Source organism: Mucilaginibacter terrae (assembly GCF_042679325.1).
GTDB classification, from domain to species: Bacteria; Bacteroidota; Bacteroidia; order Sphingobacteriales; family Sphingobacteriaceae; genus Mucilaginibacter; species Mucilaginibacter terrae.
Window position 1 is genome coordinate 403,281 of record NZ_JBHTMJ010000003.1, and the last position, 57,671, is coordinate 460,951.

Here is a 57,671-nt window from a genome sequence, read left to right on the forward strand (position 1 = left end):
ATTTTTCCTTCGAGATCTTTGTTGTGATTTTGCTGATTGTCCATGTTGTTGTAAATCATAATGTTAACTATTTGTTTAAGAAATTATTCTTTATTTAAATTCAATAATATACTGCTAAATAATTCTGAAGTGATTGTTTCAGATAAAGAGCAAATAAAAACTACTTTGAAAGTTGCTTGATAAAATATTGGGCCATTCTTTTAATCTTGACTGGGTCTTTATGTAGCAGATATGATTCATACCAGCCTGTCCATGTACTGATAAAATAATCTGCAAGTAGCTCTGGGTCTTCTTCGTTTGATATCTCACCTTGTTTCATTGCTTCTGCAATAAGCATATAGATAAATTGATAAGCGTTTTCGCTGTCCGCCTTCAAGGTGTCTTTCACTCGCTGATCATCAGTAGCAGACTCAAACACCGCCTTGATGGCCATGCAACCATTATCGCCGCTGATAATGACTTCTACGGCGTCGTTAATGTACTTTACTAAAATTGCGAGCGGCGATTCAGTACTCGCTGCGCGGTGCTGAAGATCCTTTTTTCTGATTTCGGTGTAATGCTTAACACTTCTTACAAATAGCTCCAGTTTATCTCCAATGGTATTATAAAGACTGCTGCTATTAATTTTCATGGCATCGGTAAGGTCGCGAAGTGAGGCGCCGTTATAGCCTTTTTTCCAAAAAACCTCCATGGCTTTTTGAATAGCTTTCTCTTCATTAAATTCAACGTTTCTTGCCATACCTGAAATAATTAGATACAAAAGTAAGTTTATTTTAAAACAAACGTTTCAGATTAAAGTAATTTTGTTGAGTTTTCTTACAAATGCCTCTTTTTTTTGTTATTGGTCTATTAAGTATGTGAAGAGCAAACTGAAAAAAACCGCTTAGTGTAGTTAAAGGAACAATTTGCGGGCAAAGTTGTAGCAAATAAACATAAAGGCTGAAAGTGAACGGTTAATCAATTTCCAGTAGTGTATCAGTTTGAAAACGGGATACCTGATTAGTAATGCAATTTTTTGTAACACTTCATTATGCATATATTCACTGTTACTTCAGTTTTATTTAATCAAAAAGTTAAACATGATAACCTTAAATCCCTACCTGATTTTTAAAGACAACTGTGAAGAAGCATTCAATTTTTATAAAACAGTTTTCGGGGGTAGTATTTTATTCATGGGACGCTACAAGGATGTACCGCAAGAGAACAAACAATTGTTTCCACTTTCTCATAATGAAAAAATCATGCATACTACCTTACAAATTAACGCACAGACCGTCTTAATGGGATGTGATAGTGCAGAAACCTATGAGAGAGCAAGAGGTGCCTTTATCAATAACTTTTATCTTTATATCAGTACCGGAGATAAGGCAGATGCTTATCGCATATTTAATGAATTATCGATAGGAGGAAATATAACCATGCCAATATCCCAAACTTTCTGGAGTACACATTATGGAATGGTAATTGACAAATTTGGAATCTATTGGAAGATCACATTTAACCCTGATAAGAAATAACAGCGAAGCAAACGCATTGTACTGCTTATTAAATCAAACTGAGACACTACCCAATGTTCTTAAAATTCATAAAAAATTATGCAAACGATATTAGGGGCTAACGGAATCATCGGCGAAGAACTGGCCAAGGCATTACGCTTAACATATACCGACGAAATTAAATTGGTTGGCAGGAATCCGCAAAAATTAGATGCGAGGGATGTGTTATATCCATGTGATCTGCTCGACCCTATAAGTGTGAAAGGTGCCTTAGCACATACAGATATTGCCTATCTGACCGTCGGATTGCCCTATCAGTCCGAATTGTGGTTAGAACAATGGCCCCGGATAATGGAAAATGTGATTTCAGGCTGTGTGGCACAGCGATGTAAACTCGTCTACTTTGACAATACTTATGCTTATGACCAGGGAAGTGAAGTCCAAACTGAAAATACGCCCCTAAAGGCCGAAGGAAAAAAGGGAAAGGCAAAAAAAATCGCTGCCGAATTACTGTTAAATGCCATGGCAAAAAAGGAGATTGATGCCGTAATATGCAGGGCACCCGAATTTTACGGTCCGGGCAAAACTAAAGGAATTACTAACGCACTGGTATTCGGAAACCTGAAAAAAGGAAAAGAGCCTAAAGTATTGTTGAGAGACGATGTTAAGAGAACATTGATCTTCACTCCGGATGCAAGTAAAGCGATGGCTTTAATAGGCAATACTGCTGACGCCTACGGTCAGACATGGCATTTGCCTTGTGATGACAGACGACTTACTTACAAAGATTTTATAAATGAAATATCCAAGCAACTGGGAAGAGAGGTGCATTATGGACGGTTAAGTCTGTTTATTATAAATATAGCAGCACTCTTCAGTGCTTTTTTAAGGGAAACAAAAGAATTACTTCCCCGGTACGCTATCGATAACGTTTTTGATTCATCTAAATTTAAGAAGAGGTTTCCCGATTTCAATGTTACGACTTACCAGGAAGGCATCAGAATAATTTTAAATAACTATAAAATCAAATAATTGATTTTATAGTTATTATTCAGAGCCTATTGAGACGCTTACTGTAATGACGATAAATTTGAAACCTTGAGTTATCTGGTTAATCCATGCCCGGTTTCATCCGCGTTAGGTACTTAATTACTTCGCTGTGTAACCGCCGTCATTTAAAATGATTGAACCGGTCATAAACGAGGATTCGTCTGATCCTAAGAAAACGTATATACCGGCTTGTTCTTCCGGTTTCGCGGTTCTTCCTATCGGATGTGTTTCCGCAATCTGCTTGATCAATTCACCCGGTAACCATTCGGTAAGCATTTCACTTTCGGTGCCGCCCGGTGCTACGGCGTTTACACGAATACCTTGCTTTGCATAATCTAACGCACCTATTTTAGTCAGGCCGACCACGCCGTGTTTGGATGCAATATATGGGGCGATACCCGGGTTTGCAATCACGCCTCCGACAGAGGCCGTATTAATAATTGAGCCGCCACCTGTTTTAAGCATCGCTATAATTTCATATTTCATAGAAAGAAATACTCCCTTTAGATTAATGCCAAGCACTTTGTCATAATCTTCGGTGGTGTGTTCAATAAATGGCTTGCTTTCAGAAGCGACTCCCGCGTTATTAATGGCTATATCCAACCTGCCGAATCTCTTGATCACCGCCTCAATCAGGTTTTTAACGTCTTCTTCTACCGAAACATCTGCCTGGACGTACAACACATCTTCGCCTAATTCATCTATCAATGCATTCACACGGTCAGAATCCCTTGCCGATCTGCCTGAGATTGCAACTTTTGCACCCTCATTTATATAAGCCCTAGCTACAGCTTTGCCAATACCTGCATTACCTCCGGTGATGAGGGCAATTTTATTTTTCAAACGTTCCATATATGATTAATTAAAATTGACACAAGATCTGTCATTTGGTGACCATGATAACCCCACAAGCAGGGGTACCGTACAATATTGTTCTGTAATTATGATAACAATATAAATGGTTAAAGTTGATAACTATTGAATTCTGTAATCAGTTTACCGCTTGGTTTTATTCAGGTTATGAATTTCCTTTTTAAGTTTTTTGATCTGCTATCAAAAAAGCCTTTAATTCAGCTATTTTACCGTCGCAAAACTTCCACACATCACAATAAGAATAGTTGGTTAATTCGCCTTCTTTATTCTTTTGTTTGATTTTTCGGACAATGCTGCTGTATTTTCCAACAATTCGTTGAGTAGATCTGACAAAACAAGAGATGCACAAGCGATCACGCTGTCGGCGGCACCGTAGTAAATATAAATAATTCCTTCTTTTAATAAAATGCCTGTAGGAAAGCAAACGTTGCCTACTTCACCGATTATTTCATAATCTTTGTCTGGCTTAAACAAAGGGTATGGTAACCGGGCGATCTCTTTAGCAGGGTCGTCAAGATCCAGTAATGCTGCACATGCCGAGTACTCGAACCCATTGATAGTGTCTCTTACTGCATGATAAATAATAAGCCAGCCATCTTCAGTTTCCAATGGAGGGCAACCACCACCTATATAACTTATTTCGTGCTCGTATTTTGGAGTCAACGCCAAATGTTCGTTTAGATGAAGGAAATATTCTTCCCAAAAATCCGTCGTCAGGTCCTCTATACGCTCAACGCCAACGATCTGGATATCCGGCTTGATACGGTGCAAAAAATATAATTTCTTATTTATACGCCGGGGAAAAAATATGACATCTTTATCAGCTAAAAGATCGCCGCCCCTGCTGTAGCGTTTATATTTTTCATTCAACGGCATGTTAACTTCAGCAAGCCTAATAAATTGATCATATTTTATTTGGGGGCATATGATGCCGATTTTTTGAAAATGCTTAAGATCTGAAGAGGTCGCCAGTGCCCCCAAGGCGTTCGGTCCATCAAAGGCTGTATAAGTCAAATAGAAGATGTTATCGATCTTTACGATACGCGGATCCTCCATTCCTTTGATTTCATAATCAAATTGAGGGTAGAGTAAGGGAACGGTCAATCTAAAACCCACGGTCAGAGGGGTGTCCAATACACAATATCCGACACTGGAATAATTTCCTTTGCGAACAGCACGGTAAAAAAAGTGGATCGTGCCGTTATCAACAATGACAGCGGGATTCAATACGCTTTCATTTTCAAACCCAAGATCTGTTTTACGTAAGATCACTCCTTCTTTCTTAACTTTAACCATCATTTATTGTATTTAACTAATTTCCGTTGCTGACAAATCCAGAAATATTATTAATTGAATGATGCCCTGAACTCCAGTGGCGACTGATTTGTTTTTGTTTTGAACAGTTTACTGAATGATTGTAAATGTTCAAAACCTAATCCATAAGCTATTTCACTAATGGAAAGATTTGTGGTGGACAACTTTTCCTTGGCCTTATCAATTAACTTATCGTGGATGTGCTGCTGAGTATTCTGGCCGGTGAGTACTTTGAGCAGGCTGCTTAAATATTTAGCGGAAATATTCAACGACCCCGCAAGGTTCCCGACTGTAGGCAGACCTTTTGAAACCAGGTTATCATCATTAAAGTAATGCGTTAAAAGAATATCTAAACGTTCTAATATCTCATGATTAGCTTTCTCACGTGTTATAAACTGCCGATGATAAAACCGGTCTGCATAGTTGAGTAATGCTTCAATGTGTGAAATGATAATGTTTTTACTGAACTTGTCAATATTCGAATGATACTCCATGTCAATATTGTCGATAATAGACCCTATTATTGTTTCTTCCTTGTCAGAAAGAAATAAGCTTTCATGCAACGAATAATCCCAAAAGTCATATGCCTTAATCGTTTTTGCTAAAGAAGTATTCCATACAAAATCAGGATGGATATAGATAACCCATCCTGACTTTTCTACCTTTTCGCCTTTATTATCGACATCAATACTAAATACTTGTTTAGGCGACATAAACGACATAATGCCATCATTGAAATCAAAGGAATGCTGCCCGTATTTTACTTTGTAATTGCGCATTCTTTTCACAGAAATGGAATAAAAATCCATCGACATATTAATCGGCTCACCCTTATGCCAATGCGGAACGGTTCCTACATCAACTACACTGATCAGCGGATGCAGCGGGGCAGGCAAACTCACAAACTGATGAAATTCGCTGATGGAATTAAAATATTTTATACTATTCGTCTTCATTCCTAATTTCTAATACAAGTTTACCACGTACGTGCCAGGTTTCGCTTTCACGATGCGCTTCAGCTACCTGTTCCAACGGAAATACTTTGTTGACGAAAACCTTCACTTTGCCATCATCAATTAATTGTGCTATTTCTGCTAACCATTCCTGCCTTGGTTGGTTTGCAGACAATTCTGCTTTTGCATTTTTACTGTTAATGGCTTCGATTATTTCATCGTTAAATGGATGATCTGTATTAACGCTTACAAATATTCCGCCGTCTTTTAAGATACTTACAGCCTTCATACGTTCGATGTTATCACGATTTGGTGAGGCCTCTAATACGACATCAATATCTTCGATCAGGTCCTCAAATTGTTGGGTTTTATAATCAATAACTTCATCGGCGCCCAATTGCCTGATATAATCAAGATTATCCGTCGACGCAATACCGATCACATAGGCACCTTTCGCTTTTGCAAACTGAACCGCAAAACCTCCAACGCCGCCTGATGCGCCTTGAATTAAAATGCGCTGTCCTGGTTGTAGTTTGCCGTATTCAAACATACCCGTCCATGCAGTAAGCGCTGCCAAGGGTACACCGGCCGCCTGGTTAAAACCGATACTTTCAGGTTTTAGGGCGAACTGAGCCGCTTTGGCAACACAATACTCTGCATAACTTCCATTGCCGGGGAAATTAGGAACACCATAGACAGCATCGCCTTTGCTAAAGGTGGTTACCTCGCTGCCTGTTTCTTCTACAACTCCTGCCGCATCCCAGCCTAACGTCATGGGCAATGTCAGGAATGGTCTTAAATGCTCATTTGCGCCGTTGCGAATTACCCAGTCAACAGGGTTAACACCACTGGCATAAACTTTTACCAAAATTTCATCAGAAGCAGGAACAGGTCGTTCTACTTCCTCCAATTTCATGACCTCCGGTCCGCCGAACTCATTAATTCTTATCGCTCTCATAATCATTTTCCTTATAAAGCAAAGTTCCGGATGAATCTTAGAAACGATTTAGCCAAACTCCGCATTTTCTTAGCCAAATACACGTATATGAATTTGAACTGATCAATTCAAGAGTGTCTTCAAATAAAGAAACGCTTCATTTATTATGGGTTTAACGGCTTAACTTACATATTGTAGCTAAACAAGCAAACTGCCGCCATCAACCACGATGATCTGCCCCGTTGTGAAACTACCCCGCATCAAAAACAAATAAGCTTCGGCAAGTTCAGCAGCCTCACCAACCCTTCCTGTCAGCAGTTTGCTTCCTGTCTGGCTGAACATAGTCTCCCTCTCTGCTTCCGACATCTTCGCCAAAAGGTTGGTCCTGACTGTACCTGCACATACCGCATTAACCCTTATTGGTGCCAACTCAACTGCGAGTGCACGTGTGAGCCCGTCAATAGCACTGGCCATTCCTGCAATAACAACCGTTCCTTTCCTTGGCCTGCTTCCGAGTGCACCCGTCGTTAGGGTAATCGATCCTCCCTTTCGAACCAATGGGGCGCCGTACTTAGCCGCCATGATAGCACCCCAGAACCGCAGATTAATCGACTGTTTTGCCTCCTCAATATTCAACTCAGACAATTCGTTAAAACTTAACGCATCGCCGGCTGTAAAAACCAGGTGATCAAATTCACCTATCTTTTTAAAAAGCTGCTCTATTTGCTTCTCGTCTCCCAGATCTGCCGAATAACCTTTACTACTTTCCGGAAGGATAGATAAGGTTTCGTCAACCTTCCGCTGGCTGCTTGAGACCACCACCACTGACGCACCTTCACCTGCCGCTGCCAAGGCTGTTGCTAAACCGAACCCTGAAGTGCCACCTAATAAGATAACTCTTTTTCCTGCAAGACCGTTCTCTCTGTAATTTTCCATATGATAACATTAAATTCTTGAAACAAAACTATCGGATATTAACTATAATTTAGCTATCCGTTACTTTCAGGATAGTGACTATAGTTATGGGTAAATTAGAATGCGAATCAGAACTTAAGATTGACAGAAAACTGGCACTAAGCGATGCTGTAGAATTACTTAGCGGCAAATGGAAATTTCTAATATTGTTGGATTTATATTACTCAGGAACGATGAGATTCAAAGACTTAATGCAGACCTTGAAGGGCATAACACCAAAAGTACTTTCGAAAGAATTACAACAATTAGAAGAAAACATGCTGATCACCCGGACAGTCAACAATACAAAACCAGTTACTGTATCCTATGCACTTACTGAACATGCCTCTGAAACCCAGCCTGTAATTAATGCATTGATTGAATTCGGGAAAAAGCACCGATACAAGATTATATCCAAATAATGATAATTGTTATTTGTAAAGTCAATCCGGCAGAACTCAGTCCGGTGACCTCCACGCTGCTTACCAAGCAACTTCGCTATTTAGAATCGAATTTGATGATCAGTGCAAAGCCGGAATACCAAGGCACAAAATTCTGCATTGTACGCTATGATAGCACATGTAAAAACCATTCAACCGGTCATTTTTGTCATGCAAAACTGGTCATTGCAACACCGAACTCTGATGCTGAAAAAATTGAGCAAGTAATAAGCACCTATAAAAAAGCAACAAAGTGCTTTTTTATAGGTGAGCAAAATATTATAGTGCCTGGCGGCTGACTAATTCCTGCAGATAGTCTTTCATGCTTCTTGGTTCTTTACCTAAAACAGCGTTCAGAACCAAACTATTTCCACCATGAAAGCCGTATCGGTCGTAATTGTTGTACATAGCTTTTAAGCCGTCGTACAATGGACCGACAGGTATTTTTACCAGTTGGGCCCATTCATCAAAAGCCGGCTCAATAGCTTCAACCGGGCGGCTTAATGCCTCACTCATCATACCGGCCAATTCTTCCCTGGTCAGCATACCCGTAGCACTCAGCTCAAAGGTGCCGTAATCGAGTTTGTCTGTGGTAAAAGCCATAAATATTGATTCAGCCACATCACGGTAATCGATATAGCTCATTTTAGATTGTTTGGAATAAGGTAAGGCAAATTTACCGGTCTCTGCAATTTTACCCCATCCGGCATCCAGATTCTGCATGAACATGGACGGCTGTAGGATAACGAAGTTCAGACCCGAGTCATACAGTGCCTCCTCTACCGGACGCTTGCGCGCATGGTTAACCAAAGATAATGAGGGATGATAAACACTCGAAAAAACGAATTTGGTAACGCCTGCTGCAACGGCCGCCTCAACCATAGCCACACCCTGCCTATCCTCATTAGGTGAAAAACCAGGGTTAAGATAAAATACCCCATCAACATCTTTAGCAGCGGCTTTCAAGCTTTCCGCATCGTTTAGGTCGCCAATTACAACTTCCTGTGCACCGCGCTCTTCAGCTGTAGCCGCTTTTTCATCACTACGCACCAATGCGCGTATGATAATTTGTTTATTAATAAGCTCAGGCAAAACTAAACTCGCGAACTCCCCTGTGGCTCCAGTCATTAAAATTTTCATGTTAATTCTGATTAATCGTATGATAACTTATATTTTAATACTTGAATAATAGGCAGCTCAATTAATTGTCCATGTTTGACCGCTTAGTTTTTGAATTGTTAACAAATAAGTACAAACTATACAACAAAAAGTTTTTTTAAATATTAAATCATTTCGTAATTAATTTTCTTTTCTTATTTCCAGTACAATCTTACCGCGTACGTGTTTGGTTTCGCTTTCGCGGTGTGCATCGGCAACTTGGGCCAAAGAATAAACTTTGCTCACTACTGCCTTTACTTTGCCGTCGTTGATGAGTTGAGTAAAACCATCCAAAGATGACGTATAGGTTGTAATACTTCCTCCGCCCACCATAGTTGCCGTAGCATTCTTTTTCGCAAGTGCATTTAAAAAATCATCTGTAAATGGCTGGTCCAGATGCGTGCATACAAATATTCCACCTTCCTTAATTACATCCACTGACTTCAGCCTTACGCCTTCATCGCGAACGGGCGAAGCATTAAACACCAAATCTATATTACGCAGCAGTTCTTCAAAACTCTGTTTGCTGTAGTCGATCACCTCGTCCGCACCTAATTCTTTTAAAAAATCGAAATTATGAGCAGAAGCTGTTCCTATTACGTAGCCGCCCATAGCTTTCGCAATCTGCACTGCAAGATTTCCCACGCCTCCTGCTGCGCCATGAATAAGCACACGCTGCCCTGATTGTATTTTACCCATATCGACAATGCCGTTCCAGGCAATAAGCGCGCATGAAGGAAGGGCACCGGCCTCGTTAAACGAAATATGCTGTGGCATCAAATAAAACTGGCTTGCCTTTGCTACGATATATTCGGCATAACTGCCATCGCCGGGGAAGTTAGGAACTCCATATACCTTATCACCTTTCTTAAACCCGGTTACATCACTGCCGGTCTCTTCCACAGTACCAGCTGCATCTAAACCTAAACCCAAAGGTAATTTTAGGTACGACCGAAGAACCTCGTTTCCGCCCTGGCGAATGGTGTAATCGGCAGGGTTAACACTGCTGGCATACATTTTTATTAAAATCTCATCAGAAGCAGGAACCGGGCGTTCCACTTCTTCTAATTTCATGACCTCTGGTCCACCGTATTCTTTAATTCTTATCGCTTTCATATTACTGTCATTAATTACTCAAAGATCTGCACAAATTACAAAGCCGATTTAGCCGAATTTCGCTATGTCTTAGTCGAAATGCCCATGACTTCTTAAGTTGTGTGTGGCAACTTGGGATCTTTATTTTATTATGCACGTCGTGCCGGAACCGTACTGCGAAACACAGCAGCTCTGCATTGGCACTTCCATCCGGTTATGTTATCAAATGATTATGTTGTTTCCAACCGCATTTTCGTTAAAACGGGAATTAAAATGCCACAACGTGGCATCATGTTGTCATATTTTGATTTCGGTATAGCTATGGTTATAGCAAGTTATCAAACTAGCAATAATGATAGGAAACTATCACGCTAGCAAACTGACTGCCAGCAATTGCTAACAAACTATCATGATAGCAAATGGAAAATTACAAAAACAAGCTCGGCAATCTGGCCGACAAACTCAAACAAGAAAGGCCTGCTACCCCTATCCAGGAGGTAATACCGGTCAAAGCTGCATCCGTTCCAAACGAGCCCAAAGTACAGTTCAATAACCGGATACCAAAAGGCCTTTTAAAGCGGCTTAAAACGTTCGGACTGGAGTATGAGGAATCCCTTAAAGACATCAACATACAGGCACTTGAACTTTATCTCAGCCATAAGGCGAAGCCGGAAGAAACAACAAAAAAGGCCGGTTAAAAACATTGATAGCGGGATCAGACCGCCCGCTTCGCGGCAGTCAGCAAGATGTACAATTGTGTCACAATTGAATCTTGCCCTCCGTGCCAAAGCGGCTGCGGGTCCAGGCAAAAAGCCTCCGAAGTCGGCTTTTTAAAGAAAATAACAATGGCTACACAAGAAGATAAACGAATACAATGGAAGAACCTTCGCTTTAAACCGGAGGAATATCAATTGCTCGAAAAGCGATTTGAAAAGACCAGTTTCCGCAAGCTCAGCGAATACATGCGCAGCGTGCTTTTAGAGAAACCTGTCACAGTCAACTACCGGGACAAAGCGATGGATGATGTGCTGGAAGAAATGATCCTGCTAAGGTAGGAACTGAATGCTATCGGCAATAACTTGAACCAGGCTATGCGCAACATTAACAGCGCTCATGGCAATGCCGATACCCGGTTATGGATGAATTTGCTCAGCGTGATCAACACCAAACTGAAGCCGTCCATCGGCGAGATCAAAGAACGGATGAACCAATACGCGGATATATGGTCGCAAAAATTAAGAGCGGTAAAGCCTGATCGGTGCGCTAAACTATAACGAAAATAAAGTGAAGCAGGGAAAAGCAACATTGATCGCAGCAGTCAAATACTTCAAAGACCCGAATGACCTGTCTTTTAATGACAAAATTTTCAGGCTGACTGATCTTGCGTCGATGAACCAGCGCTCCAAAACCAACACGGTTCATATCTCCCTAAATTTTGCGAACGGGGAAAATCTTGCAGACGAAAAGTTAAACGAGATTGTGAAAGATTACCTAATCGGGGTTGGCTTTGAAACGTAACCTTATTTAGTATATCGCCATGAGGATGCAGGGCACCCACATATTCACATCGTCACCACGAATATCAAACGGGACGGGGAACGGATCAGCTTGCACTACCTGGGGCAAAATGAATCGGAAAAAACACGTAAAGCCATCGAGATCAAATACGGCCTGGTTAAAGCTGATGAGCAAACTAAACAAAAACCAAATCTTAAAGCCGACGTTTCAGCTGCCGAATATGGTAAGGCCGAAACTAAACGAACCATTACCAATATTCTGGGTTATGTGTCGCGAATCTACAAATTCACCAGCATACCTGAACTCAACACGGTTTTACAACAATACAATATTCAAGCTGACCGGGGTTCTAAAGATTCCCGCATGTATGCCCGCGAGGGGTTGGTTTATTGGATGCTGGATAAGCGAGGCAACAAGATCGGTGTACCGATCAAGGCAAGTACCATTTATGGTAAACCGACACTCAAAACGCTGGCGGAAAAGGTTAAGTTGAACGCACAATTGCGTAAGCCGTTTAAAGATGGTCTTGTCAAAATTTTGGATAACATATTAATCAAGCCGCTAACCAAACGGGATTTTCAAAAAGCCTTACGCGAAAAAGGTGTCCAGTGCATCCTGCGCCAAAACGAAAAAGGTCGAATTTATGGTGTGACTTATCTCGATCAAAAGAATAATGCGGTATTCAACGGTAGTGACCTGGGAAAAGCTTTTAGCGCAAATCAGCTAAGCGCACAATTATTACCCGACCAGGTTCGACCCAAATTCCAGTTTCAAAACGAAACCCAGCCTGGTCATGAAATTAACAAGGCATGGGCAGGCGACGAACTCATAGACGTATTGTTTGCCGCTGAACGTGAAGATCTGGTTGCACTTAACAAATTCAAAAAGAAAAAACGTAAAGGATTAAATCTATAATCATGCAAACCGGAGAAAACGAACAGGCCTTGCGTAAGATCATTGATTTTACCAGGCTTCTAAGTATTGCGATACTACTTATTCATTTTTATTTATGCTGCTATCCAGCTTTCCAGGAGCTTAAATTGACGCACAAGATCGTGGATCATATCTTGTTGCCACTTTCTAAAATGATGGCCTTTAAAACGGTGCCTATCGCAAAATTGAGTGCGCTGCTTTTATTGGTGGTGTCCCTGGTAGGCAGCAAAGGTAAACGTGACGAAAAGATCAGACCGAAAACGATCATCACCTATTGCCTTACCGGCCTATTACTCTATTTCATCAGCGGATTATTTTTAGCACTGCCATTAACCGTCAAAACGGTAGCTGCACTTTATATTTTAATTACAGCCTTTGGCTATCTTTTATTTATGACCGGCGGTGGGCTATTGTTTAGAATGTTCAAATTGGAATTGGGTGCTGACATCTTTAATAAAGAAAATGAGACTTTTCCGCAGGAAGAACGGCTGTTAGAAAATGAGTATTCCATAAATTTGCCTGCTAAGTATCAACTGAAAGGTAAGGAAAGGGATAGTTGGATCAATGTTATCAACCCGTTTAGAGGCACCTTGGTTGGCGGAAGTCCAGGTGCCGGTAAATCTTATTTCGTCATACGGCACATCATTACCCAGCATATACGAAAGGGCTTCAGCATGCTCATCTATGATTTTAAATACGATGACCTTTCTAGGATCGCTTATAACGCGCTCATGAAGCATGGTGGACGCTCATTCTATGTAATCAATTTTGAGAAGATCATGCACCGCAGTAATCCACTTGAACCTGAAACGATGTTTGACATTACGGACGCTATAGAGTCCGCGCGTACAGTGATGCTCGGCTTAAACCGTGAATGGATCAAAAAACAAGGTGATTTTTTTGTTGAATCACCTATTAATTTTGTTACCGCACTGATATGGTTTCTCAAAAAGTATGAGGGCGGCAAATACTGCACATTGCCGCATGTAATTGAACTCTCTGGTAGAATACAAATATCTGTTTGAAGTTTTATTAACTGAACCGGAGATCGAAGTTTTGATCAACCCTTTTATATCGGCCTGGAAAAATGAGGCATTTGAGCAGTTAGAAGGACAAATAGCCAGTGCTAAAATCAGTCTTGCCCGGTTGTCGTCGCCTCAACTCTATTATGTTTTAAGCGGCAATGACTTTTCGTTAGATATTAATAACCCTAATGAACCGAAGGTTGTTTGCCTCGCTAATAACCCGCAGAAAGCACAGGTATATGGCGCTGTCCTTTCACTTTATGTCAATCGAATCAATAAATTAGTCAACCGCAAAAATCAGCAGAAATGTAGTTTAATCTTTGATGAGTTCCCGACCATATACTTCAATGGCATCGATAACCTGATTGCAACCGCGCGTTCCAATAAAGTTGCAGTAACATTGGCAGTGCAGGATTATAGCCAACTCAAGAAAGATTATGGCCGTGAACAGGCGGAAGTTATTATGAATATTGTTGGCAATGTCGTTTGCGGACAAGTGACCGGAGACACGGCCAAGCAATTGTCGGAACGTTTCGGTAAGATCAACCAGCAAAAGGAAAGCGTATCGATCAATAGCAGCGATACCTCCATCAGCCGCTCTTCTCAATTGGATTACGCCATACCGGCATCCAAGATAGCCGGACTTTCTTCAGGCGAATTTGTGGGTATGGTCGCTGATGATCCCACCAATAAGATCGATTTGAAAACTTTTCACTGCCAGATACAGAATGATCACGATGCCATAAAGTTGGAAGAACAGGTTTACCAGGAAATACCGTCTACCCGTGACCTGAGTCCGAAAGAAATCTCTTTAAATTACCAGCGTATTAAAGAGGATATTAAAATGTTGATCGAAGGAATTACATCCGCGACCCGGATTAGCCATGATAGTTAAATCAAAGAGCACTGCTACCGTGAGTCATTGTTCGATGTGCAAAGCTTTTGGATATATCACGGCGATATGTTTACCATCGCAGAAAAGGAGCAGTTGGCTGAGTTTATTGTCAATTACAGTAGAGTAGTATAAAACCGTCTGTTATCAGCTGACCAATGCAAAAAAGCAAATTTCTAAACTCAAAAAGCTGACTGAAAATGTTACCTGATTAGTATGATCGGAGCAATTTTTTAGCTAACTGTCCTTCAAAAAAGGGACTACTTGCTCCAGTAGTAGTTGCGGCTGTTCTTCTGGAATATAGTGCCCGGAATTTTTGATGATTCCGCCATTAATGTTTTCTGCTGCCGCTTTCCAGGACTCGAAAGGTTTTAAACCGAAACTGTACTTGCCACCGAGTACAAGCACCGGTATTTTAAGTTTCACTTCTACCTGCCTGGCGTTAAATTCAATATCGGTGAACAAAGCACGATAGTAATCAAATCCAGCTTTTATACCACCGGTTGCAGCATAACACCGGACATATTCTTGCAGGTCTGCATCTGCTATCGCTTCTTTGTTAAAAGTAAGATTTTGATAAAACCAGTTTAAATAAATAGCTTCTTTACCAGCTACCAGTTCTTCCGGCAGCACACTCATCATTTGAAATGGAAACCACCATAATGATTTGCCTTCTTTTGGAAGTAGAGGACTGTTTGCAATATTATTATCCAACATGCCTGCGTCAAGCAAAACCAGTTTGCTAACGGCGTTCCGATGACAGGCCGCGTAAGCATATGCCACATTAACACCAAAATCATGGCCTAAAAGTGAAATACGTTCATAGCCTAAAGCAGAAACCAATTGATAAATGTCTTCAGCAACCGTAGCGGTGTCATAACCGGAACCAGGTTTATCCGAATCACCAAGACCTCGCAAATCTGGTACAATGACTGTAAAGTGCTTTGATAATTCCGGCATAATGCGCCGAAATGCATACCATGTTTGTGGATATCCGTGCAGCAATACCAACGGTGCTCCTGAACCACCTGTTACGTAATGAATTTGTGTGTTATTAACAGTTATTCTCTTATGCTCAAAAGTAGCGGTAAAGGCTGTCCCTAAATGGTCGTAACTCATAGTCTTTAATAATTTATAAGATTAAACAATAATGCAATATCTACTGATCATGTTTTCCAGGAGGTGAATTTTGTTATGTCCGCCGAATAATTAGTGCACTAATTATTGGCTGCGGCAAAAGCCCACGTAATGATCTGTTCGATTGTTTTGTCAATTTCCTTCATACCGTCGTCAGAATTTACATCAATGTCACATAACATGTTTCCATTATAACGGGTATGTCGGCGTAGTAAATACCACCTACTAACAAAGCTGCAATTGCCCTGAAGTTAACCTTATTCGGATTAACACTGTCATCTATTAATTCAAAAAACTTCTGACCTGTACTTTCCCGAACATTATGTATGCTTCTCATCAACGGGCTTTTTGTCGATATCTCCCAAGCGATCAACCGTTGTATTTCCTCTCTTGATACAAAATATTTAAATTGATTCTGTAAAAGTTCAATTATTAATTTTTTAAGATCTGACTCGTCATTCTCTAAAAATGTCCCGATATGTTCTGAGACGTTCATCCAGTAGTCGTTTTCAATAATATATGTTTCGATCAGTGAATCCAGCGTCTTGAAATATTGGTAAATCAATTGTTTATCAACGCCGGCTTTTCGTGCTACATTTCTGTATCCCAGCTTTTCCGGACCTTCCGTTTTCAAGATTTCACCAACAGCATTGATAAGCCTACGTTTAGTTTGCTCTTTATCTTTCAGAAAATTAGTCATTCTCATGGGTTCAATATTAGTTGTAAATAATCTTATCCCTTTGCAATGAAAAATAGTTACGCACTATAGTCTGCTGGAAGAGCGGTATGATGTGTATTTTATAACGGTGGCCCTGAAGATGGTCAACAAAAAAGAGACTGTTTCAATGGAATGATACAGTCTCTTTTTTAACAGCATTTTTTACTAATATTTTTCGATCAGCGTAGAGTAGCTATTGGTGGTGAAAGCACCTCCTGCAATGATCTCCCAGCCCGCTTGAATACCCAAAACGTAGTATGTTTGGTTTAGATAACCATTGTTGTGCCCATAGTAAAGAAGACTTTTGATATCAAGATTACTTACACTATTCGTATTAGTTGTTCGCCTGAAAGTGAGCACGTTATTACTTCCATTATTACCATTGTAGATGTTCCAAACATGACCGGAAATACTGACATTAGAAGCTACTAATGAACCTATTGGTTTAAAATCCGTTCCATTATAACCAGGACCCTTGTAGTTAATCCAGATCATTACTTCATACTGCGCCCTGTAATTAGGATTCTTTGAAGGATCTAACCATATATCGTAAGCGGTATTGTATTTTTCTCCATTAGCGGGGACAGTAACATTCCAGGAACTTCTTAATGTTTTGATATCGTTGAGTTGGGTAGGTAAAAGCGGGTCTCCGTTGTTAACAAAAATACTCCCGCTTGAATTGTACCACAGCCATCCTCTCGCGATAGAAGGATATCCCTTGATATTTTGACCGGTACCTGATGTATGACCGGCATTTACGCCCCATTTTCCTGTAGCTGCCTGATACCACATACACTGTGAGCCTGCACCGCTGGTGCCAGCAGCCCATATATTATTATTTAATTTATTATTGGCATCAAGATAATAACCTTGCCCATTACCGCAGATTTGAGTGTCCTCCAAGGCAGAAACGGATTTAGGAGATTCTTTCGTGGTCGCCAAGTTCGTTTGGGATATAGTTTCCTCCTGTTTGTCCGATTTTTTACAGCTTACTAATGCTATTACGGCAAGCAAGACAAAAATTTTACTGATGATTTTTTTCATGATTTTAATATTAAGTTAGTTATTGGTTAGTTTCGATATAACTTAGAGGAACGTACACAATTGTTATTTCGATTCCTGGAGTTCAAATCGGTCTTTCAGTAGGATATGATCAGACGATGAGCCGATCATGATCTGAAAAAAGCCAGGTTCGGTATCCCAAACCAACCGGCTGTTATAAAAAGCTAACTTCTCTTTAGAAAGCACAAATTCGATCTTCCTGCTTTCTCCCGGTTGCAACATCACTTTTTTAAAATCTTTTAATTCCTTCACCGGTCTGACAAGCGATGCTACTTCGTCCCTCAGGTATAGCTGGGCAACTTCTTCGCCAGCCAATTTGCCGGTATTGGTCAGTGTGAAACTCACCTTTACAAAATCGTTATTCCTGATTATTTTTTTATCCAGGTGCAGGTCACTGTATGAAAAATTGGTGTAACTTAACCCATATCCGAAAGCAAATTTCGGTGTGTTTTCTTCATCGATGTAACTCGAGAGGTAGAGCTTATCGGGCTCGTTGTTGTATGGCCGGCCAGTATTGGTTTGACTATAAAAGATGGGAATTTGCCCCACTGATCTTGGAAAGCTTACCGGCAATTTAGCAGCAGGATTGTATTTACCATAAATGACATCTGCAAAAGCATGTCCTCCTTCGCAACCTGGCCACCAGGAATACAGGATCGCAGTGGCCTTATCGGCGATAGTGTTAAAGATCAGCGGCCGTCCGGCAAAGATGGTAACGATTACAGGTTTCCCCGTACGGTACAGGGCGTCAAAAAGTTTTTCCTGATCACCTGGCAAATTAAGATTGGTGCGTGATTTGGATTCCCCGCTCAATTCATAACTTTCACCTAATGCCATAATAATCACATCGGCTTTTTTACCAATTTCAACAGCCTGCGCTATCTCTTCATCTGTTGACTTAAAAATTGTTCCGCCTGAGGCGTAAGTTATTTTTTGACCCTCGTTTAATCCTTCCGAAAGCCCTTCGTAAAGATTAATTATATTAGTAGTGTCCTGATTGACACGCCAGGCACCATTAAGGTCATTTTTTGATTTGATAAGCGGACCGATAAGCGCGATAGTTTTCACTCGTTTTGTTAAAGGAAGAGTTTCCCGCTCATTTTTAAGCAGCACCATGCTTTTTCTGGCGACATCTCTTGCTGCGGCCAGGTTGGCGGGATCATTCAATACTTCTTTTTCCCTTTCTTCGTCGCAAAACTTATAGGGGTTATCAAATAGCCCAAGCTCATATTTTTTATACAGAATTCTTTTAACCGCATCGTCAATCAACAGTATGGAAACCTTGCCTTCCTTGATTAAGCCTACCAGATTTTTCCGGTATATACTTCCTTCCATATCCATATCATTACCGGCTTTAATAGCTTTAATTGCCGCATCTTTAGGATCAGCAGCATAACCCCATATGGTCATTTCACCTATAGAGTTCCAATCGCTTACTACAAATCCATTATACTTCCACTTACCTTTTAAAATGGTTCTGAGGAGGTAGTCATTGCCGGTTGAAGGAATGCCATTTAAGGTATTAAAAGAATTCATAAACGTAGCAGCTCCTGCATCCAAAGCGGCTTTAAAAGGAGGCAGGTAGGTTTGCCAAAGCTCATGTTCACTCATTTCTACAGCATTATAATCACGTCCGGCTATGGCAGCACCATAAGCTATAAAATGTTTAGCACAGGCCATGATGGCATCTGTACTTCCCAGGCGTTCACCTTGTAGTCCTTTAACACGTGCACTTGCAATCACGCTTCCCAGATAAGGGTCTTCACCTGCCCCTTCCATTATACGCCCCCAACGTGGGTCACGGGAAATATCTACCATTGGTGCAAAAGTCCAGTGAACACCTGAAGCAGCTGATTCCTTGGCTGCTATATGTGCCGATAGTTTTACCGCATCCATATCCCATGAGGCAGCTTCAGCGAGTGGTATAGGAAAAGTGGTTTGATAACCATGTATGACATCAAGACCAAACAATAGCGGAATTTTTAAACGCGATTTCAACGCCATCCCTTGTACCTCCCGGGTGTTTTTGGCTCCCTTTACATTAAGCATCGCTCCAACCCAGCCATTTTTAATTTCGGATTCTAAACTATTTTTTTTGGGGCTTGCAGGCCCGGTTAGTGCTTTACCGGTATATTGGTTAAGTTGGCCCACCTTTTCTTCAACAGTCATTTTCTTTAGCAGGATGTTTACTTTTCTAATAATCGCAGCATCGTCTGTCTGAGCAAATACCGCAGTTATTGACCCCCAGAATTAAGCGCCAGTCGTTAGCAAAACTGTTTTTTTGTTTTTGAACATGTGTGTAGGGGTTACTTCTTCTTGGAGTCAAAAAAATCGATTAATGAATAAGCGGCGTCATTCAGTTCTTTCATTTTCGAAGTAATCGCATTGTAGAACTGATATTCGTTATTGAGAATACCCTTGTTTGAATCTGAATTTGACGGGTCTACATTTTTATTGGTGGGATCGTTATCCTGATATTTGAACCACTGCCACCCCACGCAATTACCTGATTCGAGCAAACTAAGCGTATAATTTTGGTAGAATAGTCCGCGGTCCTCCTGGGTTTTGACGACCCACCCGGCACCTGAAATGTTACCCATGCCGGAATCTTCTCCCTTGACATACCATTCAGAGATTAAGAAAGGTTTTCCGGACCAGGTTGCCCAGTTTTCCATTTGCTGCTGCTGGGGGGTCCACACGTCATAATAATTTACAGAGACAACATCCACATATTTACCTGCGGCTTGAAAAACCTCCGGCACACCCTTTTCATAAGAATGGAACCTGCAACCGATATACATATGGTTTGGGTCATTCTTTTTGATCGCTGCCGAAACGATTGAAAAATATTTATCAGCTACCACTCCAAGAAATTCCTTTCTTAACTGATCCGTTATTTCAGTGCGCACAACGTTTTTTCTTTTGAGCCAACTGGCTGCTGCCTGGTACCCGACATCTGTAGTATCTCTTTTTGAAAGATAGCTATCCAACGTTTTTTTATAGAAAGGGAGTTCGTTGTCGGAGAAGTAACCGAAAATATTCTTGTCGTCAATGTTTACAGCAATCTGTTTTGCGTATTCTCCAGCAAACTTTTCGAATTCAGGGTCAAATACGAATATGGTATTATCAGGATAACCTAAATGGCCGGCACTTTGATAAGCGCCTTTTTTACGTCCGTAGCTACCCATAAAATCAAGCATCACCATACAAGCAAGCGGTGTTTCCGGCTTAACGTTTTTCAACTGCTGATAATTTGACCAGGCCCCGGCGCCATTGAACCCTAACTTACTGAGTTCTGAAGTTGTTTTTATTGCCCAATCGTGATTGTCTGTAAATTTGTCCTGAAACGCTGTTTTATTTCGCTCGGATGCACCCGGCTGAACTTCATTTAATCCTTTTTTAATGAATAGGTTTCCCAGTGGATCCACAGCCCACCATCTGCCATTAATTTTCTGAACGTGATAAAAGCCGGTTGCAGTCGCTTTCATGTCAGCCCTACCACCGTAACGATCTAGTTTTACTTTCTTTGGAACAAAGCCTCCGATAGTTTTTACGCTACGGGTTGGGTAAGTTTTCCATTCGCTAAAACCAGGCTTCTGACCAATACCCTGATTGGAAACCTTGGCATCTACTGTTAATTTATAATCGCTGACATCCTGAGCTCTTAGTTGGAGCGCATGAATAACGATAAAAAGCATTAAAGAAATTTTAAAAATTTGTGTTTTCATAAAGCCTGTTATGGATTTTGGGTAAGTTTCGGATTGATCTGTATCTCTCTGAGTGGTATAGGAAACAATGTATTTCGATTAGTTATCTGGACAACTGCCGCACCGTTTCTAATTTGATACTTGATAAAATGAGCATTCATTACGGTAACCGCCCTGCCTGTCCGAACCAGATCAAACCAGCGATGCCCCTCCATATTAAGTTCAAGCCTGCGCTCATTTTCTATAGCCAGCCGCATATTATCGCTGCTACTGGTCTGTGCAGGGGTAAGATTGTTAGCGGTTCCAAAGGCGCGCCTCCGCACATCATTAACGTAACTTTGGGCGTTTGCCGGGCCATTAAGCTCGTTTTCCGCTTCGGCATACATGAGCATTACATCGGCGTAGCGGATTACAATCCAATCATTGTCTGCATCAAAACCGTTTAGAGGAGCATCCGTATATTTTTTGGTGTATGAAGAAATGGTGGTAGTTCCAAATCTTCCGATTGAGATGTCCCGTCTTGGGTCAAGTACAGGTGTTACAGGAAAGGCATCGTATAGGTCCTGTCTTACGGTATTAAAGCCTTGCGCACCACCAACCTTGGCTATATTTGTACCTGTCGCATCGGGCAAGAACCAGTTAAAGAAAGGGCTGCCGGTGCCTAAGCCGCTTTTAGAATAGCGAACAGCGAAAATAATCTCCTTGTTTAGTTCGTTGGTAGTGGTGAAAATGTCGGCGTAGTTTGGAAGCAGATCATATCCGGACGGGTTTGTCGCTCTCGGCAGTAACTCACCTAGTTTAGCTTTGCATTCTGTATATTTTTTTTCAGTAAGATATACCTTGCCCAAAATGGCTTTGGCGGCTCCCTGGGTAGCCCTTCCTAAATCCGCGTTTACATAAGTCAAAGGAAGGACGGTTTCTGCGTCTTTTAAATCTTGCTCGATTTGTTTGTAAATATTACTTTCGGATTCACGCCCGAATCCCAACGATTCGTTTACCGATGAAATTTCAGTTGTTACGAGTGGTACCCCGCCCCAGATTCTAACCATGTTAAAATAAGTGAGGGCTCTGATAAATTTAGCCTCAGCTATGTATCTGTTTTTTAATGCGGCATCCATTGTAATTGCTGGCGCTCTAGCAATAATGGTGTTACACCTGGCAACACTCCGGTACAAATTAGTCCACATGGTTTGCAGGTTCGGATTTTCAGGAGCGGTAATGAACAACTCTATATCGCCCAGCCCGGCTCCGGAAACCAATGCCGAACTATTGTCTGACGGAACCTCTGAAAACAGGTATATACCGACGCCGGCAGCTCCTTTTCCATACATTTCCTGTAAAGAAGCATATGATGCATTCACGGCAAGATTTAAACCGTTAGCGTCATTAAATAAAACCTCTGTCGATATCCTAGTAGGATCAGAGAGTTCAAGGAAATCCTTTTTACACGCCGTATTGAGTAAAAGAATTATAGCGATTAGTGTGAAATATTTCTTCATAACAGTCTTTTTAAAAATTTAGATTTAAGCCAATAGAAAAAGTCTTCGCGACAGGGTAGGTGCCTTGATCAACACCATAACGAGGCTGATTTGACCCAAACCATACGTTGATTTCCGGGTTGTAGCCGAAGTAGTTGGTAAACGTGTAAAGATTTTCAGCCGTCAGGAAAAAGCGGGCACTGCTTATTTTTAACTTTTTAGCAACTGTAGCAGGAAGAGTGTATCCTAACGTGACATTTCTGATACGCATAAATGACCCGTCAAATATGTTTCTGGTGGAAGCAACCGTAGTAGAGGAGGGGTTAGGAATCACGGCCCTTGGTGTCATTCCATCACCGGGATCTTCTGCTGAACGCCACCTGTTTAATGCGTTGGTCCTTACGTTGAAAGATCCGTTAAAGTAATTGGTGTATCGATCTGCCGCGTTAAGAATTTTATTGCCATACGAGCCTTGCAAAAGAAAACTTAATTCAAATTTATCGTAGCTGAATCTGTTTGTCAGACCATAGGTGAATTTCGGCAAGGGGTTACCAATGTTAGTGATATCGTTTCCGTTTATCGTACCATCACCGTTAACATCTTCGTATTTCACGTCACCAGGTGCAGATCCTCCTGAAGACCATTTGGCACTGGCTGCAACATCTGCAGCATCTCTATAAACTCCTATTTGACGATAGCCATAAAAGCTACTTAAAGCCTGTCCGGGAACTACTCTGATAGAATTAGTGAAACCAAAGGCGGCATCATATCCAACAAACGCACCGTCGTCTGATAGGGAAATCACCTTGTTTTTTGTAAATGCGATATTCGCATCTGTGGTCCATTTAAATTTACCGGTCAGGTTAACAGTTTTTACTGCAAATTCAAGCCCGTCATTTCTCACTTCACCGATATTGCTCAGTAAACTGGTAGCATAGCCTAAAATCGCGGGAACGCCTCTGCTCAATAGAAGATCGCTGGTTGTGCGGCGGTAAGCATCAACAGTCAGGTAAATTCTGTCTTTCAATACCCCGAGTTCCAGGCCCAGGTTGATTTGTTTGTTTGTTTCCCAGGTAAGATCCGGATTTGGCAGCGATCCGGGTGAAAATCCAAAAGTCTGTGTACCTGCATTAGGACCAAAAATATAATTGATCTGACTGGCGTAAGCCTGGGCAGCATAATCGCCTATATTGTTATTGCCTGTAACACCGTAACTCGCCCTTAATTTAAGTTCGCTGATTAGAGAAACATTCTGCAGAAAATTCTCTTCGCCTATCCGCCACGCAGCCGAAAAAGCCGGAAAAACCGCATATCGTTTATTGAAACCGAACCTTGATGAGCCGTCTGAGCGTACGGAGGCGGAAAAAAGATACTTGTCACGGTAAGAATAGTTTGCCCGGCCAAATATGGAGATCAATGCATTATCACTATAGCCCAGCGTTCCTAATATCACACCGGCATTGGTAGGATACTCCACAATTGAATTGGTTGTCGTGCCGCTTTGACCAAACTGGCTATTCTCCCGGTAAATATTTTTCTGGAATGAGTAACCTGCAAGCAGGGAAACATTATGATTCTTCCTGAAAACGGTATTGTATGATAGCGTATTTTCAGATACGTAGTTATAACTGGTAGCCTGCGTAGTTCTTGCTCTGACATTAGCGATCAAGGGCGTGCTTAGATTCGCCGAAGGGGCATTATCGGTCATTAAGGTGGATGGTACAAACCAGTTACGATTGGTGATGATACCTTCAAAACCGAAACTGGTCCTAAATTTTAACCCTTTAAGTATTTCGTAGGTCAATGCGGTATTTGACAGTAACCTACCTACGGTTGTACGATCTTTATAAAGATCAAGTACAGCCACAGGGTTATACGGATTTCCGTTAAATATTTGCCCGTTTCCTGATAAAGTGACCGTTGCACTGGAATAGTCTCCATTGGCATTTCTTACGGGTAAAATCGGTGGTTGCAAAAGTGCACTTAGAACAGATCCTCCGACTCCGGCAGGATTAACACCTATGCCGTTAATCGTAGCGCTGTTAAGACCACCTCCAGTCGCAGTTTGATCGTTGAGCGTATAAGACGGCGCAATGTTGAAAGACAACGACAATTTCTTAGTCAGGCTGGATTCGATACCGGCTCTTAGCGTATATCTGTCATAATCTGTCGCTTTAACAATCCCTTTCTGTTTGTAATAAGCGCCCGATACATTAAACCTAACCTTATCAGTTCCGCCAGATGCGGATAAGGTATAATTTGACTGAACCGCAGTCCGGAAAATCTCATTTTGCCAGTCTGTATTAGCCAAAGTTGAGGGGTCGTTATATATTACAGGAATGGCTCGTCCGCCGTTTTTAAATGCATCCTTTACATAGTCGATATATTGTTCCGCATTTAATACATCTACTTTTTTTGCAACACTTTGAATACCGCTATTGACCGTAAAGTTAAAACGTGTAACTCCGGGCGTACCTTTTTTGGTAGTTACGATGATAACACCGTTTCCTCCTCGTGAGCCATAAATTGCCGCGGCCGCAGCATCTTTCAATACCTGTACCGATTCAATATCTGCAGGATTAATTTGATTGAAATTATCTGGATTATTAAGTGGGTAGCCATCAACTACGAACAACGGACTGTTTCCAGCCCCAATAGAACCGATACCCCTGACCTGGATCACCGGAGGTGCTCCGGGTTCACCCGAAGCCTGGGCGACATTCACACCAGCAACCAGGCCCGCAAGTGCCTGACCGGGAGTAGAAACCAGCCTATCTTCAATTTGCCTGGCGTTTACCGTACTAACTGCCGTAGACAATAACTTTTTCTTCTGTTCACCATATCCGACGATGACGACATCACTCAGGGAAACTTTATCATCTTTAAGCACAATATTAATTACAGTATTGTCACCAGTTAATCGTTCTTCACTAATGAAGCCAATTGAACTGAATACGAGAATACTTTTCTTATCGCTTACCACAATAGCGTAAGCACCGGATGTTTTGGTAACTGTACCTAATGCAGTTCCTTTAATTTTTACTGAAGCCCCTATTACAGGCAATCCTTTAGTATCGGTAACGGTTCCCTTTATCTCAATTTTTTGCGCATATAGCGATGTGATTTGAAATAAGGTGATAAAAAAAGCCAGCATGGCTATTTTTGTAAATAACCGCTTGTGTTTTTTATTAAAATCTTCTAAATAGTAGCGTATTTTCATAATTGATTTAAATGGTTAATAATTGATAATGGACTTCAATTTTAATGTTGCTAAAATTGAGATAATAGCATAGGGCGGCGGACGGCAGAGTATTGCCACCCGGAATTCAGGTAATAAATAATTCATACTAAATAGGTTTTAAATCATGTTGACTGAGTACACATGGTTGCATGTATTCGGTCGTATTGGTAATTCAAAACTCTGAATAAGTAGGAGAATCGAGGTAGAAAAACAAGTTTATAAGGGGGCAAAAACAGGTTTATTTTATTAAATAAATCTGGTCTTAAAAAAGATGAATTAATTTAACTAATTGATTTTGAATAGATTGTGCTTGGCTCTATTATATTAGACACTTTTACCGTTACAATTTAGCGAATGGAAGCTATTTAATTTCGGCTGATGGGGAGTAGCCATGCAATTTCTTAAACTCCCGGCTGAAATATTTTCGATCATTAAACCCCACTAATGAGGCGACTTCGCTTATGGTAAGATCTTTTTGTTGTTGAAGCAACAATGCCGCTTTTTTTAATCTGACAGATTTAATCAGATCGGCAGGAGCCATGTCGGTTAAGGATCTGGTTTTTTTATATAAGACAGATCTGCTCATACCAATCTCATAACTTAATTCATCAACGCCGAATTCCGGATCTTCTATTTTTCGCTCAATAATGACGATCAATTTACTGATGAAATCTTCCTGGATATTATGAACAGGCATATCAAAAGGCTGTAGTAATATTTGCCTGCTGAATTTTTTTCGCATTTTGTCGCGAGATAAAAGAAGATTTCTGATGTTTAATTCCAGTATCTTAATGCTGAATGGCTTGGTCACATAGGCTTCTGCACCTGTATGAAACCCATTGATTTGATGCAGTTGGGCAGCCAAAGCAGTTAATAGAATAACGGGTATATGGCTCGTCCGTTCATCCTGCTTAAGATTCCTGCAGAGATCAAGCCCGTTCATTTCAGGCATCATTACATCACTGATAATTAGGTCCGGGATATCGCTGCTGGCAATTTCAAAAGCGGAAACACCGTTACTACATGATGTGATGTGATATTGAGATAACGAGGTAATTATAAAATTCCTTAGTTCATCATTATCTTCCGCTAAAAGTATCGTGTAATCATTAACTGAAGTTGTCGCAATAGTTTCAGGCAAAACGTCTATTTCAGATTGTAATTTAAAAGCGGCGATATGTTCCGGATCGAGTTTCTCGTCTACAATGAATACGTTCTCTGAACTGAAATCATGGTAAGGTAGTTTTACGGTGAATTTCGTTAAGCCTTTAACATCAGCCTGATTTGGCACACTATCTACTTTGATCGAACCATGATGCAGATCAATGATCTTTTTTGAAAGCGCTAACCCCACACCGGTCCCGGAATTAGTACGGTCCGGCTGAACTTGAAAATAATTAGTAAATAGCTTATTAAGATATTTTTGAGGTATTCCCTTACCGTTATCTGAAACAATAATTGTCAGAAAATCCGATGAAGCGGAACTAATCACCAGTTCGATTTTGCCTGACTCCGGCGTAAATTTAAAGGCATTCGAAAGAAGATTAAAAAAGACTTTCTCCAGTTGATCCCTATCGAAAAACACAAGTGCCTCTTGTTGATCGGTAACCAAATTATACTCAATTTTTTTGGATTCAGCCAGTTGCATGAAAGAGAGAAATATCTCAGTGATGAAAGGAACTATGTTACTTCGCTGTATGTAAAGTACCATATTATTTGTTTCTGCCTTTCGGAAATCCATCAACTCTCCAATAAGCCGTAACAACCGTTCAGCGTTATTTTTAATCTGGAGGACTTGCTTGCTAATAACTATGTTATCCATTGTGGATTGATAAAGCTGTTCAACCGGCCCAAGGATTAACGTCAGTGGTGTTCTTATTTCATGAGAGATATTAGTGAAAAAATCAATTTTCATTTTGTAAAATTCTTCCTGTCTTTCCAATTGCAGGTGTTCATTGATAAGATCGCGTTCAAGCCTGGCCCGGACTTGGAAAAATGTGACAATCTTATAAAATATAAACGCTATGGATAATACGTAGATGAGGTAAGCCCACCATGTACGCCACAGTGGTGGGTTGATTGTGATTAAAAGGCTTCGGGCTTTAGTATTCCAGATGCCATCATTATTGGCAGCCCAAATGCGTAATATATATTTCCCTGGTGAAAGATTGGTAAATGATACTTCTTTGGAATTTCCGATTTGGTTTTTGTTATTGTTGTTGTCGGGCCCATACATAGCATACGCGTACATATTTTGGCTTGGGTTAACAAAATTGAGCGCTGAAAATTCAAGCTTAACGTTATTTTTGTCATACGGTAGCTCAATCTCTTTAGTCTCATTTATCGGCTCGGTAAGTTCCAGATTCTTGGCAAAGTGGATTTTCTTGGTATTGATGTAGAGATTAGTTAACAGAATTTCCGGTTGGTGAGTATTTTTTAATAACTGATTAGGAAATAAGCCGGTTATTCCGTTCATTCCTCCGAAAACAAGTTCTCCGTTCTTTGTTTTGAGGCTTGAGTTAGGGAGAAATTGATTACTGGGTAAGCCATTTGCGGAGTTATAGTTGACAATTTTTATATTCCTTTTCGAAGGAGAGGCTAAATTGTTAATTGTTAAACACGATAGTCCATTGTTACTGCTTATCCATATATTTCCCGAATTATCCTCAATGACAGACGCGATAACATTATCCGGCAAACCTTCATTCTGCCCTAAGGCAGTAAAGCGGCCGCTCTTATCATCCAGATAATTTAAGCCGCCACCATCTGTTCCCACCCATAGATGCTTCTTCGAATCCCTAAAGATCGACAATACATTATTGTTTGTTAATCTGTTGTTCCGCTTGTTGAACACAACTACTTTGAACGTAGACTTATTAAAAAGATTAAGACCATTCTGTGTGCCGATCCATAACAAGTTGCCCTCATCAAGCAGGCAGTTGACGTAGTTGTCAGAAAGTTCAGTTTCGTTTTTATTGGTGTGAAGGAGTTTATAAGCTTCTTTACCGTCAAATGTAACCCGGCGTAGCCCAGAGCCGTTCATGCCTACCCAAAGTCCATCTTGGTCCGCAACTATCGTGTTGACTAATTTCACCCCTCGGCCGCCTACCGTTCCTTTAACATTTTCTAACGGTATATATTCGTTACTTTTCGTAGCCGGGTTAAATTTATGCAGGCCGTCTAGGGATCCCACCCAAATATTACCTGCTGGATCTTCAGCCAGGGCTTTTATTTCATAAGCTGATCGCTGCCCACTTTTATCGTTCACAGAATATGAGGACACCTTGCGATTCTTTTGATCAATTAAAGTGAGTTGCCCCCCAAATGTTCCTACCCAGATATTCTGGTGCCTGTCTTCGATCATAGCTTCCGCCAACTGACTGCTCAGACCAGACTGATCGGCATTCTCTTCGCCCAGGCTTCTAAAGTTGTCGTTCTCAGGATGAAAAATATTTATCCCACCGGAATAGGTCCCGATCCATACGTTACCGGTTTTGTCGTTGTATAAACTCCAGATAAAATTATCGTTCAGGGATTGGCTATCGCCTTTTTTATGTGCGTAGGTTTCAAAGCGTTGCTTTAAGGGGTCATATATGGCCAAGCCATTCCGTGTAGCTATCCACACCTTACCATTCTTGATCAGCAAATCGTTGATCCAGTTGGATGGCAGGTTTTCGGTTGTATTTTTTTTTGCCGTATAATGAATAAGCCGGGCATTTTTTTTATCATAACTAAAAACGCCGTCTTCTTCGGTACCGAACCAGAGGGTACCCTGAGCATCCTGCCTGATCACGATTATTTTTGCCTCAGCCAGATCCTTATCAGCAGCCAATACCGATGGAAGTGCTATCACCTTTTTATTAACAGGATCAATTAATTTGACACCTTGTCTAACACCGACCCATAGTTTATTATCTGAGTCATTGAAAAGTGAAAAAATGAACCCCCTGCGGGTTTCAATTTCGTTGTTTGATTTCGTCTCCGAAATTTCTTCTAGCTTATTGTCAGCAACGTTAACCCTCCGCACGCCCTGATAGGTCCCAACCCATATATTTTGTTGCTTGTCCTGAACGATGTCTGATATAAAGTTACTTGCTCCCTTCTCAGTTGAAAGTCCGACATGCTGAAAGCGTTCTGTTAATTTATTATATAAATTAAGTCCGCCACTTGTACCAATCCAAAGCCGGGCGCTACGGTCTTCATAAACCTTGTTGATACGGTTGTGGCTGATTGCATAGGGTACTGAGTCATTTTTTCTAAAGTTTATGAAAGAGTTACCATCATATCTGGATAAACCAACCCAGCTACCGATCCAGATGTATCCACTCTTATCCTGAATAATACTGGTGATCGGACTTTGAATCAAACCATTCTTGTAACTGATGAGTTGGAATTTTTTATCTGGTGACTGGGCAAAAACCGATTGAACTTTCAGGAAAGAAATGATAACTGTAAAAACAAAAAAGTATTTGGTTCTTGTAAAGCTCATTATCTTTAGAGTTGCGTTAAATAACGGATGTTTAATAGTTGGCCAGACCTAATTTAATTATTAGAATATGTGACAGATTTAAATCATTTAGCGCGTGAATTAAAACGGAATTGAAATGCTGTAATTCTGCTTTTGTATGATAAAGGTATATCTAAGATGCTTACAATGCAAAGTCCTGCAAATTAATTTGTTTACAATCGATAAATTGTGGAGGATATTTAAATATTACGCTTATCAATCTTTAACATTGCTGGTCTTTGTATCAGACTCAGGTACCCAGTATTTAGCTGCAAACAAAAGTTGCCCTACAATAAATGTTTTTTTCATATCAAAAAGAATCGATTTCCCTACTATGGCAAAGACCTTTTAAAAAAATATAATTGGTGCTGGCAAATTTATGCCTTTACCTTTAAAATAACCTTTCGTAGCAAAGGTCCTTCTTTAGACAATTTATGTGCCTGCCTAACATCTTCGAGCGGAAACACTTGTGCGATTTGGTAGGTCAATTTTCCCTCATCAATCAGCCTGGAAATTTGATTTAATTATTATCGAGGTGGAGCGTCCAGTGCTGACTGATGCCAAGATCTTTACGATCAGCCGTAAACAGTATAAAACCATCGGCCGCCATATTCCTAAGTGGAACGAACTTTAAAAACTATTTATCGGCAAATGTTTTGTAACGCTTAAAAACCGTATTTTTAATCAGATCTCACTATCGGCTGAGGAGCGTTACTATTTGCTGTTCAATCATAATAAAGAACTTTTAAACCAGGTTCCATTGCAGTACTTGGCATCTATGATCGAGATAATCCGGTTAGAAGATCGACCTGAAAACCTTTCATAACGCTATTCAGAACGATCACGAGGCTATTAAAAAGGACGAATCAGCTTTTTTGCCTATACCTAGCATTCGTGAAATAGACCAAACCGTCATTTTAAATAATTACCATCAAATAAAGAATGATATTAAAACCATTCTTATTGACATTTTAAATACCGAAAAACGGTATTAATGATGTAAAAAATTAAGATGAAATAATTTTCTGATACCACGCTGAATACAGCCTTACAATTGGGTAAGTACTTTCTAAGATATTTATTAGTTAGCAAATTTGTAATGCGCTTAATGCGGTTGTGTTTAACAAATTAACGAAATTATATCATGAGAAAATTAGATGGAAAATTAGCTGTAATTACCGGCGGGACCAGTGGAATAGGTAAAGCTACCGCGGTAGAATTTCTAAAGGAAGGAGCTACCGTTATCATTACCGGAAGGAACCAGGAAACGATTGATGAAACTATAAAAGAATTAGGAGGAAACATTCACGGTATTGTTTCTGACGCAGGAAAAATGACTGATATCAGGGCTTTATCACGACAAATTCAGGCGATTAGTGATCGGGTTGACGTGTTATTTATTAACGCAGGATATGCCAGGTACAGCATAATGGAAACGGTAAACGAGGCACATTTTGATGAACAATTTAATGTTTTGGTTAAGGGTGGGTATTTTACCGTTCAGGAAATAGTGCCACTCATGAAAAGCGGCGGTACTGTTGTATTAAATACATCTGTAGTAACCGAATTAGGTTTGCCTACATGGTCGATCTATTCAGCAGCGAAGTCTGCCGTGCAGTCGTTTAATAAAACACTGGCAAACGAATTAATAGGTCGTAATATTAGGGTAAATGCAGTAAGTCCCGGTGCCATAACAACTGATTTTTTAAATAAAACCGGATTGGACGCAACTCAAATTAAGGATTTTTTTGAAGGTATTCTAACCAGCGTTCCTATGAAAAGAGCCGGTACTGCCGAAGAAATTGCCAAAGCCGTTTTGTTTTTAGCAAGTGACGATTCTTCTTATATGATGGGTAGTGAAATTTATGTTGATGGTGGTTTGGTTCAGGTTTAACGAAAAATAAAAAAAAGCATGAAAAAGGTAATAGCAATTATTGGGGTAGGACCAGGTATCAGTTTAAGTGTTGCAATGAAATTCGGCAGCGAAGGATATGCTGTTGCCCTTATTTCAAGAGATATGGGGCGATTGGAAGAATATAAAACCACGCTCGAAGCACATGGTATTGAGTCGGCAGTTTTTCAATATGATCCGCATGATCCGCTCAGCATTGATAACGCATTAAAGCACACTAAAAACACTTTAGGTGTTGTTACAGTACTTCATTATAATGCAGGTGCATTGCATGATGGGACACTTTTAGCCGAAACGGCCGATTCCCTTACTGATGATTTTCGTATCAATGTTAGCAACGCTTTGCAAGCAATCCAGTCTGTACGGACTGATATGAAAGCAGGAGAAAGTTCAGTATTGCTTACAGGTGGTGGATTTGCTCACTTTCCGGCATTGGAATACGGTTCTTTATCTATTGGAAAAGGAGCTTTGCTGATGTTTGCCCGGTTGCTTAATGAAGAATTAAAAGCAGAAGGCATATTTGTAGGAACGGTCACTATAAGTGGCTATGTAAACCCATCGGATTCAAAATATAGTCCCGAAAAAATTGCAATAAAGTTTTGGGAATTACATAATGACAGGAATCTAATTGAATTGATATATTAACAATCTTCCGTCCTGGATAATTCAGCAAGCCACATTTCCGCTTGCTGAATTATTTAATATCTTCCAAAATTTTATTAGCGAACTTCTTTGGAAACTCGTGATCCTGGCCCCATCGGTATAAGTCAGATAAAATCGGCATGAGAGATTGTCCCAAAGTTGTTAAAGTATATTCCACCCGCAACGGCACTTCGGCAAAAACCTCCCTATTGATAAAGCCGTCAGCTTCAAGTTCCCGAAGCTGTGTAGTCAACATTTTCTCAGAGATTCCTGTAATAGTGGCTTTCATTAAACCAAACCGGTTTATGCCATTATTCAGGTTCCAAAGTATATTGATCTTCCAACGGCCACCTATGAAATAAAGGCTGCTTAAAATAGGGCAATGGTTAGTGATCGCCTGTTCGTTTACCGTGTAGCTTGATGTTAATTTCCTTGCTGATGCCATAGTTTATTTAGATAGCTACCTTACAATTGGGTAAGTACTTTACAAGTATAGGGTAAGATCGCAACTTTGTAGAAAAAAAATAAGAAATGACAGAACAACAAATTTCAAATGCAATTAGCGAACTAATTGCACTGGTAGAGGAAGGGAAACCGATGGAAGCTTTTGACAAGTTTTATCACGAGGATCTGGAAAAGACAGATTGGGATGGTGTTCCGCACAAAGGCAAAGCCTTAAACGCGCAGATTGGACAAGAACTATTGGCTAAAGTGACCGCGGTGCGCGATTTTACCGCTGTAGGAAGTATCGTTAAAGAGAACAGAAGCTTTTTGGTCTGGTCGCTTGACTTTGACCATGCCGAGGCCGGACCTGTAAAAGTGGTACAAGTGGCCATTCAAGACTGGCAGGACGGGAAAATTATCCGTGAACGATTCATCATTTAACTTGAACAGTTTCCTTAAAATAATAATTAACACTAAAAATTAAGATGAATAATTTAAAAGACACAGTAGTGATCGTTATTGGCGGAAGTTCAGGCATAGGATATTCCGTTGCTGAACAGGCTTTTGCACAGGGGGCGAAAGTAACCGTGACGAGCCGTGACCACGACCGGGGAAGACGCGCAGCCGGCAATATTTCAGACCAGGTAGACTATGCCGCATTAGACGTAAACCAGGAAGAAACAATAAATAACTTTTTCGGCTCTATCCCGTCAGTAGACCACATTTACATCGCTGCCGGGAGTACAAAACTCGGAAGTGTAACCGACAAGAAACTGGAAGATCATATGCAATCTTTTAACGAGCGGATATTAGGTTACCTAAGAATAGTACGGGCTGTTGCAGGTAAGATCAATCCATCCGGTTCAATCACCTTTACAGGCGGGATCTCTACAGATCGCCCAATTGCAGGTGCTTGGGTTTCCGGATTAGCGACAGCATCAGCGGAGCAATTGGCCAGGGTATTGGTAATGGAATTTCCAGCAATCCGCTTCAATGCGGTTTCGCCGGGCTATACTGACACACCCATGTGGGATGCGATCATGGGGGAAAGCAAAGTTGACATCCTGAATTCGGTAGCCGAAAAATTGCCCGTTAAAAAGATCGCTACACCGGGCGAAGTCGCTTCTGCTGTACTGTTCTTCATGTCTAACCCTTCAGTAACCGGTGAGGTTATCCATGTAGACGGAGGCGGAAGATTGGTATAATGCTTAACATTAAACAATTTGACAATCTCGATAATCACGGGACATTACTATATCAATGCCTGTGGAGAGCTCACGGTCAAACTTTTAGCCGAAGCGAAACGGCTGTCTAAAACCAGTGCAGGTTCGATTCCCGCACTGAGAACATTGACCCCGCATAAAGATTTATCAGCCGCGGATGGTGCAGGTAAATACTTAATGAATATAATACGGTGTTTAAACCCACCAGGGTACTCACAGAAAAGAGGCTGTCACACCACCAAAGTGGTGTGACCCCCAAAAGTTAGACAGTTTACAAAATTAAGTTTTTTGTATCAGAGCTCGGTATTCCACCTGGCTCTTTCCATTCAACCTGTTTTTTATTCTTTCATTGTTATAATAATGAATGTATTCTTTTAACGAAGCAGTAAATTCATCCGCAGTTTCAAAGTTTTGTGTGTATAATAATTCTGTCTTCAAGATTCCAAAAAAGCTTTCGGCCAGAGCATTAAAGGTTTTATTGGTTTACAAATTTGTAAACGATGATAGCCGTAGCAGGGCCCCAACAAGGGTCCATAACTCAAAATGGTGCGTTTAAAGCTTAAAAAAAGTATTTTTACAAAGTTAGCGAGGTGAAACCCCAAAACGACTATAAGGTCTTTTGTGATCCTCGTAAGTGATTGAAAATCAGTGCAAAATAGAGATAAGGGTATAACCCAGGTAAGCGTCGTATTTCCCCTTGAACCTGTCACCCCAAAAAAATAAAGTTTGATTTTGAGTTAAAAATCGTAATTTTACAAAATCAAAGCATTCCCGCGAACAAAAAGGTGAACAGCTTTGAATAGTAGTTGGAAGTTACTGAAATTAAGATATATACAGCGTTCGGTTGTCTTCCTGCCATCCCGACTAAAGCGATACCAATCGAAGTTAAAAACCCGCAAATCACACTGATTTGCGGGTTTTTTATTTAATTCACATCAATAAACTCCAGTTAATATCAAAGAAGATGTGAGCAATTGATGGAGTGATTTTAGTTAGTTAAATCGTTTAAAAAATTCGTTGTATATAATTTCAATTATTTACACCGTTTATTTTAGTAATTAAAGGGGGGGCGGACGAATGTACCGCTTTTTTTATGCCTTCCTATTAAAGATCGTATCTTAGCATTTCAACCATTTACACGAATGAATATCAACGAGATCATAAGCATAACCATTGTACTTGCTGCAATATTTGCTTATATTAATCACCGGTTCATTAAGTGGCCGCCAACTATCGGTATCATGATCTTGTCGCTGATTACCTCGGTATTGTTAGCCACGCTCGGCAGTTCACGTTCACTTCTTTCCGAAAAAGCTATTCAGTTGGTGACCTCCATTGACTTTCAGGACGTGCTCATGAATTTTATGTTAAGTTTCCTGCTTTTTGCTGGAGCTATACATATTGACGCCGAAAAATTGAAGCTACAGGGCGTACCTGTGCTCATTCTGGCAACTGTCGGTATTTTGATCTCCACCTTCCTGGTTGGTGGACTCACCTGGCTGGTTTTCGGCTGGTTTGGAAAATCGGTTCCTTTTATCTATTGCCTGTTGTTCGGCTCGCTTATATCACCAACCGACCCTATAGCTGTACTGGGTTTACTTAAAGCTGCAAACATCCCAGCCTCCTTAGAACTTAAAATTTCAGGAGAATCCCTTTTCAATGATGGCGTAGCTGTAGTAATATTCATTACTATAGCCGAAATTGCACGGTCGGGTGGGGCCGACTTTACTTTCTTAGATGTCTCAAAATTGTTTCTACAGGAAGCGGTTGGCGGGTTGCTGTTTGGAGCCGTGCTTGGTTACATCGGCTTTTTGGCCCTTCGGTCTATCGACGAATACAAAGTGGAGGTTTTGATCACCCTGGCCATTGTAATGGGCGGCTATTACGCGGCAAGTCATCTGCATGTTTCCGGGCCATTGGCCATGGTGGTTGCAGGTATCATCACCGGTAATAAATCAAAGGCAGAGGGTATGTCCGATATTACCCGGGACTATCTCGGAAAATTTTGGGAACTGATTGATGAGATTTTGAATGCTGTTTTGTTCTTACTGATCGGGCTGGAAATACTGGTTATTAAGGTGAACATTACCCTGGTGCTCATTGGTGCCACTTGTATTCTCGTTGTATTATTAGCCAGGTGGGTTTCTGTTATTATCCCTGTTTCTTTAATGCGCTTTAAAGTTAAATTTGAAAAACATGCGGTTACTATACTAACCTGGGGCGGATTACGAGGCGGGATCTCCGTAGCCCTTGCGCTTTCGTTAAGTAACGAAATGCACCGGGATGAGTTTGTGCTGATCACCTATATTATTGTTGTATTCTCTATTCTGGTGCAAGGACTTACGATCGGTAAACTGGCCGGAAAATTGAAGATAGTAGAAACCAACTAACCACGAATGGGAGAGATTTCAAAAGCCATCAGCCATTTTATTGAGCACCGCTTTAGTTTAAATGATGATAAGGCAGCAGAACCGGTCATCATCGAATCGATCCGTAAGAACGTAGATTTCAAAGGATCGAACCTTTGGGCGCTGATCTTTGCGGTTTTTATTGCCTCTATTGGCCTTAATGTCAATTCTACGGCTGTGATCATCGGCGCAATGCTGATTTCTCCTATCATGGGTCCGGTGATGGGAATTGGGCTGGGTATCGGCATCAACGATCTCGAACTGGTTAAAAAGGGAGGGAAGAACCTGTTAGTGGCTACTATGTTCAGTATCCTTACCTCTACTATTTATTTCTATATCACCCCCTTGCACGAGGCACAGTCTGAACTGCTCGCCAGAACATCTCCCTCTATTTGGGATGTTTTCATTGCCTTTTTTGGCGGGATGGCCGGCATGGTAGCCGCATCAAGGAACGAACGAAGTAATGTAATTCCGGGAGTAGCTATCGCCACCGCCTTGATGCCGCCGCTATGCACCGCTGGCTTTGGAATAGCAACAGGGAACTGGCTTTATTTTCTGGGCGCTATTTACCTGTATTTTATTAACAGTGTTTTTATAGCAATCGCCACTTTCCTCATCACCCGGTATCTGAAAATGGACCGCAAACATTTCGATAATCCCCGCACCGAAAAAAAAGTGACCCGCTATATGGTTATTATGGTGTTGATCACCATTGTGCCCAGTATTTTTATGGCTTACCGCATTGTTGATAAAAGCATCTTTGAGACGAACGCCAAAAAGTTTGTGAATGAGCAATTCAACTTTCCCGGAACGCAGGTAGTTTCCCGATCTTACCAGTATAGTCAAAACAGCAAATCTATCGATCTGTTGCTTATAGGCAATGAACTCAGCAAACGTGAGCTTGATTCATTAAGGCTGCATCTAAACAATTATAAGCTTCGTGGTACAAAGTTGAAAATCAGACAGGGGCTTAATGCTAAGCAGAAGATCGATCTTTCACAGATCAAGGCAAGCATAATAGAAGACGTTTTCAGTAAACAGGCTGCCGTTGACACCCTTAAACGGCAACCTATAAAAAAAGCAGTTGCCGACACTAATGTGCTGGCCGAACTTAAAGTGCTGTATCCGGCTATCCGCTCTTTCGGGATGGGCAAAATGGCCATATACAATGCTTCTGCTGCTAAAGCTGATACCTTGAGTGTAGCGTTGGTTAGTTTTAGATCTGCCTTACGCCCGGCGGACAGGATAAAACTTGAGCAATGGTTGCGCATCCGCTATCGTTCTGAAAAAATTAGGCTGGTTGTGCAATAAATGCCCATTAATTTGATATTTAGCAGTATCCTTCGCCTTCCCTAAGTGTTTTACATATATGCAACTTATAGTACCGGCTATTACTGATGCCAGTAGAATTCTATATTTTACTTTATCAATAAGCTCATGATCTTTAAAAGTCAGCGCTGATATGAAAAGGATAAAGGTCAATATGATTTCGTGCAACCCGCCGCAATAAGGCAATAAGCGGTTATTGACGTATTACCTGCATTAACATAATACATATGTACACGTTTAAGAAACATTTTTACTCCTGGACTGACAGTTTTTTCTCTAAAATTGCTTTACTAAGTAAATTGAATAGTAACCGCGTATGAAGAAGTGTTTAATAATTTTATTTTTTTTAAGTTTAAATGTTGTATGCATTGGGCAGCAACTATTTACCGAAAAAAAAGAGGCTGGTTCCTTTGCAATTGTTGCGCCAAATCAACTGGCAACTATCGTTTATGATACCAAGGATGATTCTCTTGTACGTATAGCAGCAACACTTTTGGCACAGGATGTTGAAAGAGTAACTGGGAAAAAGCCACTCTTGGCTGCAAAAATACCTGCAAGCGGCAATCTCATTCTTATGGGCACCATCGGTAAATCGGCCTTAATTCGGCAACTGGTAAAAAGCGGCCGGTTAGATAGTAGTAAATTTGCCGGTAAGTGGGACGGTTTTCTTGTTCAATTAATTCAAAACCCATTTAAAGGTGTTAAGCAGGCTTTGGTAATAGCAGGCAATGATAAACGAGGTGCCGCTTATGGCGCTATGGAACTCTCACGGCAAATGGGTATATCGCCCTGGTATTGGTGGGCCGATGTACCTGTTAAAAGGAAAGCAGCACTATTTTTCAAGAGCAATGGACTGATTGCTGAAGCACCTAAGGTAAAATATCGGGGTATCTTTATTAATGACGAAGCACCCTGCTTTTCGCGGTGGACCAAGGAGAAATTTGGGGGCGTAAACCACCTGGTATATGAAAAGATTTTTGAGCTGCTAATACGGCTTAAAGCTAACTACCTGTGGCCGGCCATGTGGAGCAATGCTTTTAACGATGATGATAAGCTTAATCCTATTTTGGCCGACCAATGGGGAATAGTGATGGGAACCTCGCATCACGAACCTATGCAAAGAGCACAGCAAGAATGGAAAAGATATGGTAAAGGCCCCTGGGATTATACCAAAAACGATACCGTGCTGCGTAGTTTTTGGAAAAAAGGCATAGAGAACATGGGTACCCATGAAAGCATTGTAACCCTGGCCATGCGTGGCGACGGAGATGAGCCCATGACCCAGGGTACCGCAACCAATCTATTGGAAAAAATTGTTAAAGATCAACGCAGCATTATTGAGGAGGTAACTAAAAAGCCAGCCTCGGCCACACCTCAGCTTTGGGCATTGTACAAGGAAGTACAAGACTATTATGACAAAGGCATGCGTGTTCCCGACGATGTTACCTTGCTACTTAGCGATGACAACTGGGGCAATATTCGTAAACTTCCTAAACCGGGCAGCAAGCCCCGTACAGGAGGGTATGGCATCTATTATCATTTTGACTACGTAGGCGACCCAAGGAATTATAAATGGATAAACACCAATAATATAGCACGGGTTTGGGAGCAAATGCACTTAGCATACGAGCATAACGTCAACAATATTTGGATCGTTAACGTTGGGGATATTAAACCGTTGGAGTTCCCCATTTCCTTCTTTTTGGATTATGCGTGGAACCCGGATAAGTGGAACCAGGAAAACCTGCGGTCGTACTATACCGATTGGGCCGGCAAGCAATTTGGTTTGAAGTATGCTTCAGAAATTGGTAACATCATGCGTTTATATGCTCAGTACACCGCCCGTAGAAAACCAGAACTGGTAGACGCAAGATCTTACAGCATTGAGAATTATAATGAGTTTGGCCGGGTAACTAAAGAATTTAACCAGTTACTGGCGAAGGCAGAAAAGATTAATACGTTATTACCGGAAAACTACCGGGATGCCTATTTCCAGGTTGTACTTCATCCATTAAAGGCAAACGCCAATCTTCATGATATGTATGAAGCCGCCGCCTGGAATAATTGGTATTCTACAAGGAAAGATCCAAAAGCTAATCAATATGCTGATAAGGTAAAAGAGTTGTACCATAAAGATTCGTTATTATCTGTACAATATAATATGATGGGCAATGGTAAATGGAACCACATGATGGATCAGGTGCATATAGGCTATAAAACGTGGAACGATCCAAGATACGACGTTATGCCAACGGTTACTTATGTTGCAGCGGGCTCTGCCCCCGAAAGTTATGCCTTACCTGTGTTGGTATCTAAAACGGCTGAAAAGGCAATTCCGTTGAGTACTAAAACACCTGTTTTTTTCGAAAAAGATAACTATGTATCTATAGAAGCGGCCAATTACACCCGGGCAACCAGCACTAATGCTATCAAGTGGGTTAGCATTCCAGATATTGGCCGAACCGGAGCGGGTGTAACAACATTTCCGGTAAGTGCCGGGCCACAAACGCCGGGGAAAGGCACGCCCCGCCTGTATTATGATTTTTACACCTACAATACCAGCGATAAATTAGAAGTAAGTGCTTATTTTTCGCCTACTTTAAATTTTTTTAATGAAGAAAAGGGATTGCAATACGCGGTGTCTATAGACGGAGAAGATCCTCAAATTATAACCATTAATACCTATACCGATCCAAATATATGGCGTGGATGGACAGCCAGTAACATTATCATTAAGAAAACTAATCATAAGCCACTGGCGGCGGGTAAACACACGCTACAGTACTGGATGGTACAACCTGGTGTAATACTGCAAAAGCTGGTAATTGATATGGGCGGGGTAAAACCGAGTTACCTTGGCCCTCCTGAGACCTTAAAAAAGTAAAACCAAATACCCTACGGAAAGCCGTGTTTTCAAAGCACAGAATACCGTAGGGTTTATTACCAAATCTGGTTGTAACAGGTCAAACTCATAGAAGAGTTTTACTGATGATATTGCAGCCTATGGCCGGTATTATCACCCCATCATTTACCGGCCCGGAATAACTACAAGGGTTTTTATTTATACAGATAAAGTTTATTGGTGTGCTGATAATACCCATCACAGCGTACAAAAATATAGCAAGCAATACGGTTTGAAGAAATTTTTATATTTATATTGAAAACCAATTTAATGATAGTTAAGCACGAACTGAGCTTTGAAACTCTTTTAATTTAACGTTCCGTCTATACCCTGGGTAAAGGCTTTGATAAAAGCATTTTTAAGCACACCAACAAAGGTTTCCCATCCGCTGGTTTCAGGGTTGTTTAGGTTGCCGGAGATAGGAATTTTGGTTGCAATTTTTTTAGTTTTTGGATTTTCAACAGCCTTTACAAATAAGCCTGCCACCGCTTCTTTAGCTGCCTGAAGAATGCCGCCTTTTTTCTTGACATCTTTTTTCAAGTTTAAAACTTTAACTCCCTTTATAAAAGGTTTAATGTAGCCATCGAATTTACCGTTAGTGGCTTCCAGTTCGCTATACATATCTAATGTACCTTTCTCTACATCAATTTTCCCTTTAGCTTCAATTAAATTGTTGAGGCTGGTTAGTTTTACCGTGGTCAGTTTGGCATTCAAATTAAAATCGGGGATCTCTTTTAAAGCATTGATCTTCATATCGGCCTTTAGTTTACCATTGCCAATGGAGGTGCCTGTTAAGCTAACCGTTGATGGTAACGGCGTTGTTGCATCTTCTACATTGGCTAGGTTAAGGGCCGTAAGCTGCATGCTTTTAATGTGAAGATTAATGTCGGGCTTGGCCGCAAAGTCCAGGTAAGCTACACTGCCATTATCAACCTGCAGGCGGTTAATGGTCATGGGCATTATGGCCTTTAGTGTTTCGGTCCAATGTTTTTTAGAGGGTTCTTTTGAAATATCTGCAGTTTGAGCGAGTATGTGTAATGCCGGCTGGTTCATAATTACTTCGCCCACCAGCCGGCCCTTAAATAAATACTTCCATTCAATAGAAAGATCGGTATGCTGTATTTGTAGGAAGGGGTACTTGACAGGATCGGTCTTTTTTCGCAACACCAAACCCTCTATAGCATACGCACCACTAATCAAATGAATATCTATATCATCCACACGGCCTGTGTAACCGGGTAGTTCGTTCAACTTGCGGTTAACATAGCTTTTAACCATTGAGGGCAGTGCAAGTCTGATAATTATCAGTACTACAACCAAACCCGCAATTATCCAATAACCTGCTTTAATAGTTCTCCAGTTCATCTATTTTTAGCTTTACAATTCAATCCGCTTTTTGGGAAGATAAACACGGATTCTTTTTAATTTCGGAGCTTTTCTTTCCAATTACTAATGGTATCGTTGTTCACTGGTTAAACACTCGGATGCTAAATAAGTTCTGAATTTTAGATATGCCATTTCAGAATTTTAAAACTTAGTTTAAAGAAAAATATCAATTAGTGGTTCGGGTGATAACACCGACCAGAGGCTGAAAGGCTGCCTCGAACAAGATTTCTCGCTATCGAAAAATAACAAGTGGAGTTGAAAAACAAAAAGGCTTTTACTCCATTAGCGTAAAGGCCTTTTTTATTAGGTGAAAAGTATTATACCTTACAACTTACCATAATACGAAATACTATCGCAAAGTTCCTCTTCGGTGCAAATATGATTTATGCTGCACTGTCCAATTTTTTCTAATAAGGTGCAGTTAATTAAACCGTTCTGGTTCTTTTTGTCGATTTTCATTAAAGCATTGAGTGTGTTATAACACGATTCATCCAGTTCGTATTTGGGGTAAAGGCTTTTCAGCACGGTGCTAATCTCAGCTAACTCATCCGCGCTTAAACCGGCTTTTTGGTGCGAGAGCCAGGCTTCACAGATCATGCCTATGGCTACGGCTTCGCCGTGGGTAATAGGGCTTTTATCGTTTTGCAGCGAATAGGTTTCTACCGCATGACCAACCGTATGGCCAAAATTAAGACACTTGCGGTAACCTTTTTCAAACGGATCGGCCACTACTACCCGGTTCTTGATAGCAACCGACTGGTAAACCAAACCGGGCAACGGGATCTGTAACTCGGTTCCCTGTTCTTTGAGCAGGTTCCAGTAAGCGGCATCCTCAATTAAACCATGTTTCAGCATTTCGGCATACCCCGATAGGATTTGCCTTTGCGGCAGGGTATTTAAAAAAGCCGGTTCAATAAACACCGCTTTGGGTGAGGTAAAAGTGCCTATGATATTTTTGAGGTTGTTAAAATCGATACCGGTTTTACCGCCAATGGAGGCATCCACCTGCGAGAGCAGGGTAGTGGGTACCTGCACAAAGTCCATCCCCCGTTTATAAACCGAAGCTGCAAAGCCGCCCATATCACCAATAACACCGCCGCCTAAATTGATCATGAGTCCATGACGGTCGGCGCCAAAATCAATCAACGTGCTCCAAATACCTTCGCAAAACTCAATGGTCTTGCTTTCTTCGCCGGCATTTACTTCTATAATGTCAAAGTTATCGGCAGGGCCTAAATGTTCTTGCAATAGGGGAAGGCAGTGTACGCTGGTAAACTCGTCGGTTAAAACAAAGCAGCGCGAATAATTGCCTTTTTCTATAAAATTAACCAGTTGGGTAAGCGTATTTTCAAAATAGACGGGGTAGTCTATACTATTAATCGTATCCATAAAATTTATATCACCACAATTTTTTTAGCGCGAAACTCCACAATATCGCCTTGTTTTACTTTTAAGCGTTTGCGGTAGTCAACCTGGCCGTTGTATTTAACTTCGCCTTCGGTTACTACGATCTGGGCTTCGCCACCGGTATATACTAAGCCGGTTGCCTTTAATAATTGTATCAGAGGGATAAACTCGCCGTTTAGTTTAAATTCGATCATGGTGTGGCAAAAATAAACTATTGAAGCATAAAATGAGTTATATAGATTGATTTTCTAATTTTGCGCCATGTTAGCTGAAACTACTCCTCAACCCTCAAAGGGTAATTTATCGTTCGAGAACACTGAAATAGCCTTTAAGCACGCCACCAATGCCGATTTGAACCGCGCTTACTGGTTATTTAAAGCCATCAATAATAACTTTTTAGTAAAGATTGGGCCGGGTATCACCAATTTTGCCATGAACATTGGTCTGCCTATTAAAGGCATTATTAAAGCCACCATATTTAAACAGTTTTGCGGCGGCGAAACTATTGCCGAGTGCGATGCCGCCATCAAAAACCTGTATAGCGGCGGGGTAGGTACTATTTTAGATTATTCGGTAGAGGGCGAAGAGGAGGAAAGCGTGTTCGACTTTACCCGCGACGAAATTATCCGCACTATAGAACGCGCCACCGGCAACCCGGCCATACCCATTACCGTATTTAAAGTAACCGGCGTAGGGCGTTTTGACTTATTAGAAAAACTGGATGCAGGAACGGCCTTGACCCCCGCCGAAGAGCAGGAGTGGGAAAAGGTGCAAAGCCGCGTACAGGCCATTTGCCATAAAGCACATCAAAACGGCATCCCGGTGATGATTGATGCCGAGGAAAGCTGGATACAGGTTACTATTGACAAGTTAGCCCTGAGTATGATGCGCCGGTATAACAGTGAAAAGGCTATTGTTTATAACACATATCAACTTTATCGCCACGATAAGCTGGCCGGTTTAAAACTGGACTTTGATGTTGCCCGTACCGAGGAGTTTTTTTTAGGGGTGAAGATTGTTCGTGGTGCTTATATGGAGAAAGAACGCAAACGTGCGCAGGAACGCGGCTATGCATCGCCCATACAACCCGACAAGCCATCGGCCGACCAAGATTATAACGAGGCTTTACGCTTTTGTATTGAGCATGTAAACCGAGTAGCCCTGGTAGCCGGCACTCATAACGAGGCCAGTTGCCGATTATTAGCTGATTTGCTCAACCAGCTTAATATACCTCACAATCACCCGCATGTATATTTTTCGCAGTTGCTGGGTATGAGCGATAACCTGAGCTTTAACCTGGCCAATGCCGGTTACAACGTGGTGAAGTACGTGCCTTATGGTCCGGTGAAAGCCGTGCTGCCCTACTTGTTTCGCCGGGCGCAGGAGAATACCTCCATTGCCGGTCAAATGGGTAGGGAGTTGGGCCTGATCCTAAAGGAACGGATGAGGAGAAAGCTTTAGTTATATTTCCGGGGGCGGAGAAGCTACAGGATTTTAGGGGTTTAAATAACTTTGGTTTTTCACCTGTTTCACCATATTTAAGTACACCGCACCATTACACTAAACATTTGAAGAAAAATCTAATTTTTAAAGGAAATCCGCGGTTTTATAAACTTTTACGTGTTGAGCTAAAGTAACCCTTCACGCCTGGCAAAGTTTTGTATAGTATCTGGCGCTGTCATTAAAAATGTATTGATGCCCAAACTTTTAGCGCTTTCTAAGTGCTGGGGACTATCGTCAATAAACAGCGTTTCGGAAGGATTAAGGTTGTTTTCGTATAGTACCTGTTCAAAAATAGAGATCTCAGGTTTGCGCTTACCTGTAAAGTGTGAGTAGTAAACCTTCTCAAACAAGTGATCGTTATTATCAAAGCCAAAGTCTTCCTTCAGGTACTTCATAATGAAGTTGTAATGAATCTCGTTAATGTTACTTAACAAAAAAGTACGGTATTTGCCTTTAAGCTGTAGCAGTAATTCGTGGTTACCCTCAGCTATCCCTACCAAAATACTGTTCCAGGAGGCGTCAATTTCGTCGTTAGTAAGGTTTGAATTACCCGCTTTTTCACGGATCCGATCACGAAAAACGTCAGCGCTGATCTGTCCACGGTCAAACGCGTCAAATATGGGGTCTTGCTGTAAATGACCAAAAAACTCATCCACATTACTGATACCCAAAGCTTTCAATGAATGCTGTACCCGGGCAAAATCAATGCTGAAGATCACATTACCATAATCGAAAATGATGTTTTTAATATTTTGCATATTGTGTTTGGGTATTTGCCCGCAAATATGTAAAATTGCACCCGGAAACGAAACATATTCCTGCGCCTATAGCTCAGTTGGTTAGAGTAGAAGACTCATAATCTTTTGGTCCCTGGTTCGAGCCCAGGTGGGCGCACAAAATGGGAATTTCCCATCCTCGAAAACCCTCTAAGTCGCTGATTTAGAGGGTTTTTTCATTAATTATCCCCTCAACAACCTTCAAGAAAGCCAAAGTTCTCGTTACCTATCCGACTACCTGTTTTTAATTTTTAACTTAGGTAACGTAAACCTATTCAATGAATTGACATACAGTCAATTACAGCGATAAAAGTTTATTTAAATCAGTCTTTTTAGACAATTCTGTGTTACCTTTTTGTTACCTAAAAACAGGGTGTTTATTGAGCATTTTAAACTTAAAAATTGAATTTTATGCAAACATCACAGTCATTCGGTATCCATTTTACCACGCGCCCGGACAAAGCCAGGGACGGAAAAGAACCAATTTACGCTTGCGTAACCGTAAACAAACAAAGAGCTTATATTGCGCTCAAACATAATGTCGATCCAAAAAATTGGGATAGCGGTAAGGGAGCTGCTAAAGGCAATAAAGATGAAATTAAATCCATTAACAATTATCTTGGAGAGGTCCGTAACACCATCAGCAATAACTACAAGCAAATACAGCTTAAAGGTAAAATGCTTTCAGCAAAAGCAGTGAAAGATTTGTACTTGGGAGCAGAAGAGGAAGTCTATACCCTCAGCCGCCTTTTTATCTACCATAACGAAACGTCCACCACGGATTTGAAGTGGAGTACCCTTAAACATTATTATGTCACCCAGCGTTATTTGGTGAAGTTTTTGGACGAACAGCACCAATCGTCCGATATTTACCTGCATCAACTTGATTTTAAATTTGTAAAAGATTTTGAAGTTTATCTGCGTAACCATAAGCCAAAGGATCACCAAAAGCAGATCAATAACAACGGCGTGATGAAGCACATCATCCGGCTTAAAAAAATGGTCAACCTGGCAATGAACCTGCAATGGATCGATAACGACCCTTTTGCGGCTTATAAATTGAAGATACAGAAAGTAAACCGGGAACAACTATCCGAAAAAGAACTGGCCGATATGGAAAAGAAAGTTTTTACCATAGAGCGCCTTGATATGGTCAGGGACTTGTTTGTTTTTTGTTGCTATACAGGACTATCTTATGTAGATGTCATCAATTTAACTCCCGGTCATATTGTTGCTGGTACAGATGGCGAAAAGTGGATCAGAACTTGCCGTGAAAAGACAATGATCCCTGTTAATGTGCCCCTTTTACCGCAAGCACTAAAAATATTGGATAAATACAAGAGCAATATACGGTCACTGTCAGGAGGTAAGGTTTTTCCGGTAATGTCCAATCAAAAAGTAAATAGCTATTTAAAGGAGATTTCAGAGGTATGTAATATTACTAAAAATGTAACCTTTCACTTAGCCAGACTGGATAAAACGCACCAAAATGACCCCTATAGGCCTATTCAAAAAGGCCCCCTTTGCCAGTTGAAAGTGAGCACGTTCGCCAAAGCAAAGTGACCCCTCTTCGCCAGGTGAAAGTGACCCCTTAAAAGAGATTAAGTAATGTATTGATAGTTTCTGCGGACCCGGGTTTTTGTTTAGCTTTTTAGATAAACAAGAACCAGCGAATACATGTCCAATAAACCGATCAAGATGAATAGATTACGACAGATCATCCGTTTGTACTGTCAGGGTACAGGGATCAAAACGATCCACGGGATGGTAGGGATCTCCCGAAACACCATTAAAAAGTATGTTCGTGTGTGGCATACGCTGGGTATCACACACGAAGAGTTTAGCGCCAGGAGTGACAGTGAACTGGCCATATTGTTTACGACCACTGTATCCAAGACGGCAGGCAGCCCCCGGATGCAGATATTGGAGAGCATGCTCCCGGAGATAAGCAAGCGGCTCAAAAAGAAGGGTGTAACCCGTGAGATGCTGCATGCGGAGTATATAGAAAAGTATCCTGATGGCTATGGCCGCTCCCGGTTCAATAATGCGGTCCACACGTATCTTCAGCTATCAAAACCGGTTATGCATATCGACCACAAGGCGGGTGATAAGAAGTATATTGACTTCACAGGAAGCAAGTTACAATTGACCACATCCCAGGAAGATACTGCACATGATGTGGAGGTGTTCGTTGCTATCCTCGGCTGTAGCCAGCTTACTTATGTGGAAGCTGTAGAAAGCCAGCGAAAAGAAGATCTGATCAAGGCATGCGAGAACGCGCTGCATTACTTCGGCGGTGTTCCTGGCGCAATTGTTCCTGATAATCTTCGTTCTGCGGTGACCAGAGGGAGCAAATATGAAGCTATCCTGAATGACGAGTTCGCATCCTTTGCGGAGCATTATGCTGTTACCGTTGTTCCTGCACGTGTTTACAAGCCTCGTGACAAGGCTTTAGTGGAAGGGGCTGTCAAGCTGATTTACCGCAGCATATACACCAGGCTGGAAGGCCGCAGGTTCAGCTATCTGGAATCGCTGAACTCGGCTATTCGTCCAGCTCTGGAGATCCATAACAACAAACCCTTCTCCGGGCGTACCTACTCCCGCAGGGAACAGTTCGAAGAAGTGGAGCGGGATGCGTTGGGCCAGCTCAACCCATTACGCTACGAGGTCAATAAACAAGTAATGATCACGGTAATGAAGAACGGGTACATCCGTTTGGGTGAAGACATTCACTATTACAGCGTGCCTTACACCTACATTGGCAAAAAGGTAAAGGTCTTGTACACATCTATTGCAGTGAAGGTTTATTACCAATACACGCTGATCGCTTCTCACCGCCGTGTCCGCATCAAATACCGCTACACGACAGACGAGACCCATTTGGCATCGCAGCACCGTTACCTTACCGAATGGTCGCCTGAAAGGTTTATCCAGCAGGCAGAAGCCATACACGACGATGTGGCCCGTTATATCGCTAAGGTACTCGAACATAAGGTCTACCCTGAACAGGCGTACAAGTCATGCTCGGGTATCCTAAGCTTTGCCAGCCGGGTCGGTGCCGGGAGGCTGGCAAACGCCTGTCGCTGGGCCGATAATATAGGCCAGTACAACTATCCGGTTATCGAAGAGATACTCAAGAAGCGTCTGGACCAGCTTCAGGCTGAGGACGAACCAGCAGCGATACCAGCCCATAACAACATCCGGGGAAAAGAATACTATCAGTAAACAGCCTATTAAACATAGAACAAAATGAATAATGAAACATTAGACAAGATGCGTCAGCTTCGCCTTTATGGCATGTATGATGCCTTTAAAACCAATCTGGAGACTTCAGTAAAAGAATCGCTTACAGCCGATCAGTTCATTGCCTTGCTGGTCGCCAGCGAATGGGACGACAGACGTAACCGTTACGTAGAACGGGCTATCAGAGGTGCAGGCTTCCGTTATAAGGCATCGCTCGAACAGATCGACTACGGTATCGACCGGGGCCTGGAAAAGAACCAGGTCCACAGGCTTGCTGCCCTTGACTTTGTCAAGGAGCATAAGGACCTGTTCATTACCGGTTCCACCGGTACAGGTAAAAGCTACCTGGCAACGGCGCTCGGTTACCAGGCCTGTCAGAATGGTTACAAAGTAATGTATGTCAATACCGCTAAGCTTATGGGCCAGCTGAAGCTGGCCAAAGCAAAGGGCACCATTCTGGCGGAACTGAAAAGAATAGAACGGGCCGATCTGCTGATCCTGGATGACTTCGGCTTACAGCCTTTTGACGCGCAGAGCAGGGCCTCTCTGCTGGACATTATCGAAGACCGGCACCAGAAACGTTCTACATTGGTCACTTCACAGATACCGGTCAAGGAATGGTATGATATTATCGGTGAGAAAACCATCGCTGATGCCATACTGGACCGCATTGTTCACCACTCATTAAGGGTCGAACTTTACGGCGAATCACTAAGGAGAAGAAACTCTAAATCAGAAAATGTATTTTTGTAGAAATAATAGTTGTTAAACCGGACAAAAACATCCGCTCCCCAGGAGCCTATCTGTACAACAACTTTACTCTCTTTCAAACCCTAACTCAGAGGGGTCACTTTAGATTGGCGAAGAGGGGTCAATATCATTGGTATATCCACTTAAGGCTTCGATACGAGTAACTAACTTACCTGCTATTCCTGAACCACGATGCTCAGGATAAACGGCTAACGACCTGAATAACCCATAATCACCGTAAACTTGAACACCAGCCACGCCGACAATTTCCTTGTCCTGTATGGCTACCAGGAAGTTTTCCAAACTTTCCGGCAGATCTGCTACAGGTAATTTTTCCGATATCAGCAGGGCAATTACCTGTTCTTTATAATGGGATGCGTTATCGATGATCATATTTCTTTTTGATTAGCAGCAACCTCCACCGGGTGTACAGCAAGCTTCTGCAGGAGCAGCCAGGTTCACCAACTGAACTTTGGGTTTTTCAGCAACAGGCGCACAGCATTCTTCGCCTTTATCATTAGTACCGCAACTGCCGCCACGGCTGATCGCTTTACATTGTACGGCATCAGGGCGCAGATCAACGGTAAGGGTTTCACCATTCACGATCATATCATTCGGGAACATTTGGCGCGTATCAAATTCGGAATTACCAAATTCGATTTTTACCGTGCCATTTGGATTTAAAGGAAGCATTTTTTCCACGATGTTTACGATAGATAAAGCCTTGCTCACTTTCATCGAACGTTCCTGCTGATCGTTTTCGGGCACCCACAGTTGCACGATGATCTCCGTCCAGGCGTTCATCACACCGCCGCAATCTACCGATGTGATCGGGGCTTGTTTGATCTCGGTGATATGGTAAGCCGCATCCACTAATTTTCCTTCCGCATATTGGAATTGTAACTCATGGTCAGGATGCTGTAATAGTGTATCTTTAAATGTTTTCCAGTTGATTGCTTCTACTTTATTCATGATGATTAATTTATATTTATTGTAATATTACGATGATTAAAACCAAATTTTTTTAACAGCAGGTATTCTTTAAATCATAAGTAGCGAAGAAGCCGCCCATCTGTTCTTTAAGCTCATTCCATACGGGTGGATTAATGCAATAACATACGCTTACGCCTTCAATAGTACCCTGTATTAAGCCAGCATTTTTTAATTCCTTTAGATGTTGGGAAATAGTAGGTTGAGCCAAACCTAACTCATCAACCAAATCACCGCAGATACAAGTATTTGATTTAATGATCTCCTGTAAGATTGCGATCCGTGCCGGATGTGCAATAGCTTTTAGCATAACGGCTAACCGGTTTTGCTCTTCGGTGAATATTTCAGTTTTAGTTAATCCCATATTTATATTGCAATATTACGATTAATATTTGATAAGCAAGAAGAATTTCATTTTTTTTGATTTCAAACTTGTATGAAGCAAGTTACGTATCTTGTGGTATGAATAAGTTCTGTCTGCTTTTTGTTTTTACAGTTTTTGCATTCACCAATTTATTTGCCTTAGATCGGTCTGTAACCTCCGCGAAACCCATTGATTATATTAAAATCTCGCAGGACTTCTTGTACGCTGCTAAAACAGGTGATACCACAAGTAAATATATTGATACCTTGAGCAAAGCCAATGAGGACGTTCTCGCAAAGCAATTAAACAACGATAACAAACGCCTGGCCTTCTGGTTGAATATTTATAATGGTTTCACGCAAGTTATCCTTAAAAAAGATCCTGATCAATATACGACCCGCAATTCTTTCTTTTCCAGCAGGCAAATTGAAATTGCCGGACGGCAATTGAGCCTGGATGATATTGAACATGGCATTTTACGCCATTCTAAAGTTAAATGGAGTGAAGGCTATTTAGGTAAACTGTTTCCATCTAGTTTTGAAAAGAAGTTCAGGGTCGAAAAACTGGATTACCGCATACATTTCGCGCTGAACTGCGGGGCTAAAAGCTGCCCGCCCATTGCTTTTTATGAACCGGCCAGTATAGACAAACAATTAATGGTAGCCGTCAGAACCTATTTAAAAGGAGAATGTGAATATGATTCCGCAAAGAACGTGGTGAACGTACCTGCTCTGATGGGTTGGTTCAGGCATGATTTCGGTGGGAAAAAGAACATGCTGGAAATATTAAAGCAAAATAAGATCATTCCGCAAGACCGTAAACCGGATATTCATTTTAAAAAGTACGACTGGAGTTTATATTTGAATAATTATAAATCTGAAAACAATGGCTGATCATTATTACAATGCCGAAGACCTCGGAAAATTCGGAAATATCGCGGAGTTCCAGAAACCGATGGCCGATAAGTTTTTCGACTATTATGGGGAAGTTTTTAAAGATGGCGCGTTAACTGCGAAAGAAAAATCACTGATCGCTTTAGCGGTTGCCCATGCTGTGCAATGCCCTTACTGTATCGATGCTTATAGCAGCGATGCCTATGAAAAAGGTTTTAGCGAAGCGCAAATGATGGAGGCCGTTCATGTAGCCTCGGCCATTAAGGGCGGCGCGGTGCTGGTACATGGGGTACAGATGATGAACAAGGTGAAAGAAATTAGTATGTAATGATCAAGTCGCTCAAAGTATTACAGCATCATTTAGCCAGCTCAGATAATCAGTTGGCCATCCTCGAAGACCAGCGGGAGCATAAACACGCTTCTTTTAAAGATAAGGTGGCTGGGTTAGGGATGTTTCCTTTACAGGCGACCAATGTGGAAATTTTCCAGGTGAACGTTGGTAAAATGTGCAACCAGGTTTGTAAGCACTGCCATGTTGATGCGGGGCCAGACCGCAAAGAGATCATGACCCGCGAAACCATGCAGCTTTGTTTGAACGTGTTGCAAAATGATAGTATCAAAATTGTTGACCTGACCGGCGGCGCACCAGAACTGAACCCTGATTTTCGGTGGTTTGTAGAAGAGATCAAAAAATTGGGTAAACATATCATCGTTCGCTGTAACCTGACGATTATTTTGGCGAATAAACGATTTCATGACCTGCCGGAATTTTTCAGGGTGCATCAAATAGAGGTAGTATCATCGTTACCCAGTTTTACACAAGACAGAACAGACCGGCAGCGGGGCGACGGTGTTTTTGATGATTCCATTAAAGCATTACAGATGCTGAATGGAGTTGGTTACGGACAGGCGGGTACAGGCTTAACCCTTAATTTAGTTTACAATCCGGCAGGTGCTTTTTTACCACCATCTCAGGACGCTTTGGAAAAGGAATACAAATTTGAACTGATGAAAAAGTTCGGCATTGTATTCAATAACCTTTTTGCTATTACTAACATGCCCATCAGCCGTTACCTGGATTACCTGCTTTCTACAGGCAACTATGATAAGTACATGGAGAAACTGATCTCCGCTTTTAATCCGGCTGCGGTTAAAAATGTGATGTGCCGCAATACCATTTCGGTTAGTTGGGATGGCTATTTATACGATTGCGATTTTAACCAGATGCTTGATCTGTTGGTGACACCCGAAAGTTCACAACATTTAAGCACTTTTGATCTGTCCTTGTTAAATAACCGCAACATCATTTTAAAGCAGCATTGCTACGGCTGTACCGCAGGTGCTGGTTCCAGTTGTGGTGGTGCCGTTGCCGAATAACCTATCCGATGTCAGCAGTTACACCCTTAAATACCGCCCTAATCATATTTGTCCGTCATCCCGAATTAGGCAAGGTAAAAACCCGGCTGGCCAAAGTGATAGGTGATGAAAAGGCATTGCAAGTGTACCAGCTTTTGTTACAGCATACCCGGCAGGTAACGCTGCCCTTAAATTGCCGGAAATTCATTTATTATGCGGATGGCGTACCTGAACATGATAGCTGGAATGATCCCGGTTATACCAAAAGGCAGCAGTTTGGCGATGATCTGGGCCAGCGCATGGCTAACGCTTTCGGCGAGTTGTTTGAGCAGGGATTTAAGACAGTGTTGATCATAGGGAGCGACTGTTACCAATTACGAACCGCTATCTTAGACGATGCAGTCGCCTCATTGAACGGACACCACGCAGTTATTGGCCCTACGTTTGACGGTGGGTATTATCTTTTAGGGATGAACCATTTTATACCTGAATTATTTAGGGATAAAGCCTGGAGCACAGATCAGGTTTGCCAGCAAACGATAAAAGATCTAAGTGATCTTTCCCAAACATTTTTGATGCTCAAACAGCTGCATGATGTAGATCAGGCCGCTGATTTGGATGTCAATGGTATTGCAATTTAACGGTAGTTGAGCATCTTTTTATAGGTAGCCGCCAAGTCCTGTTGAGATGCTCCTTTTTGGTACATCCTAACAACGGTATAATTAGCGCGTTGAACCTTTAACCAGCCATTCGTATCATATTTTCGTGCGGAAATTAAAACAGGCTTGTGAATGATCTTGTATTTCCCTTGTTTTCTTGCCCTGGCACAAAACTCAAATTCTTCCATGATCTTCATGTTGCCATCGAAACCTCCCATTTGCGCAAAAAGCTTTTTGGTGATGAATAAAGTTTGGTCGCCGCCCATACCTGCAAAAGTATCCACCCTGCTTAAAAAGGCATTCATTTTCAGCAACCAACTTTTGCTATTATATTTTGACAGGTACCTGCCCATATCATAACCATTGCTAATGGCCTGCTTAATATCTGCGAGGTAGCTTTTTGGCGGGATAGTATCTGCATGAACAAAATAAAGCACATCACCTTTGGCAACAGACGCGCCGTAGTTCATCTGGGCGGCACGGCCCTTTTCCGGTGAAGTTAATGCGACGGCACCCTCTCGCTCCGCTAAGGCCAACGAATCATCCCCGCTAACACCGTCCGAAACGATGATTTCCAGCAATAATTCGCTGCTATTATTTTTCAAATAGCCGATCAGTTGAGCGATATTTTCAGCCTCGTTATATGTGGGAATAATAATACTGACCTGCATATTTAATCTGTATGATTGAAATCTACGTATATTTATCTGTACCGAATGATTAAAAAACAACTATGAAAAGTAAATTGTTGCTATTGACACTATTCAGTTTCTTGATAATATTGAAAACTAAGGCGCAGGATGTCAAATTAATTTCGGTGAATCAGTTGGAAAGCCGTTTTAAACAAGGTAAGGATACGATCTATGTCGTCAACTTTTGGGCGACTTGGTGCAAACCCTGTGTCAATGAATTGCCGGAGTTTGAAAAGTTCAAAAGCGCAAATCAGGGAAAGCCCGTTAAAGTCATCCTCATAAGTACTGACTTGAGATCCAAATTGGAAATCGGGGTGAAACCTTTTGTAAAAACTCACCACCTGACCGGAGAAGTTTACTTGCTTAACGAAGCTCCTTCAAGCTTTACTGAACGGATCAGTCCCGACTGGTCGGGTGCTTTACCGGGTACTTTGATCTTCAACAGCAAAACCGGACAAAAGAAATTTCATGAATCAGCTTATACCTATGCTGAGTTAAGCACGGCTATCAAATAGGCGAAGTTTCAGTCAACCAATGCAGCGTTTTAGCAACACCTTCTTTCAGCGGCGTAATATGATAACCCAATTCCCGCTCTGCTTTGGCGGATGTAACTATCCAGTGCTTATTATATTTACGAACAAAAGGTGGTGTGATAAGCGGCTGTTTTCCGAATACTTCAGCCATAAAAAGTTGTATCCGGGACATCAAAATCATTATTGGCAACGGCACGTTATACATTTTGCGTTTAATCCCTGTTAATTCATCAACCAGTGCAAAAAACTCGTTATATGTGGCGTTGATACCGCCTAAAAGGTAACGTTCGCCCGGCTTTGCTTTTTCCATCGCACTGATCAATCCATTGATCGTGTCATCGATGTAGACATAGTTACCAATGCTTTTTCCATTACAGGGTTTGATCTTCCAGTGGCCGCCGATGTACATTTTCATTAAACGGGTAAAACCGTTGCTTTCCGTAAGCAAGCCAGGCCCATATACCCGGCTTGGGTTGACGATAATGCCGCGGATACCTTTTTTGTTATATTCTTTTAATAGCGATTCCGCCTCTACCTTACTTTTTTCGTAAAGCGTTTCCAGCTTTGGATTTGTGTTGGTCAGTTCGCAAACGGGTTGAATATTTTCAGCATGGCCAACTACCCCGGCGGTTGATGTAAATAATACGTTTTCGATGTTCAGTTCAAGGCAACAGTCCAATACATTTTTTAAGCCATCTACATTCAAGATGTAAAATGCCTCCGGGTCTTTGTTCCAGACGGATGCCAACGCTGCCAAATGATAAACCTGCTCACACCCTGACATGGCATTAAGAAGGGCTGATATGTCTAATATATCGCCTGCACATAGAATAATGTTAGGATGAGCCAGTAACGCCCCTTTTTGTTCATTGCGTAACAACGCATGAACAGTATGCCCGCTGTTAGCAAGTTTAAATGCCAGTTGTTGCCCAATATACCCCGTTGCACCTGTGATGAAAATATGCATAGCCGTCGTTTGAATTAGCAACAGCCGCCGCCATCATAAAACCAGGTGGAGCCTGATATGAAGATATCATTCCGGTGCAATGCCGCTAAATTTGCTGCAGTCTTGTCGCAAACTGCCAACGGTTGGTTAGGCATCAATACATGCCCCTTTTCGTCATCAAAAAACTCCTCGCCGCCGTAATAGATCGCCGCTTTTCCGGTAAATACGCATGGGCCGTCAGTGGGCATCGGGTCTTTAATAGCACAGACTTCCACGCTTTCAATATAAATCAATTCATCAGTCGCATATTGCCCCGGAGCTAAAATACGGTAAGCGCGTTTCGCCCTGATCTCGATAGTGCCAAAACCAATATCAGTAATGCTTTTAATATATTCCGTTAACGGCAGTGAGCCGGTAAGGCAAAGGGCACGCAATCGTTCGTCACTGCGCAGTTCGGTATTCATAGGCTGATCACAAACCGGGTCCGACATTACTAATCTGCCTCCCGGCTTTAAAACCCTGTAAATTTCTTTAAGTGCTTGCTTTAGGTCATTCTTTTTGAAGATATTGAACAGGCAATTTTGTCCGGCTACATCGATGGAATTATCTTCAACTGGCAGTAGCAAAGCCGATCCTTTGCGCAGATCAATAAATTCCTTTTTAAACCAGGGATTCAGCTTTTCCGCCACTACTAAATTGTTAGCGCAGCTTTGCAGCATTTCATCAACAATATCAACACCAATAACACCGCTATCGCTTCTGTTAAAATAGGAGAATTGTAATAATTCCATGCCGCCGCCTACGCCTACATACAAGATCTTCGGG

Annotated in this window: 53 protein-coding genes, 1 tRNA gene and 2 pseudogenes (2 of these 56 cut by a window edge); 26 read left to right on the forward strand and 30 right to left on the reverse strand. The window is 41.5% G+C overall.

Annotation, left to right across the window (positions count from 1 at the left end):
• A protein-coding gene (locus ACFQ3S_RS03870; RefSeq protein WP_377161426.1) for an SDR family oxidoreductase crosses the window boundary here: on the reverse strand, positions 1-44 show its start. The gene continues 751 nt to the left of window position 1, outside the view; 44 of the gene's 795 nt are visible here — the first part of the coding sequence; its start codon is at positions 42-44; its stop codon lies beyond the left edge, outside the window.
• 116 nt (positions 45-160) lie between these two features.
• A complete protein-coding gene (locus ACFQ3S_RS03875) occupies positions 161-739 on the reverse strand; it encodes a TetR/AcrR family transcriptional regulator (protein ID WP_377161428.1) in 579 nt (192 codons plus the stop codon).
• 340 nt (positions 740-1,079) lie between these two features.
• Here ACFQ3S_RS03875 and ACFQ3S_RS03880 point away from each other — a divergent pair, with 340 nt between their 5' ends.
• Together ACFQ3S_RS03880 and ACFQ3S_RS03885 are read left to right on the forward strand one after the other, a co-directional pair.
• The gene (locus ACFQ3S_RS03880) at positions 1,080-1,517 is read left to right on the forward strand and encodes a VOC family protein (protein WP_377161430.1); all 438 of its coding nucleotides are present in this window, start codon (positions 1,080-1,082) and stop codon (positions 1,515-1,517) included.
• Between the two features lie 78 nt (positions 1,518-1,595).
• Positions 1,596-2,528 (forward strand): NAD-dependent epimerase/dehydratase family protein, encoded by a 933-nt coding sequence (locus ACFQ3S_RS03885; RefSeq protein ID WP_377161432.1) that lies wholly within the window; start codon positions 1,596-1,598, stop codon positions 2,526-2,528.
• A 117-nt stretch (positions 2,529-2,645) separates the two neighbouring features.
• On the opposite strand, the gene ACFQ3S_RS03890 is transcribed toward ACFQ3S_RS03885, so the two are convergent.
• The 5 genes from ACFQ3S_RS03890 to ACFQ3S_RS03910 form a co-directional block, all read right to left on the reverse strand.
• Positions 2,646-3,398 (reverse strand): SDR family NAD(P)-dependent oxidoreductase, encoded by a 753-nt coding sequence (locus tag ACFQ3S_RS03890; RefSeq protein ID WP_377161434.1) that lies wholly within the window; start codon positions 3,396-3,398, stop codon positions 2,646-2,648.
• A gap of 270 nt (positions 3,399-3,668) precedes the next feature.
• Entirely contained in the window at positions 3,669-4,718 is a 1,050-nt protein-coding gene (locus ACFQ3S_RS03895) for a glycoside hydrolase family 130 protein (RefSeq protein ID WP_377161436.1), read from the reverse strand.
• Between the two features lie 47 nt (positions 4,719-4,765).
• Complete coding sequence (locus ACFQ3S_RS03900; protein ID WP_377161438.1) at positions 4,766-5,689, reverse strand: helix-turn-helix domain-containing protein; 924 nt, start codon at positions 5,687-5,689, stop codon at positions 4,766-4,768.
• Entirely contained in the window at positions 5,676-6,644 is a 969-nt protein-coding gene (locus tag ACFQ3S_RS03905) for an NADP-dependent oxidoreductase (RefSeq protein WP_377161440.1), read from the reverse strand. The genes ACFQ3S_RS03900 and ACFQ3S_RS03905 overlap by 14 nt, the downstream gene beginning before the upstream one ends.
• Before the next feature lie 177 nt (positions 6,645-6,821).
• The gene (locus tag ACFQ3S_RS03910) at positions 6,822-7,559 is read right to left on the reverse strand and encodes an SDR family oxidoreductase (protein ID WP_377161442.1); all 738 of its coding nucleotides are present in this window, start codon (positions 7,557-7,559) and stop codon (positions 6,822-6,824) included.
• Between the two features lie 86 nt (positions 7,560-7,645).
• On the opposite strand from ACFQ3S_RS03910, the gene ACFQ3S_RS03915 reads away from it, so the two are divergent.
• Both ACFQ3S_RS03915 and ACFQ3S_RS03920 read left to right on the forward strand, forming a co-directional pair.
• Complete coding sequence (locus ACFQ3S_RS03915) at positions 7,646-7,999, forward strand: winged helix-turn-helix transcriptional regulator (RefSeq protein WP_377161444.1); 354 nt, start codon at positions 7,646-7,648, stop codon at positions 7,997-7,999.
• Positions 7,999-8,316 (forward strand): hypothetical protein, encoded by a 318-nt coding sequence (locus ACFQ3S_RS03920; RefSeq protein ID WP_377161446.1) that lies wholly within the window; start codon positions 7,999-8,001, stop codon positions 8,314-8,316. Before ACFQ3S_RS03915 ends, ACFQ3S_RS03920 begins: the two co-directional genes overlap by 1 nt.
• Here ACFQ3S_RS03920 and ACFQ3S_RS03925 read toward each other — a convergent pair.
• The gene (locus tag ACFQ3S_RS03925) at positions 8,297-9,157 is read right to left on the reverse strand and encodes an SDR family oxidoreductase (protein ID WP_377161448.1); all 861 of its coding nucleotides are present in this window, start codon (positions 9,155-9,157) and stop codon (positions 8,297-8,299) included. The genes ACFQ3S_RS03920 and ACFQ3S_RS03925 overlap by 20 nt on opposite strands.
• Before the next feature lie 159 nt (positions 9,158-9,316).
• On the reverse strand, positions 9,317-10,291 hold the full coding sequence (locus tag ACFQ3S_RS03930) for an NADP-dependent oxidoreductase (protein WP_377161450.1): 975 nt from the start codon (positions 10,289-10,291) through the stop codon (positions 9,317-9,319).
• Positions 10,292-10,689: 398 nt separating this feature from the next.
• Between ACFQ3S_RS03930 and ACFQ3S_RS03935 the strand changes: the two genes are divergently transcribed.
• The 5 genes and pseudogenes from ACFQ3S_RS03935 (at position 10,690) to mobC (ending at position 14,641) form a co-directional block, all read left to right on the forward strand.
• Positions 10,690-10,968 (forward strand): hypothetical protein, encoded by a 279-nt coding sequence (locus ACFQ3S_RS03935; protein WP_377161452.1) that lies wholly within the window; start codon positions 10,690-10,692, stop codon positions 10,966-10,968.
• A gap of 147 nt (positions 10,969-11,115) precedes the next feature.
• Entirely contained in the window at positions 11,116-11,325 is a 210-nt protein-coding gene (locus ACFQ3S_RS03940) for a plasmid mobilization protein (RefSeq protein ID WP_377161454.1), read from the forward strand.
• Positions 11,326-11,361: 36 nt separating this feature from the next.
• Positions 11,362-11,544, forward strand: a complete 183-nt coding sequence (locus ACFQ3S_RS03945) for a hypothetical protein (RefSeq protein ID WP_377161456.1) — start codon at positions 11,362-11,364, stop codon at positions 11,542-11,544.
• Between the two features lie 10 nt (positions 11,545-11,554).
• Positions 11,555-12,703, forward strand: a pseudogene (locus tag ACFQ3S_RS03950) (relaxase/mobilization nuclease domain-containing protein).
• A 2-nt stretch (positions 12,704-12,705) separates the two neighbouring features.
• Positions 12,706-14,641, forward strand: a pseudogene (mobC, locus tag ACFQ3S_RS03955) (conjugal transfer protein MobC).
• 234 nt (positions 14,642-14,875) lie between these two features.
• Here mobC and ACFQ3S_RS03960 read toward each other — a convergent pair.
• The 9 genes from ACFQ3S_RS03960 to ACFQ3S_RS04000 form a co-directional block, all read right to left on the reverse strand.
• Positions 14,876-15,757, reverse strand: a complete 882-nt coding sequence (locus tag ACFQ3S_RS03960) for an alpha/beta fold hydrolase (protein ID WP_377161457.1) — start codon at positions 15,755-15,757, stop codon at positions 14,876-14,878.
• Positions 15,758-15,935: 178 nt separating this feature from the next.
• Entirely contained in the window at positions 15,936-16,475 is a 540-nt protein-coding gene (locus tag ACFQ3S_RS03965; protein ID WP_377161459.1) for a TetR/AcrR family transcriptional regulator, read from the reverse strand.
• Positions 16,476-16,658: 183 nt separating this feature from the next.
• Positions 16,659-17,537 (reverse strand): GH12 family glycosyl hydrolase domain-containing protein, encoded by an 879-nt coding sequence (locus ACFQ3S_RS03970; RefSeq protein ID WP_377161461.1) that lies wholly within the window; start codon positions 17,535-17,537, stop codon positions 16,659-16,661.
• Positions 17,538-17,600: 63 nt separating this feature from the next.
• On the reverse strand, positions 17,601-19,724 hold the full coding sequence (gene bglX, locus ACFQ3S_RS03975; protein ID WP_377161463.1) for a beta-glucosidase BglX: 2,124 nt from the start codon (positions 19,722-19,724) through the stop codon (positions 17,601-17,603).
• 137 nt (positions 19,725-19,861) lie between these two features.
• A complete protein-coding gene (locus ACFQ3S_RS03980; protein WP_377161465.1) occupies positions 19,862-21,283 on the reverse strand; it encodes a hypothetical protein in 1,422 nt (473 codons plus the stop codon).
• Between the two features lie 8 nt (positions 21,284-21,291).
• Entirely contained in the window at positions 21,292-22,761 is a 1,470-nt protein-coding gene (locus ACFQ3S_RS03985) for a RagB/SusD family nutrient uptake outer membrane protein (RefSeq protein WP_377161467.1), read from the reverse strand.
• Between the two features lie 10 nt (positions 22,762-22,771).
• Positions 22,772-25,960: a SusC/RagA family TonB-linked outer membrane protein gene (locus ACFQ3S_RS03990; protein ID WP_377161469.1), complete on the reverse strand. Its 3,189-nt coding sequence runs from the start codon at positions 25,958-25,960 to the stop codon at positions 22,772-22,774.
• A 382-nt stretch (positions 25,961-26,342) separates the two neighbouring features.
• Positions 26,343-30,470, reverse strand: coding sequence for a hybrid sensor histidine kinase/response regulator transcription factor (locus ACFQ3S_RS03995; RefSeq protein WP_377161471.1), 4,128 nt, complete (start codon positions 30,468-30,470; stop codon positions 26,343-26,345).
• A 395-nt stretch (positions 30,471-30,865) separates the two neighbouring features.
• Entirely contained in the window at positions 30,866-31,003 is a 138-nt protein-coding gene (locus tag ACFQ3S_RS04000; protein WP_377161848.1) for a zinc-binding dehydrogenase, read from the reverse strand.
• A gap of 629 nt (positions 31,004-31,632) precedes the next feature.
• Here ACFQ3S_RS04000 and ACFQ3S_RS04005 point away from each other — a divergent pair.
• The gene (locus ACFQ3S_RS04005) at positions 31,633-32,382 is read left to right on the forward strand and encodes an SDR family oxidoreductase (protein ID WP_377161473.1); all 750 of its coding nucleotides are present in this window, start codon (positions 31,633-31,635) and stop codon (positions 32,380-32,382) included.
• 18 nt (positions 32,383-32,400) lie between these two features.
• Positions 32,401-33,045, forward strand: coding sequence for an SDR family NAD(P)-dependent oxidoreductase (locus ACFQ3S_RS04010; protein WP_377161475.1), 645 nt, complete (start codon positions 32,401-32,403; stop codon positions 33,043-33,045).
• Positions 33,046-33,094: 49 nt separating this feature from the next.
• Here the strand turns inward: ACFQ3S_RS04010 and ACFQ3S_RS04015 are convergent, their stop codons facing one another.
• Positions 33,095-33,487, reverse strand: coding sequence for a winged helix-turn-helix transcriptional regulator (locus tag ACFQ3S_RS04015; protein WP_377161477.1), 393 nt, complete (start codon positions 33,485-33,487; stop codon positions 33,095-33,097).
• A gap of 86 nt (positions 33,488-33,573) precedes the next feature.
• Here ACFQ3S_RS04015 and ACFQ3S_RS04020 point away from each other — a divergent pair, with 86 nt between their 5' ends.
• Together ACFQ3S_RS04020 and ACFQ3S_RS04025 are read left to right on the forward strand one after the other, a co-directional pair.
• The gene (locus ACFQ3S_RS04020) at positions 33,574-33,927 is read left to right on the forward strand and encodes a SnoaL-like domain-containing protein (protein WP_377161479.1); all 354 of its coding nucleotides are present in this window, start codon (positions 33,574-33,576) and stop codon (positions 33,925-33,927) included.
• Between the two features lie 44 nt (positions 33,928-33,971).
• Complete coding sequence (locus ACFQ3S_RS04025; protein ID WP_377161481.1) at positions 33,972-34,691, forward strand: SDR family oxidoreductase; 720 nt, start codon at positions 33,972-33,974, stop codon at positions 34,689-34,691.
• Between the two features lie 297 nt (positions 34,692-34,988).
• On the opposite strand, the gene ACFQ3S_RS04030 is transcribed toward ACFQ3S_RS04025, so the two are convergent.
• Positions 34,989-35,171 carry an IS3 family transposase gene (locus ACFQ3S_RS04030; RefSeq protein ID WP_377161850.1) on the reverse strand — a complete coding sequence of 61 codons (183 nt, stop codon included), beginning with the start codon at positions 35,169-35,171 and terminating at the stop codon, positions 34,989-34,991.
• Between the two features lie 680 nt (positions 35,172-35,851).
• Between ACFQ3S_RS04030 and ACFQ3S_RS04035 the strand changes: the two genes are divergently transcribed.
• From ACFQ3S_RS04035 to ACFQ3S_RS04045, 3 genes are all read left to right on the forward strand, one after another.
• Entirely contained in the window at positions 35,852-37,099 is a 1,248-nt protein-coding gene (locus ACFQ3S_RS04035; RefSeq protein ID WP_377161483.1) for a cation:proton antiporter, read from the forward strand.
• A gap of 6 nt (positions 37,100-37,105) precedes the next feature.
• The gene (locus tag ACFQ3S_RS04040; RefSeq protein WP_377161485.1) at positions 37,106-38,428 is read left to right on the forward strand and encodes a TIGR00341 family protein; all 1,323 of its coding nucleotides are present in this window, start codon (positions 37,106-37,108) and stop codon (positions 38,426-38,428) included.
• A gap of 334 nt (positions 38,429-38,762) precedes the next feature.
• Positions 38,763-41,330, forward strand: coding sequence for a glycosyl hydrolase 115 family protein (locus ACFQ3S_RS04045; RefSeq protein WP_377161487.1), 2,568 nt, complete (start codon positions 38,763-38,765; stop codon positions 41,328-41,330).
• 324 nt (positions 41,331-41,654) lie between these two features.
• Here ACFQ3S_RS04045 and ACFQ3S_RS04050 read toward each other — a convergent pair whose 3' ends face one another.
• From ACFQ3S_RS04050 to ACFQ3S_RS04060, 3 genes are all read right to left on the reverse strand, one after another.
• Positions 41,655-42,713 (reverse strand): DUF748 domain-containing protein, encoded by a 1,059-nt coding sequence (locus ACFQ3S_RS04050; RefSeq protein ID WP_377161489.1) that lies wholly within the window; start codon positions 42,711-42,713, stop codon positions 41,655-41,657.
• A gap of 345 nt (positions 42,714-43,058) precedes the next feature.
• Entirely contained in the window at positions 43,059-44,123 is a 1,065-nt protein-coding gene (gene aroB, locus ACFQ3S_RS04055; RefSeq protein ID WP_377161491.1) for a 3-dehydroquinate synthase, read from the reverse strand.
• Positions 44,124-44,128: 5 nt separating this feature from the next.
• Positions 44,129-44,335 (reverse strand): RNA-binding S4 domain-containing protein, encoded by a 207-nt coding sequence (locus ACFQ3S_RS04060; RefSeq protein ID WP_377161493.1) that lies wholly within the window; start codon positions 44,333-44,335, stop codon positions 44,129-44,131.
• A 67-nt stretch (positions 44,336-44,402) separates the two neighbouring features.
• Between ACFQ3S_RS04060 and ACFQ3S_RS04065 the strand changes: the two genes are divergently transcribed.
• Entirely contained in the window at positions 44,403-45,602 is a 1,200-nt protein-coding gene (locus ACFQ3S_RS04065) for a proline dehydrogenase family protein (RefSeq protein WP_377161495.1), read from the forward strand.
• 167 nt (positions 45,603-45,769) lie between these two features.
• Here ACFQ3S_RS04065 and ACFQ3S_RS04070 read toward each other — a convergent pair whose 3' ends face one another.
• Entirely contained in the window at positions 45,770-46,402 is a 633-nt protein-coding gene (locus ACFQ3S_RS04070) for an HAD family hydrolase (RefSeq protein WP_377161497.1), read from the reverse strand.
• 62 nt (positions 46,403-46,464) lie between these two features.
• Here ACFQ3S_RS04070 and ACFQ3S_RS04075 point away from each other — a divergent pair.
• From ACFQ3S_RS04075 to istB, 4 genes are all read left to right on the forward strand, one after another.
• A tRNA-Ile gene (locus ACFQ3S_RS04075) sits at positions 46,465-46,538 on the forward strand.
• Positions 46,539-46,831: 293 nt separating this feature from the next.
• Complete coding sequence (locus tag ACFQ3S_RS04080; RefSeq protein ID WP_377161499.1) at positions 46,832-47,983, forward strand: phage integrase SAM-like domain-containing protein; 1,152 nt, start codon at positions 46,832-46,834, stop codon at positions 47,981-47,983.
• A 114-nt stretch (positions 47,984-48,097) separates the two neighbouring features.
• Positions 48,098-49,645 carry an IS21 family transposase gene (gene istA, locus ACFQ3S_RS04085; protein ID WP_377161501.1) on the forward strand — a complete coding sequence of 516 codons (1,548 nt, stop codon included), beginning with the start codon at positions 48,098-48,100 and terminating at the stop codon, positions 49,643-49,645.
• A gap of 24 nt (positions 49,646-49,669) precedes the next feature.
• Positions 49,670-50,416: an IS21-like element helper ATPase IstB gene (gene istB, locus ACFQ3S_RS04090; RefSeq protein ID WP_377161503.1), complete on the forward strand. Its 747-nt coding sequence runs from the start codon at positions 49,670-49,672 to the stop codon at positions 50,414-50,416.
• 99 nt (positions 50,417-50,515) lie between these two features.
• Here istB and ACFQ3S_RS04095 read toward each other — a convergent pair whose 3' ends face one another.
• From ACFQ3S_RS04095 to ACFQ3S_RS04105, 3 genes are read right to left on the reverse strand one after another with little or no spacing between them, the layout of a single operon-like run.
• Positions 50,516-50,806: a GNAT family N-acetyltransferase gene (locus ACFQ3S_RS04095; protein WP_377161505.1), complete on the reverse strand. Its 291-nt coding sequence runs from the start codon at positions 50,804-50,806 to the stop codon at positions 50,516-50,518.
• A gap of 12 nt (positions 50,807-50,818) precedes the next feature.
• Positions 50,819-51,385: a DUF6428 family protein gene (locus ACFQ3S_RS04100; RefSeq protein ID WP_377161507.1), complete on the reverse strand. Its 567-nt coding sequence runs from the start codon at positions 51,383-51,385 to the stop codon at positions 50,819-50,821.
• A 52-nt stretch (positions 51,386-51,437) separates the two neighbouring features.
• A complete protein-coding gene (locus ACFQ3S_RS04105; RefSeq protein ID WP_377161509.1) occupies positions 51,438-51,767 on the reverse strand; it encodes an ArsR/SmtB family transcription factor in 330 nt (109 codons plus the stop codon).
• Positions 51,768-51,865: 98 nt separating this feature from the next.
• Here ACFQ3S_RS04105 and ACFQ3S_RS04110 point away from each other — a divergent pair, with 98 nt between their 5' ends.
• The 4 genes from ACFQ3S_RS04110 to ACFQ3S_RS04125 are packed head-to-tail and all read left to right on the forward strand — an operon-like array spanning position 51,866 to position 54,657.
• Entirely contained in the window at positions 51,866-52,660 is a 795-nt protein-coding gene (locus ACFQ3S_RS04110) for a DUF547 domain-containing protein (protein WP_377161511.1), read from the forward strand.
• Positions 52,653-52,988: an arsenosugar biosynthesis-associated peroxidase-like protein gene (locus tag ACFQ3S_RS04115; protein WP_377161512.1), complete on the forward strand. Its 336-nt coding sequence runs from the start codon at positions 52,653-52,655 to the stop codon at positions 52,986-52,988. The genes ACFQ3S_RS04110 and ACFQ3S_RS04115 overlap by 8 nt, the downstream gene beginning before the upstream one ends.
• Positions 52,988-54,037, forward strand: a complete 1,050-nt coding sequence (gene arsS / locus ACFQ3S_RS04120) for an arsenosugar biosynthesis radical SAM (seleno)protein ArsS (protein ID WP_377161514.1) — start codon at positions 52,988-52,990, stop codon at positions 54,035-54,037. Before ACFQ3S_RS04115 ends, arsS begins: the two co-directional genes overlap by 1 nt.
• Positions 54,038-54,045: 8 nt before the next feature.
• Positions 54,046-54,657: a TIGR04282 family arsenosugar biosynthesis glycosyltransferase gene (locus ACFQ3S_RS04125; RefSeq protein ID WP_377161516.1), complete on the forward strand. Its 612-nt coding sequence runs from the start codon at positions 54,046-54,048 to the stop codon at positions 54,655-54,657.
• Here ACFQ3S_RS04125 and ACFQ3S_RS04130 read toward each other — a convergent pair.
• Positions 54,654-55,346, reverse strand: a complete 693-nt coding sequence (locus tag ACFQ3S_RS04130) for a TIGR04283 family arsenosugar biosynthesis glycosyltransferase (RefSeq protein WP_377161518.1) — start codon at positions 55,344-55,346, stop codon at positions 54,654-54,656. The two genes, ACFQ3S_RS04125 and ACFQ3S_RS04130, sit on opposite strands and share 4 nt — an antisense overlap.
• A gap of 62 nt (positions 55,347-55,408) precedes the next feature.
• On the opposite strand from ACFQ3S_RS04130, the gene ACFQ3S_RS04135 reads away from it, so the two are divergent.
• Complete coding sequence (locus ACFQ3S_RS04135) at positions 55,409-55,882, forward strand: TlpA disulfide reductase family protein (protein WP_377161520.1); 474 nt, start codon at positions 55,409-55,411, stop codon at positions 55,880-55,882.
• On the opposite strand, the gene ACFQ3S_RS04140 is transcribed toward ACFQ3S_RS04135, so the two are convergent.
• Positions 55,875-56,867 (reverse strand): NAD-dependent epimerase/dehydratase family protein, encoded by a 993-nt coding sequence (locus ACFQ3S_RS04140; protein ID WP_377161522.1) that lies wholly within the window; start codon positions 56,865-56,867, stop codon positions 55,875-55,877. The genes ACFQ3S_RS04135 and ACFQ3S_RS04140 overlap by 8 nt on opposite strands.
• A 14-nt stretch (positions 56,868-56,881) precedes the next feature.
• Positions 56,882-57,671, reverse strand: partial view of an arsenosugar biosynthesis arsenite methyltransferase ArsM gene (gene arsM, locus ACFQ3S_RS04145; protein ID WP_377161524.1) — the 3' portion only. It continues 182 nt past the right edge of the window; 790 of the gene's 972 nt are visible here — the last part of the coding sequence; the start codon falls outside the window, past its right edge; it ends in the stop codon at positions 56,882-56,884.

Bases quoted from the DNA above. Each gene is read 5' to 3' on its own strand.
- ACFQ3S_RS03875 (WP_377161428.1), bottom strand. From the start codon at position 739: ATGGCAAGAAACGTTGAATTTAATGAAGAGAAAGCTATTCAAAAAGCC.
- ACFQ3S_RS03880 (WP_377161430.1), top strand. From the start codon at position 1,080: ATGATAACCTTAAATCCCTACCTGATTTTTAAAGACAACTGTGAAGAA.
- ACFQ3S_RS03885 (WP_377161432.1), top strand. From the start codon at position 1,596: ATGCAAACGATATTAGGGGCTAACGGAATCATCGGCGAAGAACTGGCC.
- ACFQ3S_RS03890 (WP_377161434.1), bottom strand. From the start codon at position 3,398: ATGGAACGTTTGAAAAATAAAATTGCCCTCATCACCGGAGGTAATGCA.
- ACFQ3S_RS03895 (WP_377161436.1), bottom strand. From the start codon at position 4,718: ATGATGGTTAAAGTTAAGAAAGAAGGAGTGATCTTACGTAAAACAGAT.
- ACFQ3S_RS03900 (WP_377161438.1), bottom strand. From the start codon at position 5,689: ATGAAGACGAATAGTATAAAATATTTTAATTCCATCAGCGAATTTCAT.
- ACFQ3S_RS03905 (WP_377161440.1), bottom strand. From the start codon at position 6,644: ATGAGAGCGATAAGAATTAATGAGTTCGGCGGACCGGAGGTCATGAAA.
- ACFQ3S_RS03910 (WP_377161442.1), bottom strand. From the start codon at position 7,559: ATGGAAAATTACAGAGAGAACGGTCTTGCAGGAAAAAGAGTTATCTTA.
- ACFQ3S_RS03915 (WP_377161444.1), top strand. From the start codon at position 7,646: ATGGGTAAATTAGAATGCGAATCAGAACTTAAGATTGACAGAAAACTG.
- ACFQ3S_RS03920 (WP_377161446.1), top strand. From the start codon at position 7,999: ATGATAATTGTTATTTGTAAAGTCAATCCGGCAGAACTCAGTCCGGTG.
- ACFQ3S_RS03925 (WP_377161448.1), bottom strand. From the start codon at position 9,157: ATGAAAATTTTAATGACTGGAGCCACAGGGGAGTTCGCGAGTTTAGTT.
- ACFQ3S_RS03930 (WP_377161450.1), bottom strand. From the start codon at position 10,291: ATGAAAGCGATAAGAATTAAAGAATACGGTGGACCAGAGGTCATGAAA.
- ACFQ3S_RS03935 (WP_377161452.1), top strand. From the start codon at position 10,690: ATGGAAAATTACAAAAACAAGCTCGGCAATCTGGCCGACAAACTCAAA.
- ACFQ3S_RS03940 (WP_377161454.1), top strand. From the start codon at position 11,116: ATGGCTACACAAGAAGATAAACGAATACAATGGAAGAACCTTCGCTTT.
- ACFQ3S_RS03945 (WP_377161456.1), top strand. From the start codon at position 11,362: ATGCGCAACATTAACAGCGCTCATGGCAATGCCGATACCCGGTTATGG.
- ACFQ3S_RS03960 (WP_377161457.1), bottom strand. From the start codon at position 15,757: ATGAGTTACGACCATTTAGGGACAGCCTTTACCGCTACTTTTGAGCAT.
- ACFQ3S_RS03965 (WP_377161459.1), bottom strand. From the start codon at position 16,475: ATGACTAATTTTCTGAAAGATAAAGAGCAAACTAAACGTAGGCTTATC.
- ACFQ3S_RS03970 (WP_377161461.1), bottom strand. From the start codon at position 17,537: ATGAAAAAAATCATCAGTAAAATTTTTGTCTTGCTTGCCGTAATAGCA.
- bglX (WP_377161463.1), bottom strand. From the start codon at position 19,724: ATGACTGTTGAAGAAAAGGTGGGCCAACTTAACCAATATACCGGTAAA.
- ACFQ3S_RS03980 (WP_377161465.1), bottom strand. From the start codon at position 21,283: ATGAAAACACAAATTTTTAAAATTTCTTTAATGCTTTTTATCGTTATT.
- ACFQ3S_RS03985 (WP_377161467.1), bottom strand. From the start codon at position 22,761: ATGAAGAAATATTTCACACTAATCGCTATAATTCTTTTACTCAATACG.
- ACFQ3S_RS03990 (WP_377161469.1), bottom strand. From the start codon at position 25,960: ATGAAAATACGCTACTATTTAGAAGATTTTAATAAAAAACACAAGCGG.
- ACFQ3S_RS03995 (WP_377161471.1), bottom strand. From the start codon at position 30,470: ATGAGCTTTACAAGAACCAAATACTTTTTTGTTTTTACAGTTATCATT.
- ACFQ3S_RS04005 (WP_377161473.1), top strand. From the start codon at position 31,633: ATGAGAAAATTAGATGGAAAATTAGCTGTAATTACCGGCGGGACCAGT.
- ACFQ3S_RS04010 (WP_377161475.1), top strand. From the start codon at position 32,401: ATGAAAAAGGTAATAGCAATTATTGGGGTAGGACCAGGTATCAGTTTA.
- ACFQ3S_RS04015 (WP_377161477.1), bottom strand. From the start codon at position 33,487: ATGGCATCAGCAAGGAAATTAACATCAAGCTACACGGTAAACGAACAG.
- ACFQ3S_RS04020 (WP_377161479.1), top strand. From the start codon at position 33,574: ATGACAGAACAACAAATTTCAAATGCAATTAGCGAACTAATTGCACTG.
- ACFQ3S_RS04025 (WP_377161481.1), top strand. From the start codon at position 33,972: ATGAATAATTTAAAAGACACAGTAGTGATCGTTATTGGCGGAAGTTCA.
- ACFQ3S_RS04035 (WP_377161483.1), top strand. From the start codon at position 35,852: ATGAATATCAACGAGATCATAAGCATAACCATTGTACTTGCTGCAATA.
- ACFQ3S_RS04040 (WP_377161485.1), top strand. From the start codon at position 37,106: ATGGGAGAGATTTCAAAAGCCATCAGCCATTTTATTGAGCACCGCTTT.
- ACFQ3S_RS04045 (WP_377161487.1), top strand. From the start codon at position 38,763: ATGAAGAAGTGTTTAATAATTTTATTTTTTTTAAGTTTAAATGTTGTA.
- ACFQ3S_RS04050 (WP_377161489.1), bottom strand. From the start codon at position 42,713: ATGAACTGGAGAACTATTAAAGCAGGTTATTGGATAATTGCGGGTTTG.
- aroB (WP_377161491.1), bottom strand. From the start codon at position 44,123: ATGGATACGATTAATAGTATAGACTACCCCGTCTATTTTGAAAATACG.
- ACFQ3S_RS04060 (WP_377161493.1), bottom strand. From the start codon at position 44,335: ATGATCGAATTTAAACTAAACGGCGAGTTTATCCCTCTGATACAATTA.
- ACFQ3S_RS04065 (WP_377161495.1), top strand. From the start codon at position 44,403: ATGTTAGCTGAAACTACTCCTCAACCCTCAAAGGGTAATTTATCGTTC.
- ACFQ3S_RS04070 (WP_377161497.1), bottom strand. From the start codon at position 46,402: ATGCAAAATATTAAAAACATCATTTTCGATTATGGTAATGTGATCTTC.
- ACFQ3S_RS04080 (WP_377161499.1), top strand. From the start codon at position 46,832: ATGCAAACATCACAGTCATTCGGTATCCATTTTACCACGCGCCCGGAC.
- istA (WP_377161501.1), top strand. From the start codon at position 48,098: ATGTCCAATAAACCGATCAAGATGAATAGATTACGACAGATCATCCGT.
- istB (WP_377161503.1), top strand. From the start codon at position 49,670: ATGAATAATGAAACATTAGACAAGATGCGTCAGCTTCGCCTTTATGGC.
- ACFQ3S_RS04095 (WP_377161505.1), bottom strand. From the start codon at position 50,806: ATGATCATCGATAACGCATCCCATTATAAAGAACAGGTAATTGCCCTG.
- ACFQ3S_RS04100 (WP_377161507.1), bottom strand. From the start codon at position 51,385: ATGAATAAAGTAGAAGCAATCAACTGGAAAACATTTAAAGATACACTA.
- ACFQ3S_RS04105 (WP_377161509.1), bottom strand. From the start codon at position 51,767: ATGGGATTAACTAAAACTGAAATATTCACCGAAGAGCAAAACCGGTTA.
- ACFQ3S_RS04110 (WP_377161511.1), top strand. From the start codon at position 51,866: ATGAATAAGTTCTGTCTGCTTTTTGTTTTTACAGTTTTTGCATTCACC.
- ACFQ3S_RS04115 (WP_377161512.1), top strand. From the start codon at position 52,653: ATGGCTGATCATTATTACAATGCCGAAGACCTCGGAAAATTCGGAAAT.
- arsS (WP_377161514.1), top strand. From the start codon at position 52,988: ATGATCAAGTCGCTCAAAGTATTACAGCATCATTTAGCCAGCTCAGAT.
- ACFQ3S_RS04125 (WP_377161516.1), top strand. From the start codon at position 54,046: ATGTCAGCAGTTACACCCTTAAATACCGCCCTAATCATATTTGTCCGT.
- ACFQ3S_RS04130 (WP_377161518.1), bottom strand. From the start codon at position 55,346: ATGCAGGTCAGTATTATTATTCCCACATATAACGAGGCTGAAAATATC.
- ACFQ3S_RS04135 (WP_377161520.1), top strand. From the start codon at position 55,409: ATGAAAAGTAAATTGTTGCTATTGACACTATTCAGTTTCTTGATAATA.
- ACFQ3S_RS04140 (WP_377161522.1), bottom strand. From the start codon at position 56,867: ATGCATATTTTCATCACAGGTGCAACGGGGTATATTGGGCAACAACTG.